This is a genomic window from Archangium sp. (genome assembly GCF_036277355.1).
Lineage (GTDB): Bacteria > Myxococcota > Myxococcia > Myxococcales > Myxococcaceae > Archangium.
Genome location: NZ_DASUNC010000084.1, coordinates 57,672 through 113,896, shown reverse-complemented (window position 1 = coordinate 113,896; position 56,225 = coordinate 57,672). Strand labels below are relative to the sequence as shown.

Here is a 56,225-nt window from a genome sequence, read left to right as displayed (position 1 = left end):
CGACTTCCCCACGGGCGTACCCGAGCTCATCGCTCGAGACCGGCGGCTCGTCGAGATGCTCGTCACCGGGCGCTTCGATTTCATCATGAACCCGGGCAACGAGTATCAGGACTGGCTCGCACGGGTGACGTCGGCCTGAGCGGGGAGGGCTGACCCTACTCCCGCCCCTCTTCCTGGTGCGCGGCGGAGTCCCGGTGGCCGTGCTCCGGTGCCACGGCCGCTGGGAGCCGCACCGTGGCCACCGCGCCACCTCCCTCGCGCGGGCGCAGCGAGATGCGGCCTCCGTGCCGGCGGATGATCTCCCGCGACACGTACAGCCCCACCCCAATCCCCGAGATGCCCGTCAGCTCTCGCCGGTCTCCCCGCTCGAAGCGTCCGAAGAGCTGCTCCTCGTCCTCCACGCGCAGGCCGATGCCCCGGTCCGCCACCACCAGCTCCGCCTCGCCCTCCGGCCCCCTCCGCGTCCACACCTGGATGGTGCCTCCCGCCGGGCTGTACTTGATGGCGTTGGACACCAGGTTGTGCACCACCTCGCTCAGGTCCATCCGCGTGCGCTGCAAGGGCAGCTGCTCCAGCCCCAGCCGCGAGGCGTCCAGCAGCTGGTTCACCAGCCGCGTCACCCGGTCCACCTGCCGGCTCACGTTGTCCAGCCGCTGCGCGTGCTCGTCCCCCAGCTTGCGCCGCAACAGCTGTACCTGCGCCTTGAGCGCCGTGAGCGGCGTCTTCAGCTCGTGCGAGGCGATGGAGAGGAAGGCGTCCTTCTCCCGGCTGGTGCGCTCGATGGCCTCCAGCTGCCGGGACAGCTGCCACGCCATCCGGTCGAACGTCTCCGCCAGCTGGTTCAGCTCGCGCGGTGCGTCCTGGGCCGCCTCGGCGGCGCGGGCCGTGCGCTCTCCCGCCGCCAGCCGCGCCGCCGCATGAGACACCCCCTGCACCGGGGCCACGATGGTGCGTGAGAACGTCACCGCCAGCAGCACCGCCGACACCGTGGCGAGCCCCAGCGTCCCGAGCAGGCCGAAGTAGGCGCGCTCCACGTCCCGCTGCAGCCGCGTGCCCGGCTGCTGCACCACCACCTTCCAGCCCAGCGGCGACACCTCCACCACGCCGAAGTGCTGGAGCGTGCCCATGCGCACCAGCGTCACCGCGTCCGGCTCGCCCTCGTAGGTGCCCGTGCCCCGGGGGCCCGTCCGCTCCAGGGCCCGCGCCAGGGACGTGCTGATGATGCTGCGCAGCTGCCCCGTGTCTTCCTCCGCCGAGTCGAAGACGAGCCCACCCCGCGTGTCGACGACGAGGATGCGCCGCTGCCCCTCTCCAATCTGCGCCTGGGCATGCCGGCGCAGCCGCGGCAGGTCCACCGCCGCCAGCACGTACCCCGCGTACTGCTCGTCCCGGCGGACGGGGGCCAGCGTCACCACCAGCGGCCCCGCAACCCCTCCGCGTCCGAGGAAGACGTCGCTCACCATCGGCCCGCGCGCCTGCCGCACCTCGTGCACATAGGTGCGATCCGAGAAGTCCGTGCCCACCAGCGGACGGCCCGCCGCGTCGGTCCTCGGGGAGAACGCGAGCGCCACCCCCTCCGGACTGCCCACGTAGGCGTTGAGGACCTCGGGCGAGTAGGTGACGAGCGCGTCCAGCTCCCCTTCCAGGAAGTGGCGGCCCGGCAGCGCTCCCTCCGCCGAGAGGCTCGAGGAGAGCGAGCGGGCCAGCCGCGACACGCCATGGCGGGTGTGCGTGAGGCTGCTCTCGATTTCATTGGCCACCACCCGCGCGGCATGCAGGTTGGCCTCGTCCAGCTGCCGCACCTCGGAGGTGTAGCGCTCGCGGCCCTCGGCGCCGCCCAGCACCAGCAGCGGGATGAGGGCCCCCAGCGTGAGCGCCGAGCCGAACACCCGGCCCAGCGACAGGTCCGCCAGCGGCAGCGGCAGCAGGGCTCGCAGGCGTCTGCGCACGGGCGGCAGCAGCAGCACCACCTGGAGGATGAGCGCCGCCAGCAGCCCGTTCACCGCCTGCTTCACTCCCGCCACCAGGATGGCCGAGGTGGGGATGTCCTCCAGCAGGAAGTAGGTGACGAGGAAGTACAGCGGGCTGAGCACCCAATACAGCGCGTCCGCCACCACCGGGGTGACGCGCCGGCGCAGCGCGCCCACCACGAGGCCCTCGAGCGTGAGGTTGAGCCAGCCCCACGGGTGGCCCCACAGCCAGACTGTCCTCACTCCGGACACGGCTCCCGCCAGCGCCCCCGCTACAGGCCCGCACAGCACCCCGGCGGTGAGCACCAGCAGCGTCCCCAGCAGCAGATGCACCCCGGGCAATACCTCGAGGGCCGCCAGGTTCAGCACCCACCCGGCCAGCCCGAGGCCCAGGCCGCGAACGATTCGCCCCAGGACGCTCATCCGTGCCCACGGTGCGCACCTGCTGCCGTCACGGCAACGTTTGTTTGCCCTCGGGACGTACCGGGAGTACGAACCACCGGTTCACTGAAGGACAAAGCAGGCGTGCGCGAGACTTCTCCACCGGGACTGGAAGCCGGAATCGCGGTTCCCCGAAGGACAGGCGGGCGTGCGCCAGACCCTGAACGATCTCTGGACACCCCGCGCCATCTCGGGTCTGTATGCGCCCGGCGTCATCCAGGAGTCGCACGGGGAGTCTTCCTCGCCTCGCTCTTCACCCGGGATGCAGTGCCAGGGGCGGTCCATCCGGAAACGGACTCGCAGGGGCCCCGACACGGAAAAATCATGAGCCACACCAAGCCGTTCCTCCTGTCCGCCATTGCCACCCTTCTGCTCGGCCCGGCCGCGCTCGCGCAGCCCTCGGGCCTGCCGTCCTTCGAGCTGGAGCGCCTGGAGCTCAACCCCAACGGCCGCGGCTCGCTGCTGATGGGCACCGGCGAGCTGCTGCCCAAGGGCGGCTTCCGCCTCTCGCTCGCGGGCCAGTACGAGAATGACCCGCTGGTGATGTACCGCAATGGCAACCGGTTGGGCTCGGTGGTGGGAAACCGGGTGACGGGACACCTGCTGGCCGCCTGGGCGCCCATGCAGTGGCTGGAGTTGGGCCTGCAGCTGCCGCTGGTGGTCTGGCAGAACGGGGATGACCTGAGCGGGCAGAACATTGCCTCCCCGGCCAGCACGGGCCTGTCCACGCCGACGGCGCACGTGCGGCTGGGACTGCTCGCGCAGCGGCGGGAGGCGCCGGTGGACCTGGCGCTCGAGCTGGGCGTGGGCCTGCCCGTGGGCAGCGTGGACACGCTCTCGCGCGACAGCATCGTCCGGCTCTCGCCCAAGCTGATGCTGGGCCGGAACTTCGGCGCGCTGCGCGCGGCCGTGGAGGCTGGTGCGCTGATCCGTCCCGCCGTCGTGCTGGGGGACGTGGGCGAGGTGCAGGACGAGCTGGGCAACGAGGTGCGGCTGGGCGCGGTGGTGGCCACCACGGGCGACGGGCTGCGCGGTGAGCTCAACGTGCGGGGCAGCGTGCCGCTCACCCGCGAGGCGAGCTCCCTGGAGGTGCTGGCGGGCCTGCGGCTGCCCCTGGGCGAGTCGCTCGAGGCCTACGCGCTGGGCGGCCCCGGTTTCGGCAATGCTCCGGGCACGCCCACCTTCCGCGTGCTGCTCGGCGTGGCGGTGGGCGGCGGCGAGCGGGGGGATGCCTCGCGCCGCGATGACGATGGCGATGGGGTGGTGAATGGCGAGGACACGTGCCCCGCCGAGGCGGGCCCGGCCGAGCGCCAGGGCTGCCCCGTGAAGGACACCGACAAGGACGGCATCGAGGACGCGGCGGACACGTGCCCCACGGAGGCGGGTCTGGCCGAGCGTCAGGGCTGCCCGGTGCGGGACGCGGACCAGGACGGCATCGAGGACGCGGCGGACAAGTGCCCCACGGAGGCGGGCCCGGCCAATCGCCAGGGTTGCCCGGTGCGGGACGCGGACCAGGATGGCATCGAGGACGCGGCGGACAAGTGCCCCACGGAGGCGGGCCTGACGGAGCTGCGCGGCTGCCCGGCGAAGGACTCGGACGGTGACACCGTGGCGGACCACCTGGACAACTGCCCCGCCGAGAAGGGCGTGGTGACCAACGCGGGCTGCCCGGTGCAGCAGAAGCAGATGGTGGCCATCCAGAAGGGCAAGCTGGAGATCAAGGAGCAGGTGTTCTTCGCCACCGCCAAGGCGGTCATCCAGCCGCGGTCCTTCAAGATGCTGGACCAGGTGGCGCGCATCCTCCAGCAGCACCCCGAGGTGGACAAGATGGTCATCGAGGGCCACACCGACGACCGCGGCAACGCGGAGGCCAACCGCAAGCTGTCGCTGGCGCGGGCCGAGGCGGTGAAGGGCTACCTGGTGAGCAAGGGCGTGGAACCGGCGCGCCTGGAGGCGAAGGGCTTCGGTCCGGACCAGCCCATCGCGTCCAACAAGACGGACAAGGGCCGCGCGGCCAACCGGCGCGTGGAGTTCATCATCGTCACCCCCGAGCGCGAGCTGCCGTAACCGAAGGAATCGAAGAACATGAAGAACGGACTCTTCAAGAAGTGGCTCACGGCGGCACTGTGCGTGCTGGCCCTCGGCTCGACGGCGGCGCTGGCCGAGCCGGATACGTTCTACCTGGGCACCGGGCGGACCGGCACGTTCACGGTGGTGGGCTCCAACAACGTCATCAACAGCTACGGCCGGGTGACGAACGCGCCCGCCGCCAAGGAGGACTTCCTCCAGGTGGACTCCGTGTTCTGCTCGGCGCCTCCCTGCTTCGCCGTGGGCGATCTGGTCATGGTGCTGCAGACGACCGGCATCGTGCCCGAGCCGGATTCCGGTGACACGGGTGCCACGAACATCTCCGACAAGCCGGTGGGGCGCTGGGAGCTGGCCCGGTTGAAGACGGTGTCGGGCTCGGGCTCGACGGCGGATCTGACGCTGACCGCGCCGCTGGTCTACTCGTATACGAGCAACGTGACCCAGGTCATCCGGGTGCCGGAGTACATCGACCTCACCATCGATACCGGAGCGACCCTCAAGGCGCAGGCCTGGAATGGCCGTATCGGAGGCGTCCTGGCGTTCCTGGCCCAGGGGAAGGTCATCAACAATGGCACCATCACCGCCAGCGGCGCGGGGTTCCGGGGCGGAGTCTTCGTCAGGGACAGCAGCGGCAAGGCCGGATGCTTCGGCAATGACGAGCCGGCCCAGTCTGGAGCGCAGAGAGGTGAGGGCCTCGCCAGCCTGCGTTATGGCACCGCGCAGACGGGCCGGGGCAATGTCGCCAATGGCGGTGGCGGCGGCGTGTGCGTGCAGTCGGGTGGCGGTGGTGGTGGCAACGGCGGAGCCGGTGGGCAGGGTGGCTTCACCTCCGATATCGACAGCAGCCGGAACGTAGGCGGGCTGGGCGGAACGGTCGTCCTCCGCTCCACCCGTACGGCCGATAGCCTCGCCCTGATCGATCGCCTCATCTTGGGGGGGGGTGGCGGCGCGGGACATGGCACCGACCCTTCGGGCACCGCGGGTGGCTCGGGTGGCGCGGGCGGCGGCATCATCTTCATCCGGGCCGGTGAGCTCCAGAATGCCATCGGGTCCAGCTTCACGGCCGCCGGGGCGGCGGGTGGCGCGGCGACGACGGATGGTGCCGGCGGTGGTGGTGCGGGTGGAGACATCTACCTGCGGGTTGCTCGGAGCATCACGTGCGCGTCCACGACGACGAGGCTCTCCGTCAGTGGTGGCTCGGGTGGCAGCGTCTCGGTGGGTGACTACGTGGGGCCCGGTGGCGGCGGTGGTGCCGGGCGCATCCTGCTGCAGGCCGAGAGCGTCACTTGCGGCACCAGCACCCTGGGTGCTTCGCCTGGTTCCCAGCTGGATCCAGGTGCACCAGGAGGAGCGCCTTATGGTGCAACGGCAGGCGGAGCCAAGGCCGCTGAAATCATCTCCAGCTCCTTCGCACCTCCGGCTCCGCCCACGGTGGTTTCGCCGGCGAACAACTCCTTCACCAACAACGTTCGTCCTCCCATGACCGGCACGGGCGCGCCAGCCTCGTCCAGGGTCTACGTGTACGTCGACGGCATCGAGCTGGGGTGGACGACCTCCGATGCGTCGGGCAACTGGAGCTTCACCCCGACGGCGGACATCCCGGCCGGGGCGCACCAGGTGCGGGCGGTGGCGGAAGCCCTGGGCGTGCGGAGCAATCCGAGCGCCGCCAACACCTTCACGGTGGATCTCAAGGCGCCGGAGGCCGTCATCGTCTCGGGTCCGGCGTCGCTGGTCAACTCGCGCAACGCGACGTTCGACCTGGATGTGAAGGAGGCGGATACGGGCGTGGTGTACGAGTGCAAGCTGAGCCCGGCCACGGCTTTCACCACCTGCTCGGACCCGGCGGCCTTCACGGTGCCGGCGGATGGCCCGTACACGCTGGTGGTGCGCGCGCGTGACGCCGCGGGCAACGTGGGCCCGGAGACGACCCCCTACGCCTGGACGGTGGACACCGTGGCGCCGGAGGCTGAAATCCTCTCGGGACCGCCGAGCGTGAGCAACTCGCGAAACGCGACGTTCGACCTGGATGTGAAGGTCGCGGACACGGGCGTGGTGTACGAGTGCAAGCTGAGCCCGGCCACCACCTTCACCAGCTGCGCGGATCCGGCGAACTTCACGGTGCCGGCGGATGGCTCGTACACGCTGGTGGTGCGCGCGCGTGACGCCGCGGGCAACGTGGGCCCGGAGACGGCGCCCTACGCCTGGACGGTGGACACCAAGGCCCCGGACGCGCGCATCGTCTCGGGACCGTCGAGCCTGAGCACCTCGCGGAGCGCGACGTTCGACCTGGACGTGGTGGAGCCGGACACGGGCGTGACGTACGAGTGCAGGTTGCTCCCCATCGAGGCGACCTTCACCCCGTGCACGGACCCGGCGAACATCACGGTTCCGGCGGATGGCCTGTACACGCTCGAGGTGATCGCGCGTGACGCCGCGAACAACGTGGACGCCTCGCCGGCCACGTACACCTGGACCGTGGACACCGTGGCGCCCGCCGCGCCCGTCGTGGAGAGCCCGGCGCCGAACGGCACGGTGGACACCCTCACGCCGGTCATCCGCGGCACGGCGGAGCCCCACAGCACCGTCACCGTCATCATCGACGGCGTCGTGGTGGGCACCGTCCCGGCGGATGCGTCCGGCAACTGGAGCTACACGCCCACCTCGCCGCTGGAGCTGGGTGAGCATCGTGTCCAGGTCCGTGCCACGGACGAGGCGGGCAACACCGGCCCCACCACTCCCGATTCGCACACCTTCACCGTCGCTCAGGACACCTCGGCGCCGGAGACGGCCATCGACTCCGGTCCGTCGGACACCACCTCGGAGCGCACCGCGACGTTCGAGTTCAGCTCGAACGAGCCGGGCGTGACGTACGAGTGCAGCCTGGACGGCGCCCCCTTCACCCCGTGCACCTCGCCGGTGACCTTCACCAACCTGGCGGATGGCGAGCACACCTTCCGGGTGCGCGCTCGCGATGCCGCGGGCAACGTGGATGCCTCTCCGGCCGGCCGTACCTGGACCGTGGATCCCAACGCGGGTGGGGATGTCGCCTTCCTGGGCGATGGCATCGGCTGCTCGGCCTCGGGTGGTGACGCCTCGTGGCTGCTGATGGGCCTGGGCACGTTCCTCACGCTGTCCCGCCGCCGCCGCCGGAACTGAGCGCTCACGGCACATGACCCGGGCCGGGCTCCCCTCCCCACGTGGAGGCGGGGCCCGGCCTTTTTCATGGGCTCAGTGCACCGGGTGGGGCGAGTCCTCCGCGGGCCGAGGAGCCGGCGGCGTGGGGCTCGCGGCGGACAGCAACGGAAGGGCCACGTAGAAGGTGGCGCCCCGGCCCACCTCGCTCTCCACCCAGATGCGGCCGCCGTGGCGCTCGACGATGTCGCGGCTGATGTAGAGGCCCAGCCCCAGCCCTCCGTAGGAGGTGACGGAGACGTTCCGGGCGCGGAAGTAGCGCTCGAAGAGCTGCTCCTGCTGGTCCTGGGGAATGCCGATGCCCTCGTCCGCCACGGACAGCAGCGCGAAGTCCCCGCGCACGTCCAGCGTCACGCGCACGGTGCTGTCCGCGGGGCTGTACTTGAGCGCGTTCTCCAGCAGGTTGGCGATGACCTGCTCCAGCCGGTACGGGTCTCCCCGGATGCGCACCGCCTCCGCCGGGTGCGAGTAGTCGATGCGGTGCTGGCCACGCTCGGCGTCCATCGTGGTCAGCGCGCGCTCGATGATGGCATCCAGCCGCGTGGGCTCGAAGTGCAGCGCGAGCCGGCCCGCCTCGATGCGCGAGGCATCCAGCAAGTCATTGATGAGCGCGGCCAGCCGCACCAGGTGCTGGCGCGCGTGGCGCAGCAGGGTGGGGTCCACCGGCTCCTTGCGCTCCAGCCGCCGCTCCAGGCTGGCCAGCCGCAGCGACAGCGGGGTGAGCGGCGTCTTCAGCTCGTGCGAGGCGATGGTGAGGAAGTCGTCGCGCACGCGGATGGCCTCCTGGGCCTCGCGGAACAGGCGGTTGCGCTCAGCCTCCGCGATGCGCTGCCCGGTGATGTCCTCGACGATGGCCACGCCCCCCTCCACCTGGCCGTCCTCGCCGAAGCAGGGCGCGAAGTGGGCGCGCACGGGGGTGAGCTTGTTCGCGGTGATGGAGCGGTACTCCCCCTCGTAGTAGGCGTGGCGTCCGGCGAGCACGTCGCGCACGCAGGTCAGGATGGCCTCGTCCTGGAGGGTGAGCAGGTTGAGCCCGATGAGCATCCGCTTGGAGGAGCCCAGGATGCGCACGAAGTAGTCGTTGCACGCGACGATGGTGGGCGCGGTGTCGAAGTGGAAGAGGCCCAGCGGAGCGTTCTCGAAGACGAGCTGGTAGGCGCGCTCCCCGGCGGAGCCCGGCGGTTGCGGTGCGCGCGCGTGCACCTCGGAGGACACCCGCTCCAGGGGCTCGTCGGTGTAGTCGGGGAACTCGGGCGTGCGCCGCAGCACCACGGCGATGCGCTCGCCCTCCACGCCCATGGAGGTGCCCACCGTCACCTCCACCTCCAGCTCCGCGCCCCCGCGGCGCAGCAGGAAGACGCGCACGGGCCGTCCGCTCAGCGCACGCCGCCGGCCCAGCAGGTAGCGCAGGATGGAGTGCCCGGCGAAGGAGCGCAGGCGCTCGGGAACCAGGCGGCCGAAGGGCTCTCCCCGCAGCTCCTTCAGCGTCCAGCCAAGCAGGCGCTCGGCGGCGGGATTCAGGTAGAGGACGCACTCGCCGCCGTCGCAAGCCACGAGTGGATCCGCCATGGCGTCCATCAGTTCCCTGAAGTCGTCGCCGGCCATGTTTCCCTCGGGGAAAGAGGGTCACCTCCTAGAGCCTACAGGTTGGAGATGGCGGGGCCGACGGGCCGCAGCCCGCGGTTGCCCGGCCGCCGTGCCGAGGTGGGGGCGGGGGCAGGCCGCATGCCGCTTCCATGCCCAGCTTTCCTTCATGAACAGCTGCGCTCCCAGGGCCGGGATGACCTGGGCTCGGTGCGCGCGGCCTTCCTCGAGCCCAATGGCCGGGTGACGTTCCTCTTCCGCGAAGCCGGGCAGTGACTCACGCCCCGGCGGGCGCGGGAGGCTCGGCGTGCGCCGCGGGCGGCTCGAGCTGGAAGCGTGCGATGAGGGGCATGTGGTCCGACAGGCCGTGGAAGCGGCTGCGCATGTCTCCGAAGGGGCTCGTGTCGTCGGCGTCCAGCCAGCGCACCCCGCCTCCGGAGAAGATGTGGTCCAGGTGCATGCGCATGTGCATGAAGCCGGCGGTGGGGAAGCCGCGGGGCTGCCGCGGGTCGATCTGCCCCACCGCCGCCTGGGCGTCGATGAAGCAGGCCTCGTCACACAGGTAGTGGAAGACGGGCGAGGCCGGCGGCGAGTTGAAGTCCCCGCAGACGAGGAAGGGCTCGGCATTGGCGCGGGCCCGTACCAGCTGGGCCAGCGCGCGCGCCTCGTGGAGCTGGTTGATGCCGTTGCCCATCTTCTCGCGGGTGGCCCAGAAGGCGCGGGAGAAGGGGGTGGGCAGGCTCAGGTGGGTGTTGAAGATGTGGAAGGGAAGCCCGTCCTCCAGGCGCAGCAGCCGCATGTGGGCGCAGATGCGGCTCTGCTTGCGCTCGCGCAGGGCCCGCACGTGGTGGTGGGTGATGTGGTGGGGCGCGTCCACGTTGTGCGTGTCCACGGCGAGCCGCTGGGTGTTGACGAGGATGGCCAGCCCGGTGGTGTAGAGGGAGAACTCGCCCAGCTTGTAGTGGTGGGCGCGGAAGTAGAAGGCCTCGTAGGGCATGGGGCGGCGCAGGTGGGCGAACGTCTCCTCCATGCGCCCCATGAAGGCTTCCAGCTGCGTCTCGTCGGGGCGGGAGCGCCGGTGGGCCACGTTGCTGCGGAAGGACTGGGTCTCCACCTCTTGCAGGCAGACGATGTCCGGCAGGGGACTCAACGTGGCCAGGGCCGCGGCGACCCGACGCTTGGGTCCCAGCGTGCTGGCGAGCCCGCGCAGGGCGTGTCCGAAATAGCGGACGTTGTAGCTGACGATCCGGAGGGGCGTAGGGACCATGCTCGCTCGAAGTTACGGATGCTCCGCTCCCTGCGGGAGCACCCTGGACCTTGCGCATCCCCCCTGTCTCCGGATACTCCGCCGCTCCCGGGGTTGCTCGGCTCCCCCGGGAGCATGCGGACCGCCCACTGGCCGGCAGTGGGCCTGGAGAGGAAAGACGACCATGAAGCTGCGTTCGACGCTGTACGCCGTGGCGGCGGTGATGACGGTGGGCATGATGGGCTGTGGTGAGCAGCCGCGGTACTACCGGGTGTCCATCGACCGTTCGCCCCTGGGCAGCATGCCCTCCTCCTGTTACAGCTCCGGCACCGCGCCCACCCCCAACGACCGGACGAGCAACGTCGTCGACGTCGCGCAGTGGGTCCTCTGGGACGGCGTCGAGGGCCAGCAGTACCTGGCGGTGGGCGACATCAACTACTCGCTGGGCGATGCGCGGGTGGACATCGACGTGAGCGACGCCATCGTGAGCGTCGAGAAGGCGGACAAGCCGACCTTCACCGTCGAGCGGACGCAGACCGGCCCCAACCGCGTCTCGCGCGCCACCTATACCCTCAACAAGGTGGGGGACACCCTGGAGGGGACGATCGCGCTGAGCTACGAGTGCAGCGGGAGTACCGGGTGCGCGCCCAACTGCAACGCCTCGCTGAACTTCGTGGGCCGCCGCCTGAGCGCCGAGCCGATGGTCTTGGTAGGCAGCGACGCCGCGAGATAGCGGGCAGGCAGGCGGAGCGGGCGGGTCGGTGTTAAAGGAGGGGACACGCCATGACGTCCTCTCCTTCTCGATTCCGCGGAACCGATTCCTACCTCTCCAGCGAGGGCCTCCAGGCCGCCGTCAACTGCGCGCTGACGCTCCAGCGTCCGCTGCTGGTGCGCGGCGAGCCGGGGACGGGCAAGACGCTGTTGGCCGAGGCCGTTGCCGAGAGCCTGGGCCAGCGCCTGCTCACCTGGCACGTGAAGAGCACCACGCGCGCCCAGGACGGCCTGTACGTCTACGACACCGTGCAGCGCCTGTACGACTCGCGCTTCGGTGAAGGGGACGTGCGCGACATCCGCCGCTACATCCGCATGGGGCCGCTGGGCGAGTCCTTCGCCTCGAAGGAGCGCGTGGTGCTGCTCATCGACGAGGTGGACAAGGCGGACGTGGAGTTCCCCAACGACCTGCTCCACGAGCTGGACCGGATGCGCTTCCGCATCGCGGAGACCAACGAGGACGTGGTGGCCGCGCACCGCCCGGTGGTCATCATCACCAGCAACAACGAGAAGGAGCTGCCGGACGCCTTCCTGCGCCGGTGCGTCTTCCACTTCATCGACTTCCCGGACCAGGAGCTGATGCGGCGGATTGTCGCGGTGCACCACCCGGGGCTGGACGAGTCGCTGACGGAGCAGGCCCTCAAGGTCTTCTACGAGCTGCGCAACTTCACGCGGCTGCGCAAGCGCCCGTCCACGAGCGAGCTGGTGGATTGGATCGCCGTGCTCAAGGCCAACGGCGTGACGAACGTGAAGCTGGACGACAACCTGCCCTTCCTGGGCGCGCTGCTGAAGCGTGAGCAGGACCTGATGGCGGTGGCGGAGGCCTTCGGGCGGGGCCGCCGGACGAAGGCCTGAGCGGAGGCGAGCCATGTTCCTGCCCTTCCTCTACGAGTTGCGGCGGCGCGGAGTCCCGGTGGGCGCGCAGGAGGCGGTCGCGCTGGCGGGAGCGCTGAAGGCGGGGCTGCACGACAGCTCGCTGGATGGCTTCTACCACGTGGCGCGCGCGCTGCTGGTGCACTCGGAGACGCACCTGGACGCCTTCGATCAGGCCTTCCTGGCGCACTTCAAGGGCATGGAGGGCGCGGGGCAGAAGCTGAAGGACGAGCTGCTGGAGTGGTTGAAGGAGGCGCGCGAGCGGCGCGAGCTCACTCCAGAGGAGCGGGCGCTGCTGGAGCACTTCAGCGTGGAGGAGCTGGAGAAGCTCTTCCAGCAGCGGTTGGACGAGCAGGACGAGCGGCACGACGGCGGGACGAAGTGGATTGGGACGGGAGGCGCGTCGCCCTTCGGGCACTCGGGGAACCCGCGCGAGGGCTTCCGGGTGGGAGGCGAGGGGGCCGAGGGCGGTGGCGGCCGCATGGCGATGAAGATCGCCGGGGCGCGCCGCTACCAGGGCTACCGGGGCGACGTGGTGCTGGACACGCGGCAGATGGCGGTGGCGCTGCGCAAGCTGCGGGCCTTCGCGCGCGAGGGCGTGGCGGACGAGCTGGACGTGGAGGGCTCCATCGCGGCCACGGCGAAGAACGCGGGCGAGCTGGAGGTGGTGGTACGCCCGCCGCGCCGGCCGAACACGCGCGTGGTGCTGCTGATGGACGTGGGCGGCTCCATGGACCCGTACGCGCACCTGGTGAGCCGGCTCTTCTCGGTGGCGAAGCAGGCCACGCACTTCAAGGAGCTGCGCACGTACTACTTCCACAACTGCGTCTACGGGCGCGTGTTCGACACGCCGTACCTGGTGGGCGGCATCAGCGTGCCGGACCTGCTGGGGCAGGTGGGGCGGCACCACAAGCTGGTGATGGTGGGAGACGCGTTGATGGCGCCGTACGAGCTGACGATGCGGACCAACGCCGAGGGCCGGTACGACCCCACGGAGGGGAAGGAGGGCCTGGTGTGGCTGATGGAGCTGGCGCGGCACTTCGAGCGCAGCGCCTGGCTCAACCCGGAGCCTCCGCAGACGTGGCGGGGCAACACCATCCAGGCGGTGAAGAACGTGTTCGACATGTTCCCGCTGACGCTGGAGGGCCTGGGTGAGGCGGTGGCGCACCTGACGAAGGGGCGGATGGTGCGCGGGCGCCGGTAGGGGGCCCCTTGAGTCGCGCGACGTTTTCGGGCCAACGTCCCCCCGTTTCCACGCAACAGGGGAGCAGCGATGACGACGATTCTGGTGACGGGTGCCACGGGCACCATTGGTTCGCAGGTGGTGTCCGCGCTCAAGGGGCGCGATGGCGTGACGGTGCGCGCGGCGGTGCGCAGCGCGGCCAAGGCCAAGGCGCTCGAGGGCGGCAACGTGACGCCCGTGGACTTCGAGTACACGAAGCCGGAGCTGGTGCAGAAGGCCGTGGCGGGCGTGGAGCGGCTCTTCCTCGTGACGCCCTTCACCCCGGACCAGGTGGACCTGGGCGCGCGGCTCGTGGATGCCGCCAAGGCCGCGGGCGTGAAGCACATCGTGAAGCTGTCCGCCATGGGCGCGGACTTCGAGGGCGGCATCCTGCTCGGACGCTGGCACCGCACCCTGGAGCGCTACATCCAGGGCTCGGGCCTGACGTACACCTTCGTGCGGCCCAACAACTTCATGGAGAACTTCATCAACTTCTACCCGCCGGGCAAGGACGGGAACATCTACCTGCCCTGGGGCCAGGGGGCGTGCAGCTTCATCGCGGGCTCGGACGTCGCCGCGGTGGCCGCCGCCGCGCTGACCTCGAGCGGCCATGAGAACAAGGCCTATACGCTCACCGGTCCCGAGGCCTTCACCATCGCCCAGGCCGCCGCCACCCTCGGCGAGGTGTCCGGCAAGAAGGCCAGCTACGTGGACGTGCCCGAGGCGGCCGCGAACAAGGCCATGCTCGACATGGGCATGCCCGCGTGGATGGTGGACGCGATGATGGAGCTGCACGGCATCGACAAGGCGGGCTACGCCGCCGAGGTGACGGACGCGGTGCGGAAGGTGACGGGCCGCGCGCCCGTGAGCTTCGCGCAGTTCGCCAGGCAGCACGCCGCTTCCTGGAAGTGAAGCACTCGCGACACTGAGGCGCCGGGGCTCCTCCGGAACACCATGCGGGCAAGAGGAGAGCGGGTTAGAAGGGCCGCTCACTTCGCAGTCCACTCCGGAGGAGTCTCCCCATGGCCCCCATCGCCATCCAGCCGCTCTACACCGCCACCGCCACCTCGCACGGGGGCCGCAACGGCCGCGTCCGCTCGGACAACGGCACCATCGACATGCCGCTCACGATGCCCAAGGCGCTGGGCGGCGCGGAGGCCGCGGGCTCCACCAACCCCGAGCAGCTCTTCGCGGCGGGCTATTCCGCGTGCTTCGAGGGCGCGCTGCGGCTGGTGGCCGGCAAGATGAAGAAGCAGATCAAGGACGCGCACATCACGGCGAAGGTGACCATCGGCAAGACGCAGGAGGGTGGCTTCGGTCTGTCGGTGGCGCTGCACGGCAAGCTCGAGGGCGTCTCGCAGGCCGAGGCGGACGAGCTGATGCACGCCGCGCACAAGGTGTGCCCGTACTCGCTGGCCACCCAGGGCAACATCGACGTGAAGCTCTCGTCCGAGGTGGCCTGAGTCCACACTCCTCTCCCTCTCCCACCGGGAGAGGGGCCGGGGGGGAGGGTGCCACGCCTCCCGGGTTGAATCCCGTGGTTCAGGGCGCTTCCGCGGGTTGGAGGTGGAAGGCGTTGGATGCCACCTCCTGGCGCTCCCCGTCCCAGTCCACGCCCGTGACGAAGCGGTACGTCCCTTCCGGGAGCGTCTCGGGAAGGGGGCGGAGGGACTCGCCGCTCTCTCCTGGCCAGATGTTGTACTGGGGGGCCGCGCAGATTTGCCGGCCGGGCGGAGGAACCACCGTCCACGTCCCTCCCTCGTCGCGTTGCAGCGAGGACATGCAGAGGTTGTAACCGAGCACCTGGAGCGAGTCGTTCCGCAGCAACAGCTTCACCTGCGAGCCGGGTGCGTAGGTCTCCTGGTCCGTCTTCAGGACGGCCTCTCCCACCCGAGGCACACCACAGGCCGTCAGCCAGAGCACCGCACCGCCAAGAAGCACATTCCGATGAAACATGTCGCTCACCCCCATCGACGCTCGCCGGTCCGAGCGTCGAGGCGGGGATGATACGGCTTCTCGGGAGTCCGGGGGGACTGCTCACTTCGGCCGCGGCAGGAAGATCGCCGACACTACCCGAAGCTGGCCACCTCGGTGAGCACGGCGCGCGAGGGCCGTGTCACGTAGCCGAAGTGCTTGTCCGACTCGGCGCGCAGGTGCTTCGCGGCGTCGCTGGCCACGTAGCGCTCCACGGCCTCCAGGCTCGTCAGCTCGTAGTGGCACACGTAGCGCGCCCAGCCATCCGAGGCATTCACGGTGTCCTTCCACTTGCGGCAGCGCAGGAAGCCGGGCTGGCGCAGCACCTCGGGGACGTGGATGTCCTCGTGCCAGCGGTTCCACGCCTCCTCGGAGCCGGGCGCGACCTCGATGGTGACGATGTAGAGGGCCGTTTTCACTTGGACACCTCCGGCAGCCAGGTGCCCCAGCGGACCAGCCGCGTGCTGCCCTCGGACTCGCGCTTGCCGCCCGCGCCCACGCGTTCGGTGCCCTCGGTGAGCGTCTGGAAGCGCGCCTCGTAGGGCAGGCCCGACAGCGTGGGCGCCCACGGGTCGGCCGCGTAGGTCTCCGAGGTGATGCGTTGCGTGCCCTCCTCGTTCGCGGTGCGCTGCACGGTGAGCGCGGGCACGTCACGGCCCTCCACGGTGAAGGTGCCACGGGTGGCCGTCGTGGCGGCTCCGGCCGGAGGCCACTCCCCAGAGTTCAGCACCTCGACGGGCAGGTTCAGCAGGGCCTCTTCCAGGGGCTGCGGCTCGGCCTGGGAGAAGTCGGAGCAGGGAAGGGCGTTGGCGTCCACGGGGCCCTCGGCGCGCAGGAGGAAGCCGCGCTCGGCGGCGAAGCACACGCGCTGCACCGTGGGCGAGGGGCCCACTTCCACGCGCCGGTCGTAGTACGCGCCGGGGCCCAGGGGCCGCTCCAGCGCGGGCGGCGTGGCGGTGGCTCCGGACGAGCCCTCGCGCACCTCGAGCACCCGGAGTTGATGGTTGCCCGGGATGCGGAAGCCGGACAGCGTGGTGTTCGCCTCGAGCAGGCCGCGCGTGAGGTAGAGCGGGCCCGGCTGGACGGCGTACACGCGGGTGCGCAGGGGGCCGTCCACGGGGCGCTGATCGCTCACGTAGCGCAGGGCGTCCCATTCGCGGCCGACAGCTGAAGTGCGCTCGGCGGTGGCCTGTCCCTGTTGCGGTGCCTCGAGCGTGCGCGTGGTGTCCGCGCGCACGGGGACGAGCAGGTCCTTCGCCAGCCGCGTCTGGGCCAGGGGCTTGCCAGCCTCGTCGGTGAAGGACACGCGCAGCCACACCCAGGGCTGCTGCACGGCCACCACCTCCACGGCCACCTGGCCCGCCAGGGTGCGTGCGTTGCCGTCGGCGCCCCGGCTGGCGGAGAAGGCGTAGGAGACGCGGTCACCCACCCGGGCGCGCTGCCAGGAGTCGGTGCCGGTCCGCACGGGGGAGGGATTCGGGGCCTGCGTGTCGGAAGGAGAAGGGCCGCTCGACTTCGTGCTCTCGCAGCCGGGGAGGAAGCTCAGGGCCGCGCCCAGCAGCGCGGTGGCCAGGGGAAGGGCAGGGTGGCGCATTCGCATGCGGGACTTGATACACCGGGAGTGGATTCCGGGGAGGCACCATGAGGTCGGAACAGGAAGGGGCTCCCACCTTCCACGGTTGGGGGGTGGCGCTCGGACTGGTGGGGGTGGTGGGGGTGCTGGCCCTGACGGTGCTGTGGCCCGAGGTCCTGCGTCCCCGGGCGGCCCGGCAGCTGTCCCTGGCCGTGAGCCGGGGAGACGTCGCGGCCGCTGGCCTGTGGCTGCGGCTCGTGGACCCGGATCGCATGGCCTCCTCCGTCCTGGGCGAGGCCGCGAGGCAGGGGAACAGGGACATGGTCCGCCTGCTCCTGGTCCCACCCCCTTCCAGGAGGCCGCCCGGTACGGGCACCTGGACGTCATGCGTCAACTCATCACCGCCGGTGCGGATGAGGAGGACGGCGAGGCGCTGGAGGGGGCCAGCCGGGACTGCCGGCCGGAGGCGGTGAAGCTGCTGCTCGGGCAGGGGGGCTGGAGGCGCAAGACGCCCCTCCTCCCCGAGACGGTGGCGCGGGCGCGGCGGCTGGCCGGGGCGGCGGGGTGCGAGGCCGTGCTCCGGCTGCTCCCCTCCCCGTAGCGCTCGCCGCCGGACGCCTGTCGCACGGCTCCGGACGTTCGCCCACCGGGGGCACTCGGCGGAAAGCAGCGGCGGTGTACATTTGCAGGCCATGCGTGAAGCAAAGCTGGATGATGTCAGTACGGTCTCCCTGCCGAAACGGGGCGTTGGCGCGCAGGCCCTTCCGCTCGTTCCGACGCTGACCATCGTCTCCCATCCCTTCACCCGGCGGGTGGGAGAGCGGCTCCTGCTGGGAGAGTTGCTCGCCGGCAAGAACGTCGAGCTCTCCCGGAGGGCCCCCGACTTCGTGCGGCCCGGCCAGACGCAGGGCGCGTCCCTGGCGGACCCCCACCTGAGCCGCAAGCCCATCATCTTCGCCCCCGGCGAAGGGGGACGGGTGCGGTTGTTAGTCGAGGATGGCGGCACCCAGGTGGTGGCGGGTGAGCTCATCCGGGGCGGCCGGGAATTCAGCCCCGAGGAGCTGGCCGCGGGCATTCCCCTCGAGCTCGCCGAGCGCGTGGTGCTGCTGCTGCACCAGACGGAGCCCGACACGGGGGAGGTCCAGGACTCGCTGGGGATGGTGGGGCAGAGCCCGGCCATCCGGCGGGTGCGCCGGCACATCTCCCAGGTGGCGGACCTGAAGGTGTCGGTGCTCATCCGCGGCGAGACGGGCACGGGCAAGGAGTTGGTGGCGCGGGCCATCCACCAGCACAGCCGCCGCCGGGACGCGCGCTTCATCAGTGTGAACCTGGGGGCCATCAACAAGGAGCTGGCGGAGGCGGATTTCTTCGGCACGAAGAGGGGGGCCTTCACGGGTGCCCAGGAGCGCGAGGGCCTCTTCCGCAGGGCCCATGGCGGCACCCTGTTCCTCGACGAGGTGGGCGAGGCGCTCCCGGATCTGCAAGTGAAGCTGCTCCGCGCGCTGGAGGAGGAGGTGGTGTCTCCCGTGGGGTCGGACACCATCGTCCCCACGGACGTGCGCGTCGTGGCCGCGACGGATGCCAACCTCGAGGAGCAGATCAGCAATGGGCGCTTCAAGGAGCCGCTGAAGCACCGGCTGGCCGGCTATGAGATCCGCCTGCCGCCGCTGCGCGAGCGCCGCGAGGACATTGGCCTGATCTTCTTTCACTTCGCTCGCGAGGCGCTGGCGGAACTCGGTGAGGCCTGGCGCCTGGATCCCGAGGATCCCTACGCCGAGCCGTGGCTGCCCGCGCCGCTGGCGGCCCGGCTCGTGCGCCACTCCTGGTCCGGCAACATCCGCCAGCTGCGCAACGTGACTCGTCAGCTCGTCATCGCCAACCGCGGCCAGAAGCAACTGAGCGTGGATTCCCAACTCGACAAGGAACTGGGCCCGGTGACTCCTCTCGGGCGGCCCTTGCGTATGTCGGTGGCGGTGGATCCCCAGGCCACGCCCGCGCCGAAGGCCGCGGCCGAACTGAAGGAGGTGCCCCGCCGCAAGCCCGCGGACATCCCCGAGCAGGAGCTGCGCGCGGCGCTGCGCGCGAACTCCTGGGACTTGAAGAAGGCCGCGGACCAGCTGGGCATCCCCCGGCCCTCCATCTACGACCTCCTGCGCAAGTACGACATCCGCACGGCGGGAGACCTCTCGACGCAGGAGATCACCCGCTGCTACCACGAGTGCAAGGGCAACCTGGATGCCATGGTGCCGCGCCTGGAGGTCTCCAAGCAGGCGCTGCGCCGCCGCATCAAGGAGATCAAGGAGCTCAAGGACCTGGAGCTCGGCGCCTAGCGCAGGCCGGTCACTCGTCGACATGTCGAAGCGCTCGGGGTGCCTCTCCACCCGACGCCGCTCGACATGTCGAAACCTCCTCCCACGTTCCCATTTCGCGAGAGCCCGGCCGGGAAAACCGGCCTTGGGGTTTCCATGGGGCGGCACGCCCGTTGCTCTAGCCTGTTGGCATCCGAGGCCGGGAGGAGCCGGGCAGCAAGGGGGGCGGCTCCTTCCGGTCCTTGGGGGTTTCGAGTCTCAGCTCGGTTTGACTCCTGGAGGGGGAAACCATGTCGCAGGACAAGGTGATGAAGAGTGGTCGCGGCAATTGGCGCAACGCCAGGAAGGAGGTGGCCTTCAAGGTTCCGGAGAACTGCCCGTGCCTCAAGCGGTTCAAGATGCGCGTGGTGTTCAAGGCGCAGGACTCCAGCGAGTCGATGGGCGCCCTGTGCGTGGACAAGGACGGCAAGGAGGTGGAGTGCCCGACCCTCGTGCCGGTCTTCTCCGTGGAGGGCTCGGCCTCCCAGGCTCCGGGCCAATGCCCCTGCCTCGAGCGCCTCCATGTGCGCGTGCGGCTCGAGCAGGAGCCGTCCACCGGGGCGATGGGCCTGCTGTGCGTGGACAAGGACGGCAAGGAGGTGGAGTGCCCGACGGGGATCGTTCCGGTGCTCCCCGTGGAGGGGGCGGCTTCCCTGACGGGCTCCGTGTGGTGCCCCTGCCTCACGCATGCCCTGGGACTGGCGCCGAAGCAGGAGGCGCCCGGCATGAAGGGCCTGCGCTCCAGGCCCGTGGCGTTCTTCCCCAAGCTGTGAGCGCGGATGCGTGCCGGTCCCGGCGTCACCCACGCCAGGACGCGGGCACGCGTTTGCGCATGTCCTGGAGGTGATGCTCCCACTTGCGCTGGAGGTAGGGATTGCTCTTCAGCGTCTGGTTGAGCTCCTCCCAGACCTGGAGCGCGCGCGCTTGCTGCTCGGGCGAGGCGGGGTCCTTCGCCGCGAGCAGGAAGAACGCACGCATCACCCTGGCTTCCTGCCACTCGGGGCGTTCGAGCACCAGATGCTCGGCCAACGCGAGTCCCTCGGCCTGGAGCTGACTGGGCTCTCCACCCTGTTGCCGCGTCCAGGAGGCCCACTCCCAATAGAGGTGGCCAAGGGCCCGCCGCAGCTCCTGGTTCTCGGGCTCGGAGTCGAGGGCCGTGCGCAAGACGTCTCGCGCGAGCTGGAAGTCCTTGTCCGGCTCCTGTCCCCGCCGTGCCTTGGTGAGGGCCTGGACCTCCAGGAGCCTGCCGTGCTGCAACGCGATGTAGGCGTCATGGGCGTTGAGCTCGCGGGCCTTGCCGATCTCCTTCAAGCCCTGCGCCAGGCTCTGAGCCGGGTCGCCCTCATGCTCCAACTCGAACAGGGCCTGGTTGTAATGGAGCCAGGCCAGGTTGGCCCAGGGGAGGTGGCGCCGCTTCCCCATGCCGGAGACTTCCCTCAGGACCGGCTCGGCCGCGCGCACGCTCGGTTCCGGGTCTTTCCCCTGGAGCCTCAGGTACTCGGCATGCAGGGCCCGGAGGAAGCCCAGGCTACTGCGGGAGAAGTAGTGCTGCGGAGAGGCGATGATGGCCTGTCCGAGAAGCTTCTCGGCCTCTTCGAACAGGGCGTGGGGATCTCCTCCACGCTCCATCTCTTCCCGGGCCAGCTCGGCCAGGTCGTACGCCTCATTGTAGCGGTAGAGCGGGGACTCGGGGTTGATGTCGCCCCCCAACCGGAACAGCGCGCGGGACTCGAGATACTCGGGCCGGGGATCTCCACCCCTCACCTTGAGCCTCCACGCCAGCTCCCGGTGGACGAGCGCCTCATGGTAGTAGAGCACCGCGTAGTGGGGATTCACGGTCCGTGCTTCCTCGAGGAGCCGCCTGGCCTGCTCCAGGTCTCTGCGTGGATCATTGCCGTGGCGGCTCACGGCTCGCCTGTAATACGCGGTGGCGAGACTGACCCGCGCGATCATCTGGCTCGGGTCCATCATGAGGGCCGTGTGAAAGGCCTCGATGGCCTTGCTCGCGGGGGTCAGGTCGTCCGCGCCCGGTGAAGTCTGGGACTCGTGGTCCGCCCAGGTCTTGTAGATACGGCCGCGCAGCATGTGGAACGCGGGGCCCTGGTGCTTGGGGGCAATGCGCTCGATGGCCGTGATGGCTTCGCGGAGTTTCTCGCGCGGATCCTCCCTGTGGTCGTAGAGGTTCTTGGACGCCTGCCACAGGACCCACCCCAGCTCGAGCCTCGCCTCTGGCCGCTCGGGCTCGAGCATGCTGGCGGCCTTGATGGTCCCGAGTGCCTGGTCCAGGAGCCGCTGCGCTTGCTCCGGTGGGAGGTTCGGGTCGCCGGCGAGCAGGAGGTGGAAGCGGGCCTCCAGGAGCCTGGCCTCGTAGGCACGGTCGGGCGCGACCGCGATGGCGCGTGACACCGCCTGGAGTCCCTGCTCGTACAGGGACTGGATGTCCTTGCCATGGCTGGAGGTCTCCATCTCCAGCCAGTCGCGCTCGAGCTGCGCCCTGGCCAGATGGAGGTCGGGATCTCCGCGGCCGATCTCCGCGGCCTGGGCATAGGCGAGGCGGCCTTTGCCGAAGGCGGTCCGGGCCTGCGCGTATTCGCCCAGCTTCCAGTGACGGGAGGCCCACGTCAGGTAGATGTCTCCGCGAAGCCGGGGGGCCGCGTAGAACCCGGGAGGGCCTTCGCTCAGCGCATCCAGGCGGCCCAGGGCGTCCTCGAGACGCCCTTCATGCCAGGCGATGAGCGCCTGCACGTATTCATGCGGCACGGAGTCATCCAGGCCTTCCAGGTTCTGGAGCTTCTCGAGCAACGGTTTGCGCAAGCGCAGCTCGAGCTCCTGTCTGCGTTCCTGGAGCCATTCGTCCGCGGGGAGCTCACCGGGTTCCGGGTCCTTGCCGAGGCGCTGCCGGTATTGGCGCTCCATCTCCAGGCTTTGTTCCTGGTGGAACTGCCCCAGCACCAGGGCGAGGGAATAAGCCACCTCGGGCTCGCGGTAGCCCTGGCTCCACGCGTTCTCCAGGTGCTCGCGGGCCTTCACCCTGTCCCCGAGCGCGAGGTGGCCCCGCCCCAGGGCGTAGTGGCCCGGTCCCTGGCCCCGGGGGCCGGCCTCGCGCATCCAGGACTCCAGCTCGTGCATCCACTCGCGGAGCTGCTCCCGGTCACGGATGGGGTCTCGCGGCGGCGAGAGATGGGCGTGGAGCATGAAGTTCTCGATGTCCTTCACCCTCGCGGTGTAGCGGCTGAGCAGCTGCTCGAGCTGGGCGAACTCGCGGCGGAGCAGGAAGCCATAGCCCCCGGCGAGCGCCATCAGGGTGAGCGCCATCGAGCCCAGGGTCACGGCGGCCCGCCGGTGCCTGCGGGCCTTCTTGCGCAGGCGGTACCAGAATCCTGCGGGCCGAGCGTGCACCGGCTCGCCATTGAGGAAGCGCTCCAGGTCCTCGGCCAGGGCGCGTGCCGAGTCGTAGCGGGCCGAGCGCTCCTTCTCCAGGCACTTGAGGACGATGGCCTCCAGGTCCACCGGGATGTCCTTGTCGAGCGCGCGCGGCGGCCGGGGCTCCACGGAGGGGATGTTGCTGAGCACCTCCAGGTGGTTGCTGCCCTGGACGGGATAGGTACCGGTCAGCAGGTGGTAGAGCGTGGCGCCCAGGCTGTACACGTCCGCGCGCCGGTCCAGCCGCGTCACCTCGCCGCGGGCCTGCTCGGGCGCCATGTAGTGGGGCGTGCCCAGCACCGAGCCCGAGGCCGTCATCCCCTCCTTCCAGTCGCGCGCCAGCCCGAAGTCCATGACGTAGCACTTGAGGCTCCCGTCCTGGGTGCGCTCCACCATGATGTTGGAAGGCTTGAGGTCCCGGTGGATGAGGCCCACGCGGTGGGCCGCGTGCACGCCCTCGGCGGCGTCCCGGAGCACCATCGCCTTCTGCTCGGAGGAGAGCTCCCCGGCGAGCTGGTTCAACGGTTGCCCGTCGATGTACTGCATGGCGATGAAGGGTTTCCCCTGGACCTCGCCGACCTCGTACACCTGACACACGCGCTCGTGCACCACGCGCGCCTGGGCCCGGGCCTCGAAGACGAAGCGGCGCGCGGCGTCGGGGTCGTCGCCGCGGACGAACTTCAGGGCGACGTCGCGGCGCAGCCGGGGATCATGGGCGAGGAAGACCTGGCCCATGCCTCCCTGGCCGAGCAGGCGCATGAACTGGTAGCGCTCCCAGCCGGGCACCGGAAAGTCCGCGGCCTGCAGGACGGGGACCTCGCGCGAGGGACGGTGCACCGTGACGGTGTCGTCCGACGGCTTCTGCGTGGTCCGGGTCTGCTCCTGGGACTCCTTGCGCAGCGAGACGAGGGAGTCCTCGGACAGCCGCCCCCGCTCCACGAGCAGCTCCAGCGGAGCTCGTCCCAGGCGGAGCGCTTCCTCGCGCAGGGCCTCCGCCTCCTCCCGGGACAGAAGGCCCTCGGCCACGGCCATGCGCAGCTCCGAGTCGAACGCGTTGCTCACGAAAGTCCCCCTGATGGTGAGCGGCATCTTACGACTCCCTTCGCGCGGGTGAAGAGCCCAGGCTCCAGCAAGGGGTAGGCCAGCGCCCGGTTCGCCGGGGGTGGTGCTCCACGGGGAGGGTTTCGACATGTCGAAGCGGGTGTTCGACATGTCGAAACGGGGACGTCGACACCGTGGCTCAGCGGGCCGAGTAGACCTCGGCGCCGGCCACCACGGTGAGCTTCACCCGGGCGGTGAGCAACTGCGAGGGGGGCGCGTCCACCGGGTCCACCGAGAGCGCGACGAAGTCCGCGTCCATGCCCGGTTTCAGCCGGCCCCGCTCGTTCTCCGCGAACGCCGCCTGGGCCGCACCCACCGTGAAGCCCTCCAGGGCCTCCTCGCCGCTCAGCCGCTGCGCGGGGTACCAGCCGTTGAGGGGCTGGCCCTCGGCGTCCTGCCGCGTGCGCGCCGCGTACAGCCCCAGCAGCACGTCCGGGCGCTCCACCGGGAAGTCACTGCCGAACGCCAGCAGCGTCCCCGCCTCCTTCAGCTCGCGCCACGCGTACGCGCCCTGGATGCGCTCGGGCCCCACGCGCGTCTCCGCCCACGGCATGTCGCTCGTCGCGTGCGTGGGCTGCATGCTCGCCACGAAGCCGCTCTTGCCCAGCCGGAGGATGTCCTCCCGCCTCATCACCTGCGCGTGCTCCACCCGGTGCCGCAGGTGGCGCGTCCCCGTGGCCTCCGCCTGGCGCAGCAGCGTCTCCAGCACCAGCGTGTTGGCCCGGTCTCCAATCGCGTGCGTGGCCACCTGGAAGCCGCGCTCCATGAAGTCCTTCACCCGCGCCTCGTACTCCTCGGGCGAGAGCAGCAGCAGCCCCCGGTGGGACGGCTCGTCGCTGTACGGCGCGTGCAGCGCCGCGCCCCGGCTCCCCAGCGCTCCGTCCAGGCTCAGCTTCACCGCGCGCAGCGTCAGCATCCGGCCCTGGAAGGGGCCCTCGCGCAGGTACGTCTCGCGGTCCGCGCCCTGGCCATCCGCCATCACGTAGAGGCGCAGCGGCAGCCGGCCCTCCTTGTCCCAGCGCTGCATCAGCCGGAAGGTGCGCAGGTCCATGCCCGCGTCGTGCACGCCCGTCAGCCCCACCTCGGCACAGCGCGCGAGCGCCGCGGCGAGCCGTGCCTCGTGCTGCTCGGCCGTGGCCGGCGGCAGCACCGCGCTCACCAGGTCCATCGCGTTGTCCACGAGGATGCCCGTGGGCTCCCCGTTCGCGTCGCGCAGGATGCGGCCTCCCGCCGGGTCCGGCGTGTCCTTGGTAATCTTCGCGCGCCGCAGGGCCTCGCCATTCACCCAGAGGGCGTGGCCGTCGATGCGCTCGAGCGCCACGGGCGTCCCGGGCAGCTTCGCGTCCAGCTCCGCGCGGCCGGGGAAGCTCTTCTCCGGCCAGTCGTTCTGATCCCACCCGCGGCCGATCAGCCAGTCCCCCTGCCAAGCGGTGGCGGGAGCGGAGGCCACGCGCGACAGCACCTCGTCACGCGAGGCCGTGCCCTCCAGCCGCACCCCGGCCAGGCCCGCGCCGAGGCCCGCGAGGTGCCCGTGCGCGTCCGTCAGGCCGGGCACCACCGTGGCCTCTCCCAGGTCCACCACGCGCGCGCCCGCTCCCGCCGCGGCGAGCACCTCGTCCCGGGTGCCCACCGCGAGCACCTTCCCCGCGCGCACGGAGAGTGCCTCGGCCATGGGCCGCTCCGCATCGAGCGTCCGCACGCGCCGCGCCACATAGACGGTGGTGGAAGAGGTGGCGGGTTGCTGCACCTCGGACGCATGCCGGGCACAACCGGCCGCGCACACGACGAGGAGCACCGCGCCGAGAAGAGACTTCATTCCGTGCATTGCACACCTTTCGGACTGCCCCGGTTGCCGGGGTCGGTGGCGGCGCACTCTGGCGCACTCACGTGCGCGTGGGAATGCGTGGGCGGGTCTTTGGTGGATCCTACGTACCCCCCTTAATGTTCCGACCGGACGCTCTGATTCACACACAAGGGGGATGGCTCGTGCTTCGGCTCCATTCATTGTCAATTCTCGTGGCTCTCGGTCTGCTGACCGCCTGTACTTCTGGTGCTCCGGCGGCGGAGGACGTGCCGTCGCAACCTTCGTCACACGTGTTGCAGCGGGCGCCGCTCCGGATGCCGCCCACCCTCCAGCTCTTTCCCAGCAGCCTCGACTTCGGTGCTCAGGAGGTGGGTACCACCAGCGCACCGCAAATGGCGACGGTGCGAAACACCGGCTCCGATCCCCTGTACCTCGGCGATGGCTCCATCACCGGGCCCTTCCTGGTTTCACCATCCGGTCCTCTCACCGTGCCGCCGGGTGCCACCCAGGAGCTCTCGGTGACGTTCAAACCCACCACCGAGGGGTCCAGTAGCGGCACCCTCGTCTATTCCAGCAACGACCCGTTCAATTCCCGCGTGACGCTCTTCCTCGCCGGCCAGGGGGTCCCGCCCATCGAGGTGAGCCCCACCAGCCTCGACTTCGGAGAGCAACGCGTGGGCACCACCAGTGCGTCCAGGTCGGTGACGATCCGCAACGCCAGCAGCGCGAGCTTCACCGTCACCGGCATTTCCACCACCGCGCCCTTCGCCGTGTCGGCCGCTTCCACGCCCTTCACCCTGGCCCCGGGTGCGTCGCGAGTGGTTTCCGCGACGTTCAACCCCACCACGGCGGGCAGCGTCTCGGGCACGCTCACCCTGAGCACCGATGCCCCTTCCTCGCCGAGCGTCTCCATTCCCCTGGCTGGCAGGGGCGTGAAGCCCACCCTCTCGGTGAGTCCCTCCTCGCTCGACTTCGGAGAGCAGCGCGTGGGCACCACCAGTGCGTCCAGGTCGGTGACGGTCCGCAATACCGGCACCAGCGCCCTCGCCCTCTCCGCCCTCACCCTCTCCAGCGGGGCCTTCTCCCTCTCACCGACGACGATTCCCCTCACCCTGGAGCCGGGGACTTCCCGGGAGTTCGCGCTGACGTTCAGCCCCACCTCCGTGGGCGCTTTCACGGGGACGCTCGGCCTGACCTCCGATGACCCGGACGCACCGAGCGCCTCCGTTCCCCTGGCCGGCGTTGGCGTCGAGGCAAAGCCCGAACTGGAGGTGTCCTCGTCCCGTCTCGACTTCGGTGCGTCCAACGTGGGCTCGAGCGACGTCCTCCGGGAGCTCCGCTTCCGCAATCCGGGCGACACGGCGGTGACCCTCGCCTCGGCCACCATCGATGGCACGGCCGCGCTCGACTTCACCCTGGGCGCGTCGGTCTCCTTCCCGTTGACGATCTCCGCTGGCGCCACGGTCACCCTCTCCCCGAGCTTCTCCCCGCGGGCGGTGGGTTCACGCGAGGCCCGGGCCACCTTCGGCCTCGAGGGGGCCGCCCAGGACTCCGTGGAGGTGGTGCTCGTGGGTGAAGGCACCTCGCCGCTGGTGGCGGTGACTCCCGGCCGGCTGGACTTCGGCACCTGGCGGGTGGGGGACACCGTCGCGCCGCTCTCCCTCCGGTTGCAGAACACGGGGACGGGTCCGCTCACCGTGCCCACCGTGGCGCTGGGTGGCGCGGATGGAGCCCGGTTCACGCTGTCGCTCCCCTCCCTCCCCCTTACCCTGGCACCGGGGGCGTTCCTGGACGTTCCGGTGACGCTGACGCCGGATGCGGTGCGGACCTTCTCGGCCACGCTGGGGGTGGAGTCGGATGACGCGTCCCAGCCCCGCGTGGAGGTGCCCCTCGTGGGCAAGGCGGTGGCCAGTGCCCTGTCCCTCGAGTCGACGAGCTGGGACTTCGGTTCGGTGGCGGTGGGGACGCGCAGCGAGCCGAGGACCCTCACCGTCACCAATGTGTCCTCGACTCCCAGGACGGTGGCGCGCGTACAGTCGACGAGCGCCGCCTTCGAGGTGGAGGGGCTCCAGGGAAACACGCTCGAGCCGGGCGCGAGCGCCACCTTCCGCGTCCTCTTCCATCCGGAGGCCGCGGGCGTGGTCAGCGGCGAGGTGCGCCTGACGCTCCAGGGTGAGAGCACCGCCGATGCGGTGCTGGCGGTGAATGGCACGGGCACCACCACCTCCTCGGTGCCCGTGTCCGGGTGCTCGTGCAACAGCGGTGGCGGTACCGGCATGGCGGCGAGTCTCGCCCTGCTGGCCCTGCTGGCCCTGAGCGGACGCCGCACCCGCGGGGCGGCACGCTCCACGCGGTAGAAAAGGAGAGGGGCCCCGGACCCGGCGAGTGGCTCGCCAGCCCGGGGCCCCTGTTCATCGAGGCCCTTCAGCCTTCCACGTCACCAACCGCCGAAGCTGTACACCTCGGACGTGTACTGGCTGGAGGTGCTGAAGCCCGCGGTGATGAGCACCTTGCCTCCCGGCAGCAGCGAGGCCGTGTGCTCGTAGCGGTTCTGGCCCATGGTGCCCGTGGTGCACCAGGTGCCCGTCAGCGGGTTGTACAGCTCCGCGGAGGCGTGGATGCCCGTGGAGGCGTCGTAGCCGCCCACCGCCAGCACCAGCCCGTTGGGCAGCGGCGTCAGCGAGTGGCGCCGCCGGGGAGAGAGCATCTCGCCGGTGCTCATCCACGCGCCCGTGGCCGGGTCGTACAGCTCGGCGGCGTTGCTCTGCGCGCCGTCCTTGCCGCCACCGGACACCAGCACCTTGCCGTTGGCCAACAGCGCGGCCGCGTGGAAGCCACGCGCCAGGTTCAGGGTGCCAGCGCTCGTCCAGGTGCCCGTGGCCGGGTCATACAGCTCCGCGCCCACCAGGCAGTTGGTGCCCGTGCACTCGTCGCCGTCGTCGGTGAGGCCACCGGCCACCAGCACCCGGCCATCCCGCAGCAGGGTGGCGGTGAAGGCCCGGCGCGCCGTGGCCATGCTGCCCGTGGCGCTCCACGCGCCGGTGAACGGGTCGTACACCTCGGCCGAGGCGAGCAGCGTGCCGGAGGAGGTGGTGCCGCCCATCACCAGCACGCGGCCGTCCGCCAGTGCCACCGCCTGGTGCTCGCGGCGGTACGTCACCATGTTGCCCGTGGCGCTCCAGGTGCCCGTGGCCGGGTTGTACAGCTCCGCCGAGGTGCTCGCGCTGGCCCCGTCACCGCCCGCCACCAGCACGGAGCCATCCGCCAGCAGGGTGGCCGTGTGGAGGCGGTGGTTGGTGTGGGGGCTGCCCGTGGGAGTCCAGGTGCCCGTGGCCGGCGAGTACAGCTCCGCCGAGGGTGCCCAGTTCCAGCCGCCGAGCGTCAGCACCCGGCCGTCCGCCAGCACGGTGGACGTGTGCTGCAGGTGCAGGGTGTTGGTGCCTCCGGTGGGCAGGAAGTGGCCCGAGTTGGGCCTGCAGCAGTTGGTGGGGCCCTTCACCACTTCCACCACGCGCGTGGCCGTGGCTTCCAGGCCCGCCGCGTCCTTCACCGAGTAGGCGAGGGTGTAGCTGCCCGGGATGTTCGGGTTCACGCTGCCGGACACGGTCACCTGGGAGCTCAGGTCCCCGGCGCACACGTCCGTGGCGGTGGCGCCCGGGTCGGTATAGGTGTCCATGCCGCACACGAGGGAGACGGAGTCACCGCCGCGGAGCGTCAGCAGGGGAGGCCGGGTGTCCGTCACGGTGACGGTGGTGGAGCAGGTGGCCTGGAGGCCCGCCATGTCCGTGGCCGTGTAGGTGACGGTCGAGGTGCCCAGCGGGAAGGACGTGGCCGAGGGCGTCACGCTCTTGAGCTGGCAGACATCCGTGGCGGTGGCCGTGGGCGCACCCGCCGGGTTGCTGGCATCGCACTCGAAGGTGGAGGGCTCGGGGCACGTCACCTCGGGAGGCACCTCGTCGCGCACCGTGACGCCGAAGGTGCAGCTGGCCCGGTTGCCCGCCTCGTCGAAGGCGGTGCACACCGTGGCCGTCCTGCCCACGGGGAACGTGGTGCCGGAGGCCGGCGAGCACGCGGTGGTGACACGTCCGCACTGGTCGCTGGCCGTGGGCGTGAAGCTGCCCTTCGCGCCGCCCGCGGTGCACGCGAGCACCTGCTCGTCCGGGCAGGTGATGGTGGGCGCCACCATGTCCTTCACCGTGACGGTGGCCTCGCAGGAGGAGGCGTTGCCCGCCTTGTCCGTACAGGTGAGCGTCACCCGCTTCGTGCCCATGCCGAACGGGCAGTCCGGCGTCTGCGTGCAGGTGATGCTGTCCCCCGTGTCCGGGTCGTACGAGCCGTCGTTCACCGAGCCGCATCCGCCCGTGCACTCCTCGTCGGCGGCCACCGTGACGCTCTTGCAGCGCGCCACCGGCGGGCGGTTGAGGCAGTAGGTGCCCGGGCAGCTCGGGCCGTCCACCGGGTCATCCCACACCACCTGCTGCGAGCCCGTGGCCGGCTCCGGCAGACCCGCGCTGTAGGCGAACACCTTCACCGTGTTCTCGCAGGACTGCAGCGCCGCGTTGAAGGAGAAGGCCGGGTCCTTGCCGCAGTTGGTGCACAGCTCCACCTGGGGCCCGTCGTTGATCTGATACCAGATGCGATCCACCTCGGCCGGGGCGCTCTTCACCACGCCGGTGACGGGCGTCTTGTTCCCCGAGGAGCAGCGGTTGATGGGGTTGATGATCACCGACAGCGGAGGAACGAGCTTCAGCCGCTGCCCGCATCCCAGGGTCACGCCGATGGGAGCGAAGTTGGCGGTGTTCACCTCGCCCGCGGCGTTCACCATCTGGGCGCTCGGGCTCACCGTGAAGGTGCCCTGCGGGAGCGTCATGGACAGCAGGCCCGTGGTCTTCGCGTAGCTCTGGGGCGAGCCGTAGCCATTGATGTATGGGTCGCCGTAGAAGGCGCCGCTGGCCGAGTAGGAGGTGTTCCTGCCCTGCCAGTCGGTGCCGGTGAAGGAGCCCGACACGGAGGCCGTGGGGTTGTAGAAGCGTCCCAGGTCCGTCCGGTAGAAGAGCTGCACCTCGTTGAAGCAGTACTCGTGGTCGATGCGGAATCGGTCCTCCGGGGCCATCAGCCTCGTGCGGGTCACGTTGGGCGCCAGCTCGAGCGCGCCGCTGCGGAACCGGTTGGCGTCATACAGGCCGGGCCGGGTGGAGAAGGAGGCTCCCTCGGACCAGAAGCGCAGCCGCATCGAGCTCTGGGTCCACGAATGGGGAATGTCATACGGGTTGGGCAGCACCTGCTCGTAGTTGGAGGCGAACTCGCCGGTGCTCGGCAGGAACGAGCCCGGGAAGCCGCTCATCGAATAGCCACTGCCCGCGGACGCGTACATGCGCGACTCGTCCACCCAGGTGTCGTTCGGGATGCCATCCCCGTTGCTGTCGTAGTTGCCCTCGAAGTAGAGCGTCTGCAGCGTGCTGGTGGAGCCGGGATGGAGTGGCACGTAGGGGTCCGCCAGGCGCACCGAGCCATAGAAATAGGCCGGTCGCATGGCGAAGGCATGGCGGGTCTCCCCATCGATGACCCGCGTCAACGGAGTCGTCTGATTGCCCACCACTTTGACGCCGCCTGCCGGGTTCCAGGAGGCGAGATAGGGCATGTGGACGATGGTGAAGTCGCGTCCCTTTCGCAGGTAGCTATACGCGTACATGGTGTAGCTGCCCTCGAGCATGTTGGACATCTTCCACCACTTGGAGGGGTCGCCGAGCGGCGCCGTCACGTCCAGACCGGAGAAGGAATGGCCATAGGAGGAGGGCCCATAGGCGTAGAGGTAGCGGTTGTAGGTGAAGGGCTCGCCAGAGATCTCGAAGGGCCCGGTGATGTTGCCGTAGACAGGCGGAGGCGGCGGGGGCGGCGGTTCGGGAACGTGGGGCACCTTGCAGACGCGGACGACCTCGTCACACTTGACGTTGCTCCAGGAGACCGGCACCCACGTCTGCACCGGTCCGCCGGTGGTGTTGACGGTGTAGTAGAGGTTCGCCGAGCCGCTCGAGCCCGGCGGCACGAGGATGGTGATGCGTCCCTCATGCGTGAAGTTGTAGTAGTAGTTGAGGAAGACACTCTTCGCCCAGTCCGGGCTCGTCGCGCAGGTCTCGTCCGTGCCGAGCTGGAACTGCACGGCGCCCATACAGCCCGTGAGCTCCACGTCCGTGGGTCCCGGCTGCACGTTGCGGGGCTTGACTCGTGCACCCGTGGTGGTCGGGAATTGGTAGTGCCAGAGCCCCCGGTAGGCCGAGACGTTGTAGACGACGCCGTCCTCACCTCCCGCCGCGGCCTCCACCAGCATCTCGAAGGTCAGCTCGGTGGGGCTGGTGTAGGTGACATTGTAGGTGCTGGCGCTGTAGCCCCCGGGAACGGTGCTGGAGGCACTCGCGTAGCCATTGAAGTGCCACGGGTCCGCGGCCAGCAGCTTCAGGATGTCGGGGTTCGTGTTCGTCAGCCGGGCCTTTCCCCGGAGGACGTTGGGTCTCAGGTCGACGCTGCCCCCGCCCGCGGTGGCGGAGGCCAGTCCCATCACATCCCCGCCGGCCCATTCCCCGGCGGGGGCGAGTCCCTGTTGCGTGGGCAGCAGGCTCTGCACTCCCCCCTCTGGGATGGCCGTTTCCCAGGGTTGCGGAGGATTGAGCCTGTCTTGCCAGGGGCTTCCGCCCGGAGGAGAGAGCACGGATGGCTTCGCATCTGGCTCAATCTCTTTCATCCCTTCCTGTTCGGAGACACCGCAAGAAGTCAGACAAACACCCACGAGCACGGTCAGGAACCGTGCGTTTCTTTCATACATCGAGCCCCCTGTGTGTGTTTTCACCTGGAGTGTGAAAACGCTACGTATTGTGAGGGGGCTGTCGATTGTCTTTCAAGGGGTTTGTAGAGTTCTTCCGCGGTTTGAGCCGCGAGAAGAAGCGGATTACGCGTACGTGTGGGAATTCATGCCAGCGTTTGAAATGTGAATCAATGGGCAGGAATTCCTGGCGAACCGCTCAGCGCTTCACGGGCTCGGCGGTGCCCTTCCGCACCGCGTCATCGAGCAGGGTGCGCGCCTTCTGCATGGCCTCCAGGTGGGCCTTCTCCATCTGCTCGCCGAGCGCGTCCATCTGCCGGCCGTACTCCTCCATGGGCGCGCTCAGCTTCTCCATCTCGCGGCCAATCTCATCCATCGGCTCGCTGGCCTTCTCCATCTCGCGGCCGAGCGCGTCCATCTGCTCGCCAATCTCGTCCATCTGCTTGTCGAGGGCCTCCTCCTCGCGCTCCAGTTGCTCCATCTGCTTCGCGAGCTCCGGGGACTCCTTGCCGTGCTCCTGCTCGTAACGGTCCTGCGCGCGGGAGAGCTCCGCCTGCTTCAGGGTGAGTTCCCCCATCTTCGCGCCGATTTCGCCCTGCTTGCCGCCGAGCGCTCCCATCTTTTCGCCGAGCTCGCCCATCTTCCCGCCGGCGTCGCCCTGCCTGCCGCCGAGCTCGCCCATCTTCTCGCCCAGCTCGGACATCTTCTCGCCCATCGCGCTCTGCTTCTTGCCGATCTCCTCCACGGGAGCGAAGGTGCTCTCGAAGGCCTTCAGCGTGGCCGCGTCGCGGATGAGGTACTCCTGCTCATCCCGGCGCAGGTAGAGGACGGGCAGGGGCCCGTTGCCCACGAGGGCGCGCGCCCTTCTCACGTCCCGCCGCGAGCCGGCCATCGACGCGTCGTTGTTCGGGCGCAGGAGGACATAGGCGAACATGTCGTCCTCGTCCTCGTTGTCCACGATGATGGGCGCGCTCGGGGGCACGGGCGGCTTCGGCGGGACCGGAGGCGCCGCGACGGCGAGCAGGGGCGTGGCGGTGGGCGTCTCGCGGGCCACCACCTGGAAGGGCACGAGTGCCACCAGGGCGAGGCCTCCCAGGGTCCAGCGAACCCAACGAGCGCGGTGCTTCGAATCGGTCCCAGCGTGTTCCAGCATGGCGATCCTCCGTTTCAGGGCTGCGAGGTGTGACGAGGCACCAGGCACCGCCGCGGCAGCCGGAGCGCGGGCGACACCAAAGACGAGGAGAAGACGTCCGTACTCACGGGGCCCGGCCCCGGTGGCCTGGAGCGCGGCGGCATCACAGGCTTCCTCACGGGCGAGCGCGTACTCGCGGCACGCGCGCCGCACGAGCGGGTGGAAGAAGAGCGCCACCTGCGCGAGCGCCGGCACCCAGCCGAGCCACAGGTCTCCGCGCCGCACGTGGGCGAGCTCGTGCGCCAGCGCCATGCGCTGCTCCAGCGGGGACAGGGTCTCCAGCGCGCGGCGCGGGAGGATGATCTCGGGGCGCAGCAGGCCGAGCGCGAGCGGGCTCGGCGCATGCTCGGAGACGAGCAGTGGGGGGACGCGCGTGAGGCCCAGCTCGCGCCCGAGCACCTCCGCCGCCTGCTGCAGCGAGGCGTCCTCCAGGGGCCGGGCCTCGCGCCGGATGCGGCGCAGCTGCACGAGCCCCCGGAGCAGCTCGCGGCCCTGCCAGGCGATGCCTCCGAGCCATACACACAACGCGCCCAGCAACAGGGGCCGCCAGTCCGTGTGCGTCTCCGGGGGCTTCGGGGCGCGCATCTCCAGGGCATGCACCTCCGGGGTGGTTTCGCCCACGATGGGCATGGCGGGGGCCACCGTGCGCACGACGGCCACGGGCGCCTCGGGGGCGGGCAGCAGGGGCAGGCGCACCGGGCCGGGCGCGCCCAGGCCCACCAGGCACTTGAGGGCCACGAACCACCACAGCATGGTGCGCACGGACGCGGGCAGCCTCGGCAGCAGCCGCGTGAGCGCCCACACGGCCAGCGCGCAGAGCGCTCCCTGCCACGTCACCTGCCACAGCGTGCGCAGCACTCCCAGCCCGTGCTCCATCACCGCGTGCATGTCCACGGCGCTCATTCCTCCCCCTCCTTCTTCGACTTGAGACGGGCGACGGCCTCCTCCAATTGCCGCAGCTCCTCGTCACTCACCTCGTCGGCCTGGGACAGCCACGTGGCGAAGGGCGACAGCGAGCCCGCAAGCGACTTCTTCACGAAGTCCCCCACCACGCCCCGCAGCAGCTCCGCCAGCGGCACGCTCGAGCTGTACTGGTAGACGCCCTCCACCTTGTGCCGGGTGAGGTGCCCCTTGGTGCGCAGCCGCTCCATCACCGTGAGGACGGTGGAGCGCGCCAGCCCCTGCGGCTCGCCGAACTTCTCCGCCACCTCGCCCACGGTCACGGGTCCGTGCTCCGCCACCCAGCGCAGCACCACCAGCTCCTGGTCTCCCACTGGCTTCTTCATGCCCCTCACCTGCGTGACTACAAGTGTCGTCACGAAGCAAGGTAGCGGTGACTACGGTTGTAGTCAAGCCGGCTGGGGCAGGGGTGTTCTTGCGGGGTGGGGCCCGTGGCGTGCTGGAGCCGAGATGAAGCCGCTCAGGTGCGCTCGAGCACCAGCTGCGTCCAGTCCGCGCCCAGGCGCAGGCGGGGCACGGTGACGGATCCGTCCGAGGCGGCGGTGACGGTGCCGCTGGCGGTGCCGAAGGTCCAGCGGATGCGCTCGCCGGGCAGACACCGGAAGCGCTGCATGCGCCGGGGCGTCACGTCCACCACGGGCGAGTCGGTGACGCCCGGGCCAATGACGGCACGCAGCGGCATCACGAAGCGCCCGTGCGTGTCCACGAGCTGGCGGGTGTCCCAGCGCAGCGAGCGGTTGAGCATGCCCGCCACGTCTCCATCCCAGCCCGTGTCGCCGGCCACCTTCGGGTCTCCCGCGTAGCCGGAGTCGTTGCGCCAGGGCTGGCGGCCGTTGCCGCCGGTGCCCGGGTTTCCATCCCACGTGGAGTGGCTGAAGGCCGGGAAGGCCAGGTCACGCCGCAGCAGCGTCTGCGCATCCGCGCGCGGGTTCCAGCCGCGGTCCCACCAGCGCGGGCCCAGCCACGGGTCCGTCTCCACGTGTCCGCCCTCGTCCCAGACGGCGACGTGGCCGATGTGCTGGGACTGGAGCATCCCGTAGAAGGACGCACCGGTGAGGCTGCTGGGCCCCACCACGGAGCCGAAGTGGATGATGGGATCGTCCTTGCCGTGCTCCAGGAAGAGGAACTGCGAGCGGGCGCCGGGCTCGTCCCGCAGGGCGCGCGTCAAATCCAGACGGCTCCAGACGCCGAGGCCATCCGCGCCCGGTACCTCCTCCTCGGGCATGCCCCACAGCGAGGAGAGCTGCGCCAGCCGCCAGGGCCGGTGGGCCCGCGCCACCGGCTGCGCGTGTTTGGCGAACACCCCCGCGAAGTGCCGCGAATCCAGCAGGCCGAGCGCCAGCGCACCCGCACCGCCCATGGAGTCGCCCTCCACGAAGACGCGCTCGGGGTCCGCGCCCGGGTAGCTGCGCAGCACCCACTCCAGCAACGCCAGCACCCGGCGCGCGGTGTACGGCGGCACGGCGCCCGCCAGCGTCTGGCTGCGCGGCAGGCTCTCGGAGTAGCCCCACCAGTACGTGAGGTTCGGGTCGCTCGGCTCGATGACGAAGCGGTCCGGGGACACCTGCGTCCGCGGAGGCCAGTTGCCCACGCCGTGCAGGCGCACCGTCACCGGCATGGGGTAGCCGGCCGAGGCCGCCAGCGGCACCGACACCACCGCGGGGAAGGTGCGCCCGGCGTACCCGGGGCTGTCCAGCCACGCGTCCGTGGGCTGCTCCAGCGTCAGGCGCAGCGTGCCGTGCAGCTCCTCGCGCTCGAGGATGCGCGGCTCGGGCGGGCGCACGGTGTCGCGCACGGCGATGGTCATCTGCGTGTGCGCCGTGGCCCGGCTGTCCTGGGCGGTGAACCTCACCTCATGGCGCCACCCGCCCTGGATGAAGTCCGGCTGGAAGGTGAGCGTGCGAGCGGCCTCGTCCCACTGCGCTCCCGGCGGCAGCCCGTCCACGAAGACGCGGGTGGGACCCTGGGCGCCTTCCACCTGGACGGTGACGCGCAGCACCTCCTCCTCGTTCACCGTCTCGAGGGGCGGCACCCGCAACGTGAGGGCCTGAGGTCCGTTGAGCGTCAATGGATCCGTCTCGGACTGCGCGGACGCGCCTCGCGGCGAGTCCACCAGCAACAGGGCCAGCAGCCCCAGCGCGAGTGCCGGGTGCCGCGGAATGCAAGACCGGAACTGCCTCCCCCAACGCATGGTGCCACACCCTCACGAGCGGTGTCCGAGGGAGGCGAGTCCCCCGGGCCGCGGTTCGAAGCCCTACTGAGTTACTGAGCAAACCGCGTGCCCCTGACGCGCACGCGAACCGACGTCCTGGCGCCGCTCTTCCCGACGCCGCTGCTCCCCGCGACGCCTCCTTGCTTCACGGATGGTCCGGATGCAGCCGATGCCTCCACCGGGTGCGCTGGTGGGTGAGCGCATGGTTCTCGAAGAACTTCACCAGCACCACCCCCGCGAGGAAGCCACCCACGTGGGCCCACACGGCGACCCCGCCCTCGGCCTGGAGCTGGTTGAGCTGGGGCAGTCCGGTGAGGACCTGCACGCCGAACCACCACAGCAGCACCACCCAGGCGGGCAGGGGGATGACGAAGAAGAAGAAGAGCATGTTCACCCGCACGCGCGGGTAGAGGATGAGGTAGGCGCCCATGATGCCGGAGATGGCGCCCGAGGCCCCCACCACGGGCACGGGCGAGGCGGGGTCCACCAGCACCTGCGCCGCCGCCGCCGCCAGGCCGCAGACCACGTAGAAGACGAGGAAGCGCAGCCGGCCCATGCTGTCCTCGACGTTGTTGCCGAACACCCAGAAGAAGAGGCAGTTGCCCAGCAGGTGGCCCCAGCTCCCGTGGAGGAACATGGAGGTGAGGGGGGTGAAGCGGTTGATGGGCGCGTTGTCCACCACGCATGACAGCCCCTGGCCGAGCGGCACCGCGAGTCCCACCGGCGCCTGGTGGGTGAGCTCCCCCGGGACGAGCCCGAGGTTGCACACGCTGGCGACCAGGGCCACGAAGTTCAAGCCGGCCCCCTGGACGTAGAACCAGGTGAAGCCGATGACCGCGAGCAGCAGGTAGGTGACCACCGGCCTGCGGAGTGTGGGGTTGTCGTCGCTGAGGGGAATCATCGGGCGGCTCCAAGATGTCCACGGCACGGCGGTGGGGGAGGGGGAGTGCTGCATTCCTGTACGGCGCCTGACGTCCCGCCCCGAGGCCGCTTCCTCACGATAGGGGACGACCCTAGCTCTGTGCCCCATGAATCCCATCACCCCTCGCTCCGTTTCGTTGCCGGGTCTGCGCATGCAGGTGTTGGAGGCGGGCCCCGCCGAGGGTCCGCTGGTGCTCCTGCTGCACGGTTTTCCCGAGCTGTCCGAGAGCTGGCGCGAGGTGCTGCCCCGGCTGGCCGAGGCGGGCTTCCGGGCGGTGGCGCCGGACCTGCGCGGCTATGGCGGCACGGACCGGCCCGCGGAGGGGTATGACCTGGACACGCTGGCGGGAGATGTCGTCCAGCTGGCGAGGCACCTGCGGCCGGACCGTCCCGTGTACCTCGTGGGCCATGACTGGGGCGGGGTCATCGCCTACCACGTGGCGGCCATGCACCCGGAGGTGGTGGAGCGGCTGGCCGTCATCAACGCCCCGCATCCGGAACGGATGGCGCGGGAGATCTGGAAGCCCGCGCAGCTGGTGCGCTCCTGGTACATCTTCTTCTTCCAGTTGCCCCTCCTGCCCGAGCTCCTGCTCTCCGCACGGGGCGGCGCCCTGGTGCCGCGCATGTTGCGGCGGGCGATGGTGGACCCCTCGCGCGTGCCTCCGGGAAGGCTGGCGGAGTACGAGGCGAACTTCTCCAGCCGCGAGGCGGCGCGCGCGGCCATCGACTACTACCGCGTGGCGTTCCGCCGCACCGTGGACCCGCGCCGCCTGCGCGAATCGAGGCCCTACCCGCGCATCCGCGCGCCCTTCCTGCTCATCTGGGGCGAGCAGGACACGGCCCTGCGCAAGCAGCTCACGCGGGGACTGGAGCCGTACTTCGAGCAGAAGCCCGCGGTGCAGTACCTGCCCGAGGAGGGCCACTTCGTGCCGCTGGAGGCCCCGGAGAAGGTGGCGGCGCTCCTCATCGAGCACTTCTCCGCGGGGCGGGCCCTGACGGAGGAGGAGGCGCGCTGGCCGCGGCAGACGGAGTCCCTCGAGGGACAGCAGCCCCCGGCGTGAGTCGGCCCCGGTTCACTCGTCGAGGTGGAGCTTGCGCACCAGCTCCGCGTACTTCTCCGGCGGGAGGTGGGCCTTCAACAGCGCCTGCCTCATCTGCTCGCCCTTCTTGTAGGAGGCCGAGTAGCCGCACTCGGGGAAGAACTCCGGCAGCGCCTCGTAGACGAGGTTGCGCGGGTAGTCCCGGCACATCCCCGGCCGGCTGTCGTAGGAGTCACACTGCTTCGTCACCGGATCGTAGTGCGTGCAGCGGAAGACGAAGAGCTTGAGGCGCCGGTCGTCGCCGACGAATTCGAAGCCGTTGACGACGCGGTGCCACGTCAGCGTGAGCCAGCGCAGCGAGCGCAGGAAGAACACGGGCCGGCTCACGGGGATGACGGGCGTCTCGCAGCACCGGCCGCAGCCGTTGCAGGAGCCCTTGAGCCGGTAGCGTGGCTCTCCCCGGGCCCGCAGCACCAGGCGGGTGAACCCCAGGTCCAGGGTGTAGCGCACCAGCGCGATCCGTTTGATGGCACGGCGGAGGAGCCCGTCCTTCATGGGCGGGCAGTGTACCCGGGTGCCGGGCCTTCACGACTCCCCGGGTGGGTTCCAGGCGAGCTGCTGTGTTTCAGGCCCTTTGCATGGTTGGCTCGGAAGCGGGTTGTCCCCGGGTCGTCTTGGCGCGGGGAAGGGGCCGTGCTTCAAATCGACTCCTCATCTTCAATCCGTGGGGGAGGAACCGAATGACACCGCCGATGCGCTCGCCGTGGTCCCTGTCGTTGGTGCTGCTCGCCGTTGCCACGCTCGCCACCGGATGCGCGGCCAGCCGCCGCGAGGCCTACATCCAGGACAAGGCGGCCCAGTACGTGTACCGCAAGCCCATCGCCGAGGTGTGGCCGCAGGTGCGGATGCTGTTGAAGGAGAAGGACCTGCCGCTGCGCGAGGCCCCGGGTGCCTTCGAGATCAGCACCGACTGGCACATGGTGGGCGCGCCCTCGACGCTGGGCACCAACTACGTGCGCTACCTGGTGCGCGGCAAGCAGCCGAGCCCGGCCATGTGCAAGGTGGAGATCTTCAAGCAGAACCGCGTCGAGTCCGGCCCGGGCCCGGTGGACTCGCGCAGCGGCCAGCGCCAGAACCTCGGCACGGACACCACCAACCTGGTGCGGGACATGGAGATGGAGTGGGAGCTGATGCAGCGCATCGACCCCGACGCGGCCAAGGCGCTGCGGGCCGAGGCCGAGAGCACCATCAAGTAGGTGCCAGGCAGGGCAGGGCCCCGCGCTCAGTCGCGCAGGGGCAGCTCCACGGTGAGCCCGTCGTAGGCGACCTCGACGGGCCCCTTGTACTCCTCGCGCGCCTGGGTGAGCAGCCGCGAGGGGTCGGTGTCATGGCGGCTGGACAGGTGCGTGAGGATGAGCCGCTTCGCGCCGGCCTCGCGCGCCACCTGGGCCGCCTCGCGGGCCGTCGAGTGCCGCGTCTCCTGGGCGCGCGCCTGCTCGTCGTCGGAGAAGGTGGACTCGTGGATGAGCAGGTCCGCGTCCTTCGCCGCGCGCACCAGGGACTGGCACGGCCGGGTGTCGCCGGAGATGACCAGGCGCCGTCCGGGCCGCGCGTCGCCCACCACCTCGTCGGGACGGATGGTGCGGCCGTCCGGCAGCATCACCGTCTCGCCGCGCTGGAGCTGGCCGTAGACGGGCCCCGAGGGAATCCCCATGGCCCGGGCCTTCTCCAGGTTGAACTTGCCCGGGCGCTCGTCCTCCTGCAGCACGTAACCGAGCGCGTTGATGCGATGGTCCACCGCCACGGCCTGCACGCTGTAGCCACGCCGCTCCACCTTGTCGCCGTCGCGCAGCTCGTGGAACTCCACGCTGAAGGACAGCTGCTCCACGCCCAGGTGCACGGCTTGGTGCAGCAGCCGCCGCGCCGGGGGAGGCCCGTAGAGCTGCACGGGAGTCTCCCGCCCCATCATCCCGAGGGTGCGCAGGAAGCCGATGATTCCCAGGTAGTGGTCGGCGTGGAAGTGGGTGAAGAAGACGGCATCCACGGTGAAGCCGGTGCCGTAGCGCACCATCTGCCGCTGGCTGCCCTCGCCACAATCGAAGAGGAGCAGGTCCGCGTCCGCCTTCACCGCGAGCCCGGACAGGTTGCGATGCAACGTCGGCTGTGCGGCCGAGGTGCCGAGGAAGGTAAGCCTGAGAATGGACATGCCGGCGCTGCCCATGAGTGAAAGACCCTCCCGCCCGCGACCGAGCGCTGGCGACATGCCCCATCTAGCAGAGGTTGACGCGGGGGCGCTTCCCCCTCTGACTCGGCATGCGGTATAGGCGCCAGCGGCCGACATGAGCGACTCCCTCACCGTCTCCCCCACGAGCGACCCGCGCCGCGTGCGCGCGGCCGATGGCGCCCTCCTCTCCATCCCCCCGGGCTGGGCCCTGTTGCCCCCGGGTGATGCCGGACTCACCCGCCGGGTGAAGGCCGCCGGTCCCAGCTGGACGGTGGTGGAGAAGAAGGGCCGCAAAATCTTCTCCCAGGGGGTGTGGGCGCCCGAGGCCCACATCACCGCCGCCCGGGCGGCCCTGGAGACGGAGCGCGCCACCCCGGCCTATGCGAAGAAGCGGGAGGCGGACGTGCGCCGCCGCGAGCGCGAGCAGGCCGAGTACGAGGTGGACTTCGCCAACGCGGTGCTGCGTTTCCTGGCCTTCGCGCCCGTCTTCACGGCCCAGGCGAAGAAGCTGGCGGTGGCGGTGTCGGCCCATGCGACGCCGGTGGGCAGTGGCACGGTGGCGCGGACCGAGCGCATCCCCCTCGAGCGCCGCGCCGAGGCGGCGGTCATCGCGTGGATGCGTCACCAGACGACGGCGTACGACAACCTGCAGATTGCCCGGGTGAAGGGCGCCCGCCGCGAGGTGCGCCGCGAGCTGGCCGAGGTGTCCCGCGCGGTGCTGGACCTGCACCGCCGCGACGTGCCCCACGCTCCGGCCGCGTGCCCCCTGTGCACCGCCCTGGGGCGGCTCGGCGCGCCTGCACCGTAGCCCTCGCTACTGCCGCTCCCAGTACCTCTCGAGCGCGAGACGGGGCTCCTGTCCCTGCGAGAAGTAGTGCGAAGCCTCGTCCCTGGCGTACTCCAGGAATGCCCGGACGGCCCGCTTCTGCTCAGGGGAGAGCCCTTCGAACCGGTCGAGCTGCCAGTCGCGAAGGCGCTGCTCCTCGGGGGTGGACCCCTGGGGAAGGGTCAGACCATAGACGGTATGGGGCATCAGATTGCCGTGGTCCTCCAACGCGGCCAGCAGGTAGGCGGGGAGGTAGTACCTGAAGCCCTCCGAGCTCAGGAAGGAGCTGGAGTGGTACTGAAGCTCGGCGGGGGATAGCTCCCTCCAGTGCCGCCCCTTGAAGGCGTGGGCCAGCTCCGCGCTCTCCCAGTCGTCGGCGTCATAGCCGATGCGGTCATCCCCGGGATGGGGGGCGTCGGCGAAGGCGGCTTCGATCCGCCGCTGGAGGGCTTCACGTCTGGAGCCTGGCATGACGGCTCACCGGCACTGCTTTGGGCAGCGCTGCAGGTCCATGAGCCGTGAGCACTCAGCGGCGCCGCTCCGGTAGTTCTCCACTTCCCTGCGGTGATTCTCGTCTCCCCCTCGGAAGCACTTGTCCATGATGGCCACCCTGGCGCTGATGCATCGCTGATACTTCAGTAGGTTCGCGAGCAGCTCGGCACAGCTTTGGTACTCGTGGCACCGCATGCTCGTCGCCTTGCAGGCGCGCCCGACCTCTTCCTTCAACAGCTTGTGTTCCTCCTCGGAGCAGTCACCGGGGGCACGGAGTGGCTGCCCGGCGCTGAGCGGACCAGGAAAAACGCAGACGGTCCCAAGTAGCAGGAGGGCGCATGAACCCTGAATGCGTCGGGCAATGAGCGCGGGCAGCATGGGCGGGCACGCTAGACCCGGGGCTTGGAAAACGCTCCTTCATGATTGATTAGTGGGGATGATTGTTTTGATGAGTTTATATGTCGGTGTTTCTGACCCGAGATTCAGTAATCCCCTGGCGGAGTTTCTGACCGGCGGGTTAGTCATGCGGGCGTCATGGCGCGTCCCGCGGATCCACATGCCCGTGCAGCACTCATCGCCGCCGCGCGAGCGGAGTTCGTGAAGAAGGGTCTGCGCGGCGCGCGCATCGAGGACATCACCGCCGCCTGCGGCCTCTCCAAGGGCGCCTTCTACCTGCACGCCGCCTCCAAGGAGGCCCTCTTCGGCGAGGTGGTGGCCGAGTTCACCTCCGCGATGAACCTGCTCATCGAGCGGCGCATCCAGGAGATGGAGCGCTTCCACGCCGAGCACGGCTCGCTGGAGGCACGCGACGTGGCCGAGCGCTCCGAGCGCTACGAGCTCCTGGTGCGGATGAGCACCGAGTCGGACCTGGGCACGCTGGAGCTGATGTGGGCCTACCGCGACGTGGTGCACGTGCTCATGCGCGGCAGCCAGGGCACCGAGTTCGAGTCGCTCATGTGGGGCATGGTGGACCGCGAGGTGTCTCGGGTGACGCAGGAGTTCCAGCGCCTGCAGAAGGACTGCGTGAGCCGCGCGGACGTGCCCCCCACCGTCATCGGCTCGCTCATCGTCGGCACGTACGTGCTGCTGGCCCAGCAGATGAGCCAGATGGAGCAGAAGCCGGACCTGGCCGCGTGGGCCCGCTCCATCCACCGGCTCATCCGCGAGGGCAGCCTGCCTCCGAAAGCCGCCACCGCGCCCAAGAAGACTTCCCCGCGCAGGCCGAAGGCCCGCGCCGTTTCCCGTCCCCGTAGCACCTCGAGGTCATGACCGTGAAACTCTCCAGGACGCCGCTCGTCGCCGGGCTCGCCGCCGTGGGCCTGGCCGCCACCGCGCTTCCCCTCTCGGGCTGCAAGGCCGACGCCGCTCCGGCCACCACCCCCAAGGCCGCCGTGCCGGAGCTTCCCGCCGTGACGGTGCTCTCGCCGCGCTCGGTGAAGACGGCGCTGCGCGAGGAGGTGACGGGCACGCTCTTCCCCGCCCAGGCCCTGCAGGTGGGCTTCGAGGTGGGCGGCCGTCTGGACAAGGTGCGCGTGAAGAAGGGCCAGACGGTGCAGGAGGGCCAGGTGCTCGCGCAGCTCAACCCGGAGATTTCGGACGCGCAGCTCGCCCAGGCCCAGGCCGCCGTGGCCGCCGCCGAGGTGAGCGCCGCCATGGCCGCCGACGTGGCCGGCCGCAACGCGAAGCTGCAGGAGCAGGGCAACGTGAGCGACCTGCAGAACCTCACCTCCAGCACCCAGGCGAAGCAGGCCGAGGCGCAGCTGCTCGCCGCGAAGGCGCAGCTCGCGCAGGCGCAGGCGGGCCGGCGCAAGCACGACCTCAAGGCGCCCTTCACCGGCACCGTCGTGGACGCACCCGAGCAGGTGGGTGCCATCGTGGGCCCGGGCGTGCCGATGTTCTCGGTGGAGAACCTGGGCACCCTGCTGCTGAAGACGACGGTGACCGATTCCGTCCGCGCCCGCCTCAAGCCGGGCACGAAGGTTCGCGTCGAGGTTGTCGGGGGCGGCGCCTCCACGGACGAGGCCGTCATCCGCACTGTCATCGCCTCGGCGGACCCGGCCACCCGCCGCATCCCGGTGGACATCCTGGTGCCCAACAAGGATGGCCGCTTCGTGGCCAACACCCTGGCGCGCGTCCTCCTCCCGCTGAGCGAGGAGCAGGAGGCGCAGGCCGTGCCCGCCTCCGCGCTGTCCTCCTCGGGCGGTGACCATGTCTTCGTGGTGGGCGCCTCGGGCGAGGTGCGCCGCGTGGACGTCCAGGTCATCGAGCGCGGCATGCGCGAGGTGGTGGTGAAGGCCGCCGCTCCGCTGGACAAGGTCGTCGAGTACCCCACGCCGTCCCTCACCGAGGGTACGCGCGTCTCCGTGAAGTAATCCCCACCGCACGATTCCAGGGCGTCCCCCCATGCTCCTCAGCGACGTCTCCATTCGCCGGCCGGTCTTCACGGCCATGATGTCCCTCTGCCTCATCGTCCTCGGAGTGATGGGGTACACCCGGCTGGGTACCGATCTCTTCCCGGACATCTCCATCCCCGTGGTGGTGGTCAACACCCTCTACAAGGGCGCGGGCCCGGGAGAGATCGAGACCCAGATCATCAAGCCCGTCGAGGATGCCGTCGCCGGCATCAGCGGCGTGGATAAAATCCACTCCTTCAGCCGCGAGAACGTGGGCACGGTCATCGTCCAGTTCAAGCTGTCGGCCAACCTGGACCGCTCGGTGCAGGAGGTGCGCGACAAGGTCTCGGGCATCACCTACAAGCTGCCGCAGGAGGCGGATGTACCGGTGGTGGGCCGCGTGGACATCTCCGCGGTTCCCGTCCTCACCTACGCGGCGAGCGCCGAGGTGGACTCGCGCGCGGTGCGCAAGATCATCGAGGACAAGCTCAAGCCGTCGCTGGCGCAGCTGGAGGGCGTTGCGGACGTGCGCATCAACGGCGGTGACCTGCGGGAAATCCAGGTGGACGTGGACCTGGACAAGGCGCGCGCGGTGGGCGTGTCCGCGATGGACATCGCCCAGCGCATCGGCCAGGAGAACCTGGACCTGCCGGCGGGCCGGTTGCAGCTGGGTCCCACCGAGCTGACGGTGCGCTCGCTGGGTCAGTTCAAGAGCGTGGACGAGCTGCGCCAGCTCCCGGTGGCCCAGAGCCGCACGGGCGCGCAGGTGCGGCTGGAGGAGATCGCCACCGTCACCGACGGCGCGGCCGAGCGCCGCACCACGGCGCGCCTCAACGGCAATGACGCCGTCATCCTCGAGGTCATCAAGCAGCCCGGCTCCAACACCGTGGCGGTGAGCGACGCGGTGAAGAAGGCCATGGACAAGGTGGTGCCCACCCTGGGTTACGGCTTCCAGACGCGGCTGCTCATCGACCAGTCGGTGGACATCCGCGAGAACGCCCACGAGGTGTGGGTCGCGCTCCTCTTCGGTGGCGCGATGGCGGTGCTCATCATCCTGATGTTCCTGTTGGATCCGCGCGGCACCTTCATCTCCTCGCTGGCGCTGCCCACCTCCGTGATCGGCACGTTCTTCGTGATGTACGGGCTGGGCTACTCGCTCAACCAGATGACGCTGCTGGCGCTGTCGCTGGCCATCGGTCTGCTCATCGACGACGCGGTGGTGGTGCGCGAGGCCATCACCCACCGCCTGGAGCAGGGTGAAGACCCCGTGAGCGCGGCCTCCAACGGAACGAAGGACGTGGGTCTGGCGGTGCTCGCCACCACGTTCGCCCTGGTGGCGGTGTTCGTCCCGGTGGCCTTCATGCCCGGCATGGTGGGCCAGTTCCTCCAGCAGTTCGGCATCACCATCTCGGTGGCCGTGCTCATCTCGCTCTTCATCTCCTTCACGTTGGACCCGATGCTGTCCGCGCGCCTGGCCAGGCAGCGCAAGCCGGGCGAGCACCACCAGGAGAACGCGGTGGCCAGCGCCATCCGCCGCTTCCTGGATGGCAGCGAGCGCGTCTACTCGAACATCCTGCGCTGGGTGCTCGACCACAAGTGGCTCACCACGGGCATCACCGTGGGGGTGATGGTGGTGTCCTTCGGGGCCGCCAGCCGCCTGGGCATGGAGTTCATCTCGGCCGAGGACCGCTCGCAGTTCATCGTGCAGCTCATCCTGCCCGACGCCTCCAGCCTGGAGCAGACGGCCACGCGCGTGGCGCAGGCCGAGAAGGTCCTCAAGGGCATGCCCGAGGTGACGGACATCTACGCCATCGTGGGTGACAACGGCGACGTGAACAAGGCGCGCCTCCGGGTCATCGTCACCAACAAGCAGTCGCGCGCGCGCGGCATCCAGGCCATCAAGGAGGAGGCGCGCACGCTGCTCACCGAGGCCCTGCCCGCCACCCGCGTCAACCTGCAGGACCTGCCCATCATCGACGGCCTCGGTGGCGACTTCTATCCCATCATGATTCGCGTCACCGGCCCGGAGCTGGCCAGAATCCACGAGGAGTCCGAGCGCATCGCCCAGATTCTCCGGGACATCCCGGGCACGGCGGACGTGCGCGTGGACTACAACCCGCCCAAGCCGGAGCTGGCCATCGAGGTGGACCGGGCGCGCGCCAAGGACCTGGGCGTGAGCGCCGCGGCCATCGCCCTGCAGATGCGCATGGCCATCGGTGGTGACGTGGCCGCCAAGCTGCGCGAGGGCGTGGACGAGACGGACATCCGCGTGCGCCTGAGCGAGCGCGACCGCGCCACCCCCGAGCGCGTGCGGCAGCTGATGATCGGCACGCCCAAGGGGCTCGTCCCGGTGACGGACGTGGCGAAGGTGGAGCTGCGCGACGGACCGAGCGTCATCGAGCACGAGAACCGTCAGCGCCAGCTCGCCATCTACTCGCAGCTCAATGGCGCGGCCCTGGGTGACGTGGCGGCGGAGCTCAAGAAGAAGATCGCCGAGAAGCCGCTGGCCCCGGGCTACTCGCTCATCTACGACGGGCAGATCAAGATGATGTCCGAGCAGAACGACGCCTTCGCCACCGCGTTCCTGCTGGCCTTCGTCTTCATCTACATGGTGCTCGCCAGCCAGTTCGAGTCCTTCAAGCACCCCTTCACCATCATGGTGTCGCTGCCGCTGGCGCTCGTGGGCGCGCTGCTGGGCCTCGTCTTCGGCGGCTACCACGTGTCCATGGGCGCGATGATCGGCATCATCCTGCTGATGGGCCTGGTGACGAAGAACGCCATCCTCCTGGTGGACGGCGCGCTGCAGTACCTGCGCGAGGGTGCCACGGTGGACGAGGCGCTCATGAAGGCGGGTCCGCGCCGGCTGCGGCCCATCCTCATGACGAGCGCCGCCATGGCCATCGGCATGGTGCCCACCGCCATCGGCAAGGGCGTGGGCTCCGAGTTCCGCGCCCCCATGGCCATCGCCGTCATCGGCGGCGTCATCACCTCCACCTTCCTCACGCTGCTGGTGGTGCCGGTGGTGTTCGCGGCCATGGAGCGCCTCGGCTTCTCCAAGCGTCCCCAGAAGAAGGACGAGGGCCTGCCCATCCCCGTCCCGGAGTCCCAGGAGCAGCGCGCCGCCTGAGCGGTCCGGGCGCTGCCCCTCCCCCCATCCTCCTTCGCTTGCTCCTGCCCATGTTCATCCGAATCGCCGCCGGGTCCGCCCGGCGCCCCCTGTCGCTCGTCCTCCTCGCCGCCCTCTCCCCGCTCGGTGCGCTCGCCCAGGCGCCCGCGGACGCCCCGCGCGCCGTGGGGCAGGCTCCCGCCGCTCGGCCCGCGACGGTGGGGGCTCCCGCTCCCGGCACGCTGCGCACGGTGACGCTGCGCGAGGCGCTCTCCCTGGCCTCGGTGCAGAGCCCGGACGTGGCCGCCGCCCGCGCCCAGGCCGCCGTGGCCGCCGCCGGTGTCCGCCGCGCCTGGACGGCCTGGCAGCCCGAGCTGACGGTCGGCGCCCAGTACGTCCACGCCAGCGCCGAGGCCCAGCTCGACCTCGGCAGCTTCGTCGGGCTGGTGGCCGGCGTGTTCCAGCTCATGCCCGTCAATCCGCAGCTCGTCCCGGAGCCCGTCGTCATCACGGCGCGCAACTCGCAGTACGCGTCGGCGCAGATCTCCCAGCCCCTCTTCACCCCGGCGGGCGTCTTCCTGCTCGGCCCGGCGAAGGCGGGCGCGGAGGCGGCGGAGCTGGGCGCCCTGGAAGCGCGCGAGCAGGTGCTGCTGGGCGTGGCGCGCACCTACCTGGGGCTGCAGGGCATCCAGCAGATGATGGACGCGGCGCGGGAGGCCGAGTCGGTGGCCCTCCAGCGCGAGGGCGAGGCGAAGGCGCAGCTCGGCGCGGGCATGACGGTGGAGGCGGCGCTGCTGCGCGCCCAGTCGGAGACGGCCCATGCCCGCGTGCAGCTGGCGCAGCTCTCCGGCCAGTACGCGCAGCTGGTGGCGCTCCTGGGCGCGCTGGTGGGCGAGCCGGTGCAGCCCGCCCCCTTCGAGGCCACGGGGGGGCCCCAGTGGCTCACCCCCTCGGAGGACCAGAGCCCCTGGGAGGACACGTACGCGGTGCGCTCGGCCTCGCTGGCGGTGAAGGCCAACGAGGGCAAGGTGACGTACGACCTCTTCTCGTGGCTGCCGAGCGTGGTGGCCCAGGCCCGCGGTCTCTACAACTCCAACGCCGGTTTCACCGGGCAGAACACCACCTACGAGGTGTCCGTCGCGGCCTCCATGCCGCTGTACGACCGCGGGCAGCGCTACGCGGCGCTGCACGAGGACCGCGCCCGGCTGGCGCAGGCGAAGGCGCAGTACGAGTCGGCGCGCGCCCGGGCCCGCGCCAACTGGGTGGCGGCCCGCGCCAACATCCAGGCCGCCGAGGCCGCGCTGGCCCAGGCCGAGTCCCAGGCGCAGCTCGCCGCCCGGGTGCAGAAGCAGGTGGCGGCGGCCTTCCGGGCCGGCATGTCCACCAGCCTGGAGATGTCGGACGCGGACACGCGGCGCTTCCTCGCCGCCAGCGCCGCGGCCCAGGCCCGCGCCACGCTCGAAATCCGCCGCGTGGAGCTGGCCGGTGCCGCTGGCCGCATCGCCGCCTCGCTCGAGCAGGCGGAGCAGGGCACGCCGTAGGGCGGCTCAGCCGGGGTAGAGAGAGTCCATCGTGTCCAGCACGGCCGAGAGCAGCTTCTTGCCCTCGGCCGTGTCCGGGCACAGCCCGCCCCAGGCGAGCGTGAGGTTGCTCCCCACCTGCTTGTAGAGCATCCGCCCGCGCATCCTCACCGGCTCGTAGCTCTGGCGGCCGTTGGCCATGAAGTCGTCGTGGGGCAGGCCGAAGACGGCGTAGTAGCGCAGGTCCGGCGACACCGCGTCCCGCAGGTAGTGCAGCCCGCTGGGGATGGTGGCCGCCACGTCCAGCACGTGCCAGGAGCGGTGCCGGCCCGGCTTCACCTCCTCGGCGCGGAAGCACATGCGCGGCGGCGGACACCCGAGCGCACCGGCGGTGAGCCAGTTGTAGTCCAGCTCCGGCACCTGCATCATCTCGGCGATGTGGGGGCTGCCGTCCGCGTGGAAGCCCCACGCGCTCCCGTCCGGCTCGTACGAGCGCAGCCCGTAGGCTCCGTAGAACACGTTGTACCAGGGGCTGTGCGGGTTGTAGTACTCGGAGCACCCCGTCGCGTCCGCGAAGTCTCCGATGGTGAACACCACCACCAGGTCGAAGGAGCGCCGCGTCTCGCGGGCCATGAAGGGCTCGTGCGCCACCGCCCCGATGGAGCCCGGCAGTGAGGGCACCGGGGTGGGGATGTTGGCGGCGGCCATGAAGTTGTCCCCCCCACCCGGCAAGGGGGTGGCGCGCATGGCCAGTGTCGCCAGCTCTTTTTGCAGTCCCATGAAGTGTTTCTCCCGTCCGCGCTAGACTCTCCGGCATGCCGGAGCGGCTCGTCTACGAACATACCGTCGAGGGGCTCTTCGTGAGGGGCCTCGCCAGGCGCATTTCACCCGCCGTGAAGCAGCGGCTGCGCCAGGCCGGGCTGGACCTGGACTGCAAGCTGCTGCCGGCCTACTCCTTCGACACCTGGGCCCGGTGCGTGGCCATCGTCGCCGACGCGCTCTACCCCAACGAGCTCCAGTCCGTGGCCTACCAGTATCTGGGCGCGCGGATGGTCGAGGGCTACCGGGAGACCTTCACCGGGCGGCTCATGTTCCGCGTCCTCCAGCTGCTCAGCCCCCAGCGCCTGGTGGCCCGCGCCGAGCAGAACTTCCGCTCGGGCAACAACTACACCGAGGTCCGCCACTCGGACATCGCCGCCAACGTGGTGGAGCTGTGGGTGAACGAGCCCGGGCCTACCCGCTATGTCGTCCAGGGCGCCATGCTCGAGATGCTTCGCGCCGTCCGCCCCGGGGATCTGGGCGTGCGCGTGGACCTGATCGACTTCACCGCCGAGAGCGTCACCTTCCGCGTCTCCTGGACGGAGGACGCGTGAGCCCCGGCGCACCCGAGGGGCCGGCGCTGCTCGCCGTGGACCTCGGGCTGCGCTCCGGGCTGGCCCTGTATGGCCCTGATGGGCGGTTGCGGTGGTATCGCTCGCAGAACTTCGGCAGCCAGTCCCGGCTCAAGCGCGCCGTGCCCTCCGTGCTGCACTCGGCCGGGCCGCTCGCGTGGTTGGTGCTGGAGGGCGGCGGGCCCATCGCCGAGGTGTGGGAGCGAGAGGCATCGCGGCGCGCGCTCCCCGTGCTCCGTGTGTCCGCCCAGGACTGGCGCGCGCGGTTGCTGTACGCCCGCGAGCAGCGCTCCGGTGGGCTGGCCAAGGATGCCGCGGATGGACTGGCGCGCCGCGTCATTGAGTGGGCTGGCGCTTCGCGGCCCACGTCGCTCCGGCATGACGCCGCGGAGGCGGTGCTGCTGGGGTTGTGGGCTTGCCTGGAAGTAGGGTGGTTGGAACAGGTTCCTCCCGAGGTCCGCAGGTAGGTCAGGCCCGCTTGGAGCTTTCCCCCGTGATGACCGCCGAGCCGATCAGGTGGGCCAATCGCAGCGCTTCCGGCACGTTCCCCCGGTCCGTCAGGCGTTTCAGGGCCTCGGCCACCCACTCCGGCTCCGCTCCCTGCACCTGGAACGTGAAGCCTCCCAGCTGATGGATGGGGCCCGCTCGCTTCAGCAGCTCCAGCCGCCGCTCCGGCCTCGGCAGGTGGCGCAGCGCGCGCTCCATCGCCTCCAGGTCCGGCAATCGCCTCATCACCGACACGCACGGCTTGCCCAGCGTCCCCGCCAGCCTCGGCAGGTCCACCACGTTGAAGCCCCCGAAGGCGATGCCGTCCAGCAGCACCAGGTGCAGCTGCGGCAGGAACTTGCCCCCCACCAGCAGCCGGCACACCTCGTCCGTCGCCGTCCACCCGTCCTTGCGCACCCGTCCCCAGACGAGCCCCTCGAAGCGCGTGCCCGCGCACACCACCCCCACCAGCGGCACCCTCGCTCCCGGGCGCTTCGTGAAGGGGGCATCGTCGAAGCCAGCGACTCGGGGCAGTGGAGGCAGACGCATGGGGACCAAAAAGAAAGAGCCCGACCCCGGACGAGGTCAGGCTCCTGGACTCGTCCGGGTTAGCGGACTAGCCGGCGGCGCGAACGTTCTGGGCCTGCAGACCCTTCGGGCCCTTGGTCACTTCGAACTCCACGCGCTGGCCCTCGGCCAGGGTGCGGAAGCCATCCATGTTGATGGCCGTGTGGTGGCAGAACACATCCTCGCCACCGCCGTCCTGCGTGATGAACCCGAAGCCCTTCGCGTCGTTGAACCACTTCACAGTACCAGTTGCCATGAACCGTTCTTCTTTCGTTACAAGGCGGAACATGCCGCCTTTTCGGCTCGGACTTGAGCCGGGGTTGAAGGCGTAGTCCGTCTATTCCTAAATGTCGAGAGGGGTGTCTCCCCGAAGTGTTCAGGTTCGAGCAGCGTTGATGCCCGACTCCAGGGCGTCCACGTCCTCGGACGTCAAGTGCACGGACTCGCCCGTGGGTGGATCAAAGGGCGCGCGGCCAATCTGCTTCGTGCCGAGGCTGGGGAAGAAGGGCGCCAGCAGGTAGTTGCGGATGCACCAGCCGAAGAAGCTGCGCTGCACCAGCTCCGGATGGATGTGCGGGGCAATCCTGGCGTGCAGCTCGGGCAGGGTGCTCCAGTGCGCGCCGGCCATCTCGTGGTGGGCCGTGTGCAGGCCGTTGTTGAAGAGGAAGAAGTTGATGAGCTTGCCATCGAAGCTGCGCGAGTGGTCGTGCTCGCTCCAGGGGTCCGTGTGGACGTGCTGGATGTAGTTGAAGAACATGATGGTCCACAGCGCGAAGAGCGCCGGGATGAGGAAGGCGAACGTCCACACCTTGATGCCCGCGGCCAGCCCGTGCATCGCGATGGCCACGCCCAGCAGCGCCAGATGCGCGCCCGCCCACACCACGTACTGCAGGATGATCTGCCGGTAGAGCGCGGGGTTGGAGCGGCGCGCCTTGGCGATGTACTGCTTGATGGGATCGCTCTGCCAGTAGGACGAGACGAAGAAGTACGTGAAGGCCACCAGCCAGTTGTTCTTGTTGGTGTAGCGCCAGGTGATGGTGGCGTCGCCGGCCTTGTTCACCAGCTTGTGGTGGTTGAGGTTGTGCGTGGGCACCCAGGCGAAGGTGGGGTAGCCGTAGAAGTGGGAGATCCACAGGCCCATCAGCGAGTTGAGGCGCCGGTTCTTGAAGGTGGGGCAGTGGTTGTGGTTGTGCGCGATGACTCCGGCGGCCAGCGCCAGATAGCAGCCGAGCGGGCTGAGGTACGGAATGAGCTCGGGCCTGGCGTACTGTGCCAGGGCGACGACCGGCATGAAGAGGCACCACAACAGGGTTCGGTAGTCGGCTGCGTAGCGAGGAGTCATGGAAGTCCCGGGGCTATAACCGACCCAGTATGTGACACCTAGAACCGATTCAGGAAGAGAGAGCGCCTCGCGCTGTCCGAGCAGGCATGCACCGGTGAACGCCTCGGCGGCCGGGAATGACTACTCTCAGAATGGGAGGTCGTGGCCGATGAGTCCCAGCCCTGTTCCCCAACCCCGGGCCGCCACGGTGCGTGGCGCGCTGGAAGCAGAACTGTCCTCGGCGCCGGAGACGGGCCTCACCGCGAAGGAGCTCTCCGCGCGGGTGGGCATCTCCGAGAAGGACGTGGCCGGGCACCTGGAGCACCTGGAGAAGTCCCTGCGCGCCGGTGGGGCCGCGCTCGAGGTGATTCCCTCCGAGTGCCTCGCCTGCGGCTTCGTCTTCAAGGACCGCAAGCGCCTCACGCGCCCCGGCTCCTGCCCCGAGTGCCGCTCCACCCGCATCGAGCCCCCCGCGTTCCGCATCCGCTGAGGGCCCGCCCGCGGTGCCCGCAAAAGCGAAGCGGCGGGAAGCCCGAGGCTCCCCGCCGCTCGTGTCACGCCGGCCCGTGGGGGCCGGGGGGGACTAGGCCGGCTTCACGCCCGCCTTGTCCTCACCGGCGATGGCGGCCATCGGGGTCTCGATGCGCATGCCGTAGAAGGAGCGGTACACGAACACCATCGAGGCGACGAAGAAGGCGCCCGCGAGCACCGTGGTGAGGGTGCGCTGGCCGGCCGCGCTCAGCTCCACCGCCAGCTCCACGGCGAGCAGGCCGAAGAGGGTGGTGAACTTGATGACCGGGTTGAGCGCCACGGACGAGGTGTCCTTGAACGGATCTCCCACCGTGTCGCCCACGACCGTGGCCGCGTGCAGGTCCGTGCCCTTGGCCTTCAGCTCCGTCTCCACCAGCTTCTTGGCGTTGTCCCACGCGCCACCGGCGTTCGCCATGAAGACGGCCTGGTAGAGGCCGAAGATGGCGATGGAGATGAGGTAGCCCACGAAGAAGTACGGCTCGAGGAACGCGAAGGCCAGGGTGCTGAAGAACACACCCAGGAAGATGTTGAGCATGCCCTTCTGCGCGTACTGGGTGCAGATCTCCACCACGCGCTTGGAGTCCTCCACGCTCGCCTTCTCCACGCCCTCCAGCTTGATGTTGGCCTTGATGAACTCCACCGCGCGGTAGGCGCCGGTGGACACGGCCTGCATCGACGCGCCGGAGAACCAGTAGATGACCGCGCCGCCCGTCACCAGGCCCAGCAGGAACGGGGCGTGCAGCAGCGACAGGTTGGCCGCGTTGGCCGCGTTGAGCATGCGCAGGCCGTCCGCGCCCGTGTTGATGCCCACCAGGATGACGATGATGGAGAAGATCATCGTGGTGGCACCCACCACGGCGGTGCCGATGAGCACCGGCTTGGCGGTGGCCTTGAAGGTGTTGCCCGCGCCGTCGTTCTCCTCGAGGTACTCCTTGCCCTTCTCGAAGTCCGGGGTGAAGCCGAAGTCCTTCTGGACCTCCGCCTTCACGTTGGGGACGTTCTCGATGAGGGACAGCTCGTACACGCTCTGCGCGTTGTCCGTCACCGGACCGTACGAGTCCACCGCGATGGTGACCGGGCCCATGCCCAGGAAGCCGAAGGCCACCAGACCGAAGGCGAACACCGCCGGGGCGATCATCAGCGTGTTGGGGATGTCCAGGCTGAAGAAGTAGGCCCCGCCCATCAGCGCCGCGATGATGATGCCCATCCAGTAGGCCGAGAAGTTACCGGCCACCAGGCCCGAGATGACGTTGAGCGACGCACCACCCTCGCGGGAGGCCGTGACGACCTCGCGCACGTGGCGGCTCTCGGTGGAGGTGAAGACCTTGATGGCCTCGGGGATGATGGCGCCGGCCAGGGTGCCGCAGGTGATGATGGCCGACATCTTCCACCACAGGCTGCCGTCATCGGCCAGGTTGGGGATGAGCAGGTAGGACACCAGGAACGTCAGCGCCACGGACACGATGGACGTCAGCCACACCAGGAACGTGAGCGGGTGCTCGAAGTTCATGTGGTCCGCGTTCTTGTACTTGCCGCCCTGGATGATGCCGTTGAGGCCGTAGGAGCCGAGCGAGGCCAGCACCATCACGATGCGCATCATGAAGATCCACACGAGCAGCTGGACCTGGTACTGGGGCGGAACGGCCAGGAGGATGAAGGTGATGAGCGCCACGCCCGTCACGCCGTAGGTCTCGAAGCCGTCGGCCGAGGGGCCCACCGAGTCACCGGCGTTGTCACCGGTGCAGTCGGCGATCACGCCGGGGTTGCGCGCGTCGTCTTCCTTGATCTTGAAGACGATCTTCATCAGGTCCGAGCCGATGTCGGCGATCTTCGTGAAGATACCGCCGGCGATGCGGAGCACCGAGGCGCCCAGCGACTCGCCGATGGCGAAGCCGATGAAGCAGGGGCCGGCGAAGTCGGCGGGGACGAACAGGAGGATGATGAGCATCAGCAGGAGCTCGGTGGAGATGAGCACCATGCCGATGGACATACCGGCCTGCAGGGGGATGGCGTAGGTGGGGTAGGGCTTGCCGCGCAGCGACGCGAAGGCGGTGCGGCTGTTGGCGAAGGTGTTCACCCGGATGCCGAACCAGGCCACGCCGTAGCTGCCGGCGATGCCGATGAGGCTGAACACCAGGATGGCGGCGACCTTGACGAACTCCATGTGCCGCAGGAAGCCGAAGTACACCACCATCACGGCGCCGATGAGCACCTCGAGGATGAGGATGAACTTGCCCTGGGTGATGAGGTACGTCTTGCAGGTCTCGTAGATGAGCTCGGAGATCTCGAGCATCGACTTGTGGACCGGCAGGTTGCGCAGGGCCGTGTACTGCATGAAGCCGAAGGCGAGGCCGAAGATGGAGACGGCGATGCCGGCCATCAGCAGGGCGCGGCCGTTGAGCCCGCCGAGGAAGGAGACGCTGCTGAAGTCCGGGAGGACGAGGTCCGCCTCGCTGGCGCGGGCGGTGCCGGAGGCCAGCACGGCCAGCAGTCCGAGGACCCTGACGGCGGTGCCGGTGACGCTCGCGCGGAGAGCGTCCATCCGTGAAGTGGGATTCATGGGGTTCAACTCCTCAAAAGCTCATCATCTGTGGCGGGCGGCGCTCTCGGCCTCCG

45 protein-coding genes (1 of these 45 only partly in view) are annotated in these 56,225 nt (G+C 70.0%); 23 read left to right on the top strand and 22 right to left on the bottom strand.

Going from position 1 to position 56,225, the window contains the following annotated elements:
• A protein-coding gene (locus VFZ09_RS22570; RefSeq protein WP_329729714.1) for a hypothetical protein crosses the window boundary here: on the top strand, window positions 1-139 show its final stretch. Its footprint begins 398 nt before the window's first position; 139 of the gene's 537 nt are visible here — the last part of the coding sequence; its start codon lies off the left edge, out of view; its stop codon occupies window positions 137-139.
• A 16-nt stretch (window positions 140-155) separates the two neighbouring features.
• Here VFZ09_RS22570 and VFZ09_RS22565 read toward each other — a convergent pair whose 3' ends face one another.
• Entirely contained in the window at window positions 156-2,393 is a 2,238-nt protein-coding gene (locus VFZ09_RS22565) for an ATP-binding protein (protein WP_329729713.1), read from the bottom strand.
• Between the two features lie 342 nt (window positions 2,394-2,735).
• Between VFZ09_RS22565 and VFZ09_RS22560 the strand changes: the two genes are divergently transcribed.
• The gene (locus tag VFZ09_RS22560) at window positions 2,736-4,478 is read left to right on the top strand and encodes an OmpA family protein (protein ID WP_329729712.1); all 1,743 of its coding nucleotides are present in this window, start codon (window positions 2,736-2,738) and stop codon (window positions 4,476-4,478) included.
• An 18-nt stretch (window positions 4,479-4,496) separates the two neighbouring features.
• Window positions 4,497-7,655, top strand: a complete 3,159-nt coding sequence (gene agmC / locus VFZ09_RS22555; protein ID WP_329729711.1) for an adventurous gliding motility protein AgmC — start codon at window positions 4,497-4,499, stop codon at window positions 7,653-7,655.
• Window positions 7,656-7,727: 72 nt separating this feature from the next.
• Here agmC and VFZ09_RS22550 read toward each other — a convergent pair whose 3' ends face one another.
• Window positions 7,728-9,296: a sensor histidine kinase gene (locus VFZ09_RS22550; protein WP_329729710.1), complete on the bottom strand. Its 1,569-nt coding sequence runs from the start codon at window positions 9,294-9,296 to the stop codon at window positions 7,728-7,730.
• A 120-nt stretch (window positions 9,297-9,416) separates the two neighbouring features.
• Between VFZ09_RS22550 and VFZ09_RS22545 the strand changes: the two genes are divergently transcribed.
• Entirely contained in the window at window positions 9,417-9,551 is a 135-nt protein-coding gene (locus VFZ09_RS22545) for a YetF domain-containing protein (protein WP_329729709.1), read from the top strand.
• A 1-nt stretch (window position 9,552) separates the two neighbouring features.
• Here VFZ09_RS22545 and VFZ09_RS22540 read toward each other — a convergent pair whose 3' ends face one another.
• A complete protein-coding gene (locus tag VFZ09_RS22540; protein ID WP_329729708.1) occupies window positions 9,553-10,542 on the bottom strand; it encodes an endonuclease/exonuclease/phosphatase family protein in 990 nt (329 codons plus the stop codon).
• A 163-nt stretch (window positions 10,543-10,705) separates the two neighbouring features.
• Between VFZ09_RS22540 and VFZ09_RS22535 the strand changes: the two genes are divergently transcribed.
• The 5 genes from VFZ09_RS22535 to VFZ09_RS22515 all read left to right on the top strand — a co-directional run bounded on the left by VFZ09_RS22535 (window position 10,706) and on the right by VFZ09_RS22515 (window position 14,850).
• The gene (locus VFZ09_RS22535; protein ID WP_329729707.1) at window positions 10,706-11,254 is read left to right on the top strand and encodes a hypothetical protein; all 549 of its coding nucleotides are present in this window, start codon (window positions 10,706-10,708) and stop codon (window positions 11,252-11,254) included.
• A 50-nt stretch (window positions 11,255-11,304) separates the two neighbouring features.
• Complete coding sequence (locus VFZ09_RS22530; RefSeq protein ID WP_329729706.1) at window positions 11,305-12,147, top strand: MoxR family ATPase; 843 nt, start codon at window positions 11,305-11,307, stop codon at window positions 12,145-12,147.
• A gap of 13 nt (window positions 12,148-12,160) precedes the next feature.
• Window positions 12,161-13,369 carry a vWA domain-containing protein gene (locus tag VFZ09_RS22525; protein WP_329729705.1) on the top strand — a complete coding sequence of 403 codons (1,209 nt, stop codon included), beginning with the start codon at window positions 12,161-12,163 and terminating at the stop codon, window positions 13,367-13,369.
• 69 nt (window positions 13,370-13,438) lie between these two features.
• Window positions 13,439-14,299, top strand: coding sequence for an SDR family oxidoreductase (locus tag VFZ09_RS22520; RefSeq protein WP_329729704.1), 861 nt, complete (start codon window positions 13,439-13,441; stop codon window positions 14,297-14,299).
• A 110-nt stretch (window positions 14,300-14,409) separates the two neighbouring features.
• A complete protein-coding gene (locus VFZ09_RS22515) occupies window positions 14,410-14,850 on the top strand; it encodes an organic hydroperoxide resistance protein (RefSeq protein ID WP_329729703.1) in 441 nt (146 codons plus the stop codon).
• A 79-nt stretch (window positions 14,851-14,929) separates the two neighbouring features.
• On the opposite strand, the gene VFZ09_RS22510 is transcribed toward VFZ09_RS22515, so the two are convergent.
• From VFZ09_RS22510 to VFZ09_RS22500, 3 genes are all read right to left on the bottom strand, one after another.
• Window positions 14,930-15,343: an immunoglobulin-like domain-containing protein gene (locus VFZ09_RS22510; protein ID WP_329729702.1), complete on the bottom strand. Its 414-nt coding sequence runs from the start codon at window positions 15,341-15,343 to the stop codon at window positions 14,930-14,932.
• A gap of 113 nt (window positions 15,344-15,456) precedes the next feature.
• On the bottom strand, window positions 15,457-15,780 hold the full coding sequence (locus tag VFZ09_RS22505) for a DUF4286 family protein (RefSeq protein ID WP_329729701.1): 324 nt from the start codon (window positions 15,778-15,780) through the stop codon (window positions 15,457-15,459).
• Window positions 15,777-16,961: a DUF6068 family protein gene (locus VFZ09_RS22500; RefSeq protein WP_329729700.1), complete on the bottom strand. Its 1,185-nt coding sequence runs from the start codon at window positions 16,959-16,961 to the stop codon at window positions 15,777-15,779. Before VFZ09_RS22500 ends, VFZ09_RS22505 begins: the two co-directional genes overlap by 4 nt.
• Here VFZ09_RS22500 and VFZ09_RS22495 point away from each other — a divergent pair.
• The 3 genes from VFZ09_RS22495 to VFZ09_RS22485 all read left to right on the top strand — a co-directional run bounded on the left by VFZ09_RS22495 (window position 16,960) and on the right by VFZ09_RS22485 (window position 20,055).
• Window positions 16,960-17,535 (top strand): hypothetical protein, encoded by a 576-nt coding sequence (locus tag VFZ09_RS22495; RefSeq protein WP_329729699.1) that lies wholly within the window; start codon window positions 16,960-16,962, stop codon window positions 17,533-17,535. The two genes, VFZ09_RS22500 and VFZ09_RS22495, sit on opposite strands and share 2 nt — an antisense overlap.
• Window positions 17,536-17,626: 91 nt before the next feature.
• Window positions 17,627-19,264, top strand: coding sequence for a sigma-54 dependent transcriptional regulator (locus VFZ09_RS22490; RefSeq protein WP_329729698.1), 1,638 nt, complete (start codon window positions 17,627-17,629; stop codon window positions 19,262-19,264).
• A 269-nt stretch (window positions 19,265-19,533) separates the two neighbouring features.
• Window positions 19,534-20,055, top strand: coding sequence for a hypothetical protein (locus tag VFZ09_RS22485; RefSeq protein WP_329729697.1), 522 nt, complete (start codon window positions 19,534-19,536; stop codon window positions 20,053-20,055).
• A gap of 25 nt (window positions 20,056-20,080) precedes the next feature.
• Here the strand turns inward: VFZ09_RS22485 and VFZ09_RS22480 are convergent, their stop codons facing one another.
• Window positions 20,081-23,737, bottom strand: coding sequence for a protein kinase domain-containing protein (locus VFZ09_RS22480; RefSeq protein ID WP_414640730.1), 3,657 nt, complete (start codon window positions 23,735-23,737; stop codon window positions 20,081-20,083).
• 208 nt (window positions 23,738-23,945) lie between these two features.
• Window positions 23,946-25,631 carry an amidohydrolase gene (locus tag VFZ09_RS22475; RefSeq protein ID WP_329729695.1) on the bottom strand — a complete coding sequence of 562 codons (1,686 nt, stop codon included), beginning with the start codon at window positions 25,629-25,631 and terminating at the stop codon, window positions 23,946-23,948.
• Between the two features lie 74 nt (window positions 25,632-25,705).
• Between VFZ09_RS22475 and VFZ09_RS22470 the strand changes: the two genes are divergently transcribed.
• Complete coding sequence (locus tag VFZ09_RS22470) at window positions 25,706-27,967, top strand: choice-of-anchor D domain-containing protein (protein ID WP_329729694.1); 2,262 nt, start codon at window positions 25,706-25,708, stop codon at window positions 27,965-27,967.
• Window positions 27,968-28,047: 80 nt separating this feature from the next.
• On the opposite strand, the gene VFZ09_RS22465 is transcribed toward VFZ09_RS22470, so the two are convergent.
• From VFZ09_RS22465 to VFZ09_RS22445, 5 genes are all read right to left on the bottom strand, one after another.
• Window positions 28,048-32,232 (bottom strand): kelch repeat-containing protein, encoded by a 4,185-nt coding sequence (locus tag VFZ09_RS22465; protein WP_329729693.1) that lies wholly within the window; start codon window positions 32,230-32,232, stop codon window positions 28,048-28,050.
• Between the two features lie 394 nt (window positions 32,233-32,626).
• The gene (locus VFZ09_RS22460) at window positions 32,627-34,522 is read right to left on the bottom strand and encodes a M56 family metallopeptidase (protein WP_329729692.1); all 1,896 of its coding nucleotides are present in this window, start codon (window positions 34,520-34,522) and stop codon (window positions 32,627-32,629) included.
• Complete coding sequence (locus VFZ09_RS22455; protein WP_329729691.1) at window positions 34,519-34,905, bottom strand: BlaI/MecI/CopY family transcriptional regulator; 387 nt, start codon at window positions 34,903-34,905, stop codon at window positions 34,519-34,521. Before VFZ09_RS22455 ends, VFZ09_RS22460 begins: the two co-directional genes overlap by 4 nt.
• Window positions 34,906-35,039: 134 nt before the next feature.
• The gene (locus VFZ09_RS22450) at window positions 35,040-36,770 is read right to left on the bottom strand and encodes a hypothetical protein (RefSeq protein ID WP_329729690.1); all 1,731 of its coding nucleotides are present in this window, start codon (window positions 36,768-36,770) and stop codon (window positions 35,040-35,042) included.
• A 166-nt stretch (window positions 36,771-36,936) separates the two neighbouring features.
• On the bottom strand, window positions 36,937-37,692 hold the full coding sequence (locus VFZ09_RS22445; RefSeq protein WP_329729689.1) for a rhomboid family intramembrane serine protease: 756 nt from the start codon (window positions 37,690-37,692) through the stop codon (window positions 36,937-36,939).
• A gap of 127 nt (window positions 37,693-37,819) precedes the next feature.
• Here VFZ09_RS22445 and VFZ09_RS22440 point away from each other — a divergent pair, with 127 nt between their 5' ends.
• Window positions 37,820-38,773 (top strand): alpha/beta fold hydrolase, encoded by a 954-nt coding sequence (locus VFZ09_RS22440; protein ID WP_329729688.1) that lies wholly within the window; start codon window positions 37,820-37,822, stop codon window positions 38,771-38,773.
• Window positions 38,774-38,785: 12 nt separating this feature from the next.
• Here the strand turns inward: VFZ09_RS22440 and VFZ09_RS22435 are convergent, their stop codons facing one another.
• A complete protein-coding gene (locus tag VFZ09_RS22435) occupies window positions 38,786-39,307 on the bottom strand; it encodes a YkgJ family cysteine cluster protein (RefSeq protein WP_329729687.1) in 522 nt (173 codons plus the stop codon).
• A 185-nt stretch (window positions 39,308-39,492) separates the two neighbouring features.
• Between VFZ09_RS22435 and VFZ09_RS22430 the strand changes: the two genes are divergently transcribed.
• Entirely contained in the window at window positions 39,493-40,008 is a 516-nt protein-coding gene (locus tag VFZ09_RS22430) for a hypothetical protein (RefSeq protein WP_329729686.1), read from the top strand.
• Between the two features lie 26 nt (window positions 40,009-40,034).
• Here the strand turns inward: VFZ09_RS22430 and rnz are convergent, their stop codons facing one another.
• Complete coding sequence (gene rnz / locus VFZ09_RS22425; RefSeq protein WP_329729685.1) at window positions 40,035-40,958, bottom strand: ribonuclease Z; 924 nt, start codon at window positions 40,956-40,958, stop codon at window positions 40,035-40,037.
• 133 nt (window positions 40,959-41,091) lie between these two features.
• On the opposite strand from rnz, the gene VFZ09_RS22420 reads away from it, so the two are divergent.
• Window positions 41,092-41,784 (top strand): DUF2293 domain-containing protein, encoded by a 693-nt coding sequence (locus VFZ09_RS22420; protein ID WP_329729684.1) that lies wholly within the window; start codon window positions 41,092-41,094, stop codon window positions 41,782-41,784.
• 6 nt (window positions 41,785-41,790) lie between these two features.
• Here VFZ09_RS22420 and VFZ09_RS22415 read toward each other — a convergent pair whose 3' ends face one another.
• Together VFZ09_RS22415 and VFZ09_RS22410 are read right to left on the bottom strand one after the other, a co-directional pair.
• Entirely contained in the window at window positions 41,791-42,273 is a 483-nt protein-coding gene (locus tag VFZ09_RS22415; RefSeq protein WP_329729683.1) for a DUF6714 family protein, read from the bottom strand.
• 6 nt (window positions 42,274-42,279) lie between these two features.
• On the bottom strand, window positions 42,280-42,672 hold the full coding sequence (locus tag VFZ09_RS22410) for a hypothetical protein (RefSeq protein ID WP_329729682.1): 393 nt from the start codon (window positions 42,670-42,672) through the stop codon (window positions 42,280-42,282).
• Between the two features lie 156 nt (window positions 42,673-42,828).
• Between VFZ09_RS22410 and VFZ09_RS22405 the strand changes: the two genes are divergently transcribed.
• The 4 genes from VFZ09_RS22405 to VFZ09_RS22390 are packed head-to-tail and all read left to right on the top strand — an operon-like array spanning window position 42,829 to window position 49,334.
• Window positions 42,829-43,563 carry a helix-turn-helix domain-containing protein gene (locus tag VFZ09_RS22405; protein WP_329729681.1) on the top strand — a complete coding sequence of 245 codons (735 nt, stop codon included), beginning with the start codon at window positions 42,829-42,831 and terminating at the stop codon, window positions 43,561-43,563.
• Window positions 43,560-44,666 carry an efflux RND transporter periplasmic adaptor subunit gene (locus VFZ09_RS22400; RefSeq protein ID WP_329729680.1) on the top strand — a complete coding sequence of 369 codons (1,107 nt, stop codon included), beginning with the start codon at window positions 43,560-43,562 and terminating at the stop codon, window positions 44,664-44,666. The genes VFZ09_RS22405 and VFZ09_RS22400 overlap by 4 nt, the downstream gene beginning before the upstream one ends.
• Before the next feature lie 31 nt (window positions 44,667-44,697).
• Window positions 44,698-47,814 carry an efflux RND transporter permease subunit gene (locus VFZ09_RS22395; RefSeq protein WP_329729679.1) on the top strand — a complete coding sequence of 1,039 codons (3,117 nt, stop codon included), beginning with the start codon at window positions 44,698-44,700 and terminating at the stop codon, window positions 47,812-47,814.
• A gap of 50 nt (window positions 47,815-47,864) precedes the next feature.
• Window positions 47,865-49,334, top strand: coding sequence for a TolC family protein (locus VFZ09_RS22390; RefSeq protein ID WP_329729678.1), 1,470 nt, complete (start codon window positions 47,865-47,867; stop codon window positions 49,332-49,334).
• 6 nt (window positions 49,335-49,340) lie between these two features.
• On the opposite strand, the gene VFZ09_RS22385 is transcribed toward VFZ09_RS22390, so the two are convergent.
• Window positions 49,341-50,093, bottom strand: a complete 753-nt coding sequence (locus VFZ09_RS22385; protein ID WP_329729677.1) for a hypothetical protein — start codon at window positions 50,091-50,093, stop codon at window positions 49,341-49,343.
• Window positions 50,094-50,128: 35 nt separating this feature from the next.
• Between VFZ09_RS22385 and VFZ09_RS22380 the strand changes: the two genes are divergently transcribed.
• Both VFZ09_RS22380 and VFZ09_RS22375 read left to right on the top strand, forming a co-directional pair.
• Window positions 50,129-50,686 (top strand): DUF2378 family protein, encoded by a 558-nt coding sequence (locus VFZ09_RS22380; RefSeq protein ID WP_329729676.1) that lies wholly within the window; start codon window positions 50,129-50,131, stop codon window positions 50,684-50,686.
• Window positions 50,683-51,171, top strand: a complete 489-nt coding sequence (locus tag VFZ09_RS22375; RefSeq protein WP_329729675.1) for a hypothetical protein — start codon at window positions 50,683-50,685, stop codon at window positions 51,169-51,171. Before VFZ09_RS22380 ends, VFZ09_RS22375 begins: the two co-directional genes overlap by 4 nt.
• A gap of 1 nt (window position 51,172) precedes the next feature.
• Here the strand turns inward: VFZ09_RS22375 and VFZ09_RS22370 are convergent, their stop codons facing one another.
• The 3 genes from VFZ09_RS22370 to VFZ09_RS22360 form a co-directional block, all read right to left on the bottom strand.
• Window positions 51,173-51,739 carry a DUF99 family protein gene (locus tag VFZ09_RS22370; RefSeq protein WP_329729674.1) on the bottom strand — a complete coding sequence of 189 codons (567 nt, stop codon included), beginning with the start codon at window positions 51,737-51,739 and terminating at the stop codon, window positions 51,173-51,175.
• Between the two features lie 67 nt (window positions 51,740-51,806).
• A complete protein-coding gene (locus VFZ09_RS22365) occupies window positions 51,807-52,013 on the bottom strand; it encodes a cold-shock protein (protein WP_108072049.1) in 207 nt (68 codons plus the stop codon).
• A gap of 120 nt (window positions 52,014-52,133) precedes the next feature.
• Window positions 52,134-53,048: a fatty acid desaturase gene (locus VFZ09_RS22360; protein WP_329729673.1), complete on the bottom strand. Its 915-nt coding sequence runs from the start codon at window positions 53,046-53,048 to the stop codon at window positions 52,134-52,136.
• A gap of 199 nt (window positions 53,049-53,247) precedes the next feature.
• Here VFZ09_RS22360 and VFZ09_RS22355 point away from each other — a divergent pair, with 199 nt between their 5' ends.
• Entirely contained in the window at window positions 53,248-53,568 is a 321-nt protein-coding gene (locus tag VFZ09_RS22355; protein ID WP_047854952.1) for a transcriptional regulator, read from the top strand.
• A gap of 93 nt (window positions 53,569-53,661) precedes the next feature.
• On the opposite strand, the gene VFZ09_RS22350 is transcribed toward VFZ09_RS22355, so the two are convergent.
• Complete coding sequence (locus VFZ09_RS22350; RefSeq protein ID WP_329729672.1) at window positions 53,662-56,169, bottom strand: sodium-translocating pyrophosphatase; 2,508 nt, start codon at window positions 56,167-56,169, stop codon at window positions 53,662-53,664.
• Between the last annotated feature and the right edge of the window lie 56 nt (window positions 56,170-56,225).

Bases quoted from the DNA above. Each gene is read 5' to 3' on its own strand.
- VFZ09_RS22565 (WP_329729713.1), bottom strand. From the start codon at position 2,393: ATGAGCGTCCTGGGGCGAATCGTTCGCGGCCTGGGCCTCGGGCTGGCC.
- VFZ09_RS22560 (WP_329729712.1), top strand. From the start codon at position 2,736: ATGAGCCACACCAAGCCGTTCCTCCTGTCCGCCATTGCCACCCTTCTG.
- agmC (WP_329729711.1), top strand. From the start codon at position 4,497: ATGAAGAACGGACTCTTCAAGAAGTGGCTCACGGCGGCACTGTGCGTG.
- VFZ09_RS22550 (WP_329729710.1), bottom strand. From the start codon at position 9,296: ATGGCCGGCGACGACTTCAGGGAACTGATGGACGCCATGGCGGATCCA.
- VFZ09_RS22545 (WP_329729709.1), top strand. From the start codon at position 9,417: ATGCCGCTTCCATGCCCAGCTTTCCTTCATGAACAGCTGCGCTCCCAG.
- VFZ09_RS22540 (WP_329729708.1), bottom strand. From the start codon at position 10,542: ATGGTCCCTACGCCCCTCCGGATCGTCAGCTACAACGTCCGCTATTTC.
- VFZ09_RS22535 (WP_329729707.1), top strand. From the start codon at position 10,706: ATGAAGCTGCGTTCGACGCTGTACGCCGTGGCGGCGGTGATGACGGTG.
- VFZ09_RS22530 (WP_329729706.1), top strand. From the start codon at position 11,305: ATGACGTCCTCTCCTTCTCGATTCCGCGGAACCGATTCCTACCTCTCC.
- VFZ09_RS22525 (WP_329729705.1), top strand. From the start codon at position 12,161: ATGTTCCTGCCCTTCCTCTACGAGTTGCGGCGGCGCGGAGTCCCGGTG.
- VFZ09_RS22520 (WP_329729704.1), top strand. From the start codon at position 13,439: ATGACGACGATTCTGGTGACGGGTGCCACGGGCACCATTGGTTCGCAG.
- VFZ09_RS22515 (WP_329729703.1), top strand. From the start codon at position 14,410: ATGGCCCCCATCGCCATCCAGCCGCTCTACACCGCCACCGCCACCTCG.
- VFZ09_RS22510 (WP_329729702.1), bottom strand. From the start codon at position 15,343: ATGTTTCATCGGAATGTGCTTCTTGGCGGTGCGGTGCTCTGGCTGACG.
- VFZ09_RS22495 (WP_329729699.1), top strand. From the start codon at position 16,960: ATGCGGGACTTGATACACCGGGAGTGGATTCCGGGGAGGCACCATGAG.
- VFZ09_RS22500 (WP_329729700.1), bottom strand. From the start codon at position 16,961: ATGCGAATGCGCCACCCTGCCCTTCCCCTGGCCACCGCGCTGCTGGGC.
- VFZ09_RS22490 (WP_329729698.1), top strand. From the start codon at position 17,627: ATGCGTGAAGCAAAGCTGGATGATGTCAGTACGGTCTCCCTGCCGAAA.
- VFZ09_RS22485 (WP_329729697.1), top strand. From the start codon at position 19,534: ATGTCGCAGGACAAGGTGATGAAGAGTGGTCGCGGCAATTGGCGCAAC.
- VFZ09_RS22480 (WP_414640730.1), bottom strand. From the start codon at position 23,737: ATGGCCGTGGCCGAGGGCCTTCTGTCCCGGGAGGAGGCGGAGGCCCTG.
- VFZ09_RS22475 (WP_329729695.1), bottom strand. From the start codon at position 25,631: ATGCACGGAATGAAGTCTCTTCTCGGCGCGGTGCTCCTCGTCGTGTGC.
- VFZ09_RS22470 (WP_329729694.1), top strand. From the start codon at position 25,706: ATGCGTGGGCGGGTCTTTGGTGGATCCTACGTACCCCCCTTAATGTTC.
- VFZ09_RS22460 (WP_329729692.1), bottom strand. From the start codon at position 34,522: ATGAGCGCCGTGGACATGCACGCGGTGATGGAGCACGGGCTGGGAGTG.
- VFZ09_RS22455 (WP_329729691.1), bottom strand. From the start codon at position 34,905: ATGAAGAAGCCAGTGGGAGACCAGGAGCTGGTGGTGCTGCGCTGGGTG.
- VFZ09_RS22450 (WP_329729690.1), bottom strand. From the start codon at position 36,770: ATGCGTTGGGGGAGGCAGTTCCGGTCTTGCATTCCGCGGCACCCGGCA.
- VFZ09_RS22445 (WP_329729689.1), bottom strand. From the start codon at position 37,692: ATGATTCCCCTCAGCGACGACAACCCCACACTCCGCAGGCCGGTGGTC.
- VFZ09_RS22440 (WP_329729688.1), top strand. From the start codon at position 37,820: ATGAATCCCATCACCCCTCGCTCCGTTTCGTTGCCGGGTCTGCGCATG.
- VFZ09_RS22435 (WP_329729687.1), bottom strand. From the start codon at position 39,307: ATGAAGGACGGGCTCCTCCGCCGTGCCATCAAACGGATCGCGCTGGTG.
- VFZ09_RS22430 (WP_329729686.1), top strand. From the start codon at position 39,493: ATGACACCGCCGATGCGCTCGCCGTGGTCCCTGTCGTTGGTGCTGCTC.
- rnz (WP_329729685.1), bottom strand. From the start codon at position 40,958: ATGTCCATTCTCAGGCTTACCTTCCTCGGCACCTCGGCCGCACAGCCG.
- VFZ09_RS22420 (WP_329729684.1), top strand. From the start codon at position 41,092: ATGAGCGACTCCCTCACCGTCTCCCCCACGAGCGACCCGCGCCGCGTG.
- VFZ09_RS22415 (WP_329729683.1), bottom strand. From the start codon at position 42,273: ATGCCAGGCTCCAGACGTGAAGCCCTCCAGCGGCGGATCGAAGCCGCC.
- VFZ09_RS22410 (WP_329729682.1), bottom strand. From the start codon at position 42,672: ATGCTGCCCGCGCTCATTGCCCGACGCATTCAGGGTTCATGCGCCCTC.
- VFZ09_RS22405 (WP_329729681.1), top strand. From the start codon at position 42,829: ATGGCGCGTCCCGCGGATCCACATGCCCGTGCAGCACTCATCGCCGCC.
- VFZ09_RS22400 (WP_329729680.1), top strand. From the start codon at position 43,560: ATGACCGTGAAACTCTCCAGGACGCCGCTCGTCGCCGGGCTCGCCGCC.
- VFZ09_RS22395 (WP_329729679.1), top strand. From the start codon at position 44,698: ATGCTCCTCAGCGACGTCTCCATTCGCCGGCCGGTCTTCACGGCCATG.
- VFZ09_RS22390 (WP_329729678.1), top strand. From the start codon at position 47,865: ATGTTCATCCGAATCGCCGCCGGGTCCGCCCGGCGCCCCCTGTCGCTC.
- VFZ09_RS22385 (WP_329729677.1), bottom strand. From the start codon at position 50,093: ATGGGACTGCAAAAAGAGCTGGCGACACTGGCCATGCGCGCCACCCCC.
- VFZ09_RS22380 (WP_329729676.1), top strand. From the start codon at position 50,129: ATGCCGGAGCGGCTCGTCTACGAACATACCGTCGAGGGGCTCTTCGTG.
- VFZ09_RS22370 (WP_329729674.1), bottom strand. From the start codon at position 51,739: ATGCGTCTGCCTCCACTGCCCCGAGTCGCTGGCTTCGACGATGCCCCC.
- VFZ09_RS22365 (WP_108072049.1), bottom strand. From the start codon at position 52,013: ATGGCAACTGGTACTGTGAAGTGGTTCAACGACGCGAAGGGCTTCGGG.
- VFZ09_RS22360 (WP_329729673.1), bottom strand. From the start codon at position 53,048: ATGCCGGTCGTCGCCCTGGCACAGTACGCCAGGCCCGAGCTCATTCCG.
- VFZ09_RS22355 (WP_047854952.1), top strand. From the start codon at position 53,248: ATGAGTCCCAGCCCTGTTCCCCAACCCCGGGCCGCCACGGTGCGTGGC.
- VFZ09_RS22350 (WP_329729672.1), bottom strand. From the start codon at position 56,169: ATGAATCCCACTTCACGGATGGACGCTCTCCGCGCGAGCGTCACCGGC.